The organism is Lachnoclostridium sp. An14, from assembly GCF_002160755.1.
Lineage (GTDB): Bacteria > Bacillota > Clostridia > Lachnospirales > Lachnospiraceae > Lachnoclostridium_A.
This window is the reverse complement of record NZ_NFLE01000035.1, coordinates 1-43,961: the sequence shown is the minus strand read 5'-3', so window position 1 is coordinate 43,961 and position 43,961 is coordinate 1. Positions and strand designations below refer to the sequence as shown.

33 protein-coding genes, 1 tRNA gene and 1 pseudogene are annotated in these 43,961 nt (G+C 56.5%); 6 read left to right on the top strand and 29 right to left on the bottom strand.

The window, feature by feature from the left end; genetic code table 11:
• Positions 1–270: 270 nt before the first annotated feature.
• From B5E84_RS16145 to metA, 6 genes are all read right to left on the bottom strand, one after another.
• Entirely contained in the window at positions 271–447 is a 177-nt protein-coding gene (locus tag B5E84_RS16145; protein ID WP_087224625.1) for a DUF4250 domain-containing protein, read from the bottom strand.
• A 90-nt stretch (positions 448–537) separates the two neighbouring features.
• Positions 538–1,728: an HNH endonuclease domain-containing protein gene (locus B5E84_RS16140; RefSeq protein WP_162612880.1), complete on the bottom strand. Its 1,191-nt coding sequence runs from the start codon at positions 1,726–1,728 to the stop codon at positions 538–540.
• 72 nt (positions 1,729–1,800) lie between these two features.
• The gene (locus B5E84_RS16135; protein ID WP_087224619.1) at positions 1,801–3,180 is read right to left on the bottom strand and encodes an MATE family efflux transporter; all 1,380 of its coding nucleotides are present in this window, start codon (positions 3,178–3,180) and stop codon (positions 1,801–1,803) included.
• 424 nt (positions 3,181–3,604) lie between these two features.
• Positions 3,605–4,810, bottom strand: a complete 1,206-nt coding sequence (locus B5E84_RS16125) for a winged helix DNA-binding domain-containing protein (RefSeq protein WP_087224613.1) — start codon at positions 4,808–4,810, stop codon at positions 3,605–3,607.
• A 396-nt stretch (positions 4,811–5,206) separates the two neighbouring features.
• Positions 5,207–6,109, bottom strand: a complete 903-nt coding sequence (locus B5E84_RS16120) for an NAD(P)/FAD-dependent oxidoreductase (protein WP_087224610.1) — start codon at positions 6,107–6,109, stop codon at positions 5,207–5,209.
• A 495-nt stretch (positions 6,110–6,604) separates the two neighbouring features.
• The gene (metA, locus tag B5E84_RS16115) at positions 6,605–7,546 is read right to left on the bottom strand and encodes a homoserine O-acetyltransferase MetA (protein ID WP_087224606.1); all 942 of its coding nucleotides are present in this window, start codon (positions 7,544–7,546) and stop codon (positions 6,605–6,607) included.
• Between the two features lie 184 nt (positions 7,547–7,730).
• Between metA and B5E84_RS16110 the strand changes: the two genes are divergently transcribed.
• From B5E84_RS16110 to B5E84_RS16095, 4 genes are all read left to right on the top strand, one after another.
• Positions 7,731–8,492: a MurR/RpiR family transcriptional regulator gene (locus B5E84_RS16110; protein ID WP_162612879.1), complete on the top strand. Its 762-nt coding sequence runs from the start codon at positions 7,731–7,733 to the stop codon at positions 8,490–8,492.
• A 140-nt stretch (positions 8,493–8,632) separates the two neighbouring features.
• Positions 8,633–10,189, top strand: coding sequence for a PTS transporter subunit EIIC (locus tag B5E84_RS16105; RefSeq protein ID WP_087224600.1), 1,557 nt, complete (start codon positions 8,633–8,635; stop codon positions 10,187–10,189).
• A 15-nt stretch (positions 10,190–10,204) separates the two neighbouring features.
• Positions 10,205–11,530 carry a family 4 glycosyl hydrolase gene (locus tag B5E84_RS16100; protein WP_087224597.1) on the top strand — a complete coding sequence of 442 codons (1,326 nt, stop codon included), beginning with the start codon at positions 10,205–10,207 and terminating at the stop codon, positions 11,528–11,530.
• Between the two features lie 108 nt (positions 11,531–11,638).
• On the top strand, positions 11,639–12,922 hold the full coding sequence (locus B5E84_RS16095; protein WP_087224594.1) for an O-acetylhomoserine aminocarboxypropyltransferase/cysteine synthase family protein: 1,284 nt from the start codon (positions 11,639–11,641) through the stop codon (positions 12,920–12,922).
• Between the two features lie 110 nt (positions 12,923–13,032).
• Here the strand turns inward: B5E84_RS16095 and ligA are convergent, their stop codons facing one another.
• From ligA to B5E84_RS16025, 14 genes and pseudogenes are all read right to left on the bottom strand, one after another.
• The gene (ligA, locus tag B5E84_RS16090; RefSeq protein WP_087224591.1) at positions 13,033–15,015 is read right to left on the bottom strand and encodes an NAD-dependent DNA ligase LigA; all 1,983 of its coding nucleotides are present in this window, start codon (positions 15,013–15,015) and stop codon (positions 13,033–13,035) included.
• A 256-nt stretch (positions 15,016–15,271) separates the two neighbouring features.
• Positions 15,272–15,988: pseudogene (locus tag B5E84_RS16085) on the bottom strand (pseudouridine synthase); the annotation flags it as partial.
• A gap of 84 nt (positions 15,989–16,072) precedes the next feature.
• Complete coding sequence (gene queA / locus B5E84_RS16080; protein WP_087224585.1) at positions 16,073–17,119, bottom strand: tRNA preQ1(34) S-adenosylmethionine ribosyltransferase-isomerase QueA; 1,047 nt, start codon at positions 17,117–17,119, stop codon at positions 16,073–16,075.
• Positions 17,120–17,206: 87 nt separating this feature from the next.
• Positions 17,207–18,118: a hypothetical protein gene (locus tag B5E84_RS16075; protein ID WP_087224582.1), complete on the bottom strand. Its 912-nt coding sequence runs from the start codon at positions 18,116–18,118 to the stop codon at positions 17,207–17,209.
• A 238-nt stretch (positions 18,119–18,356) separates the two neighbouring features.
• Positions 18,357–18,428: transfer RNA gene (locus B5E84_RS16070), tRNA-Arg, on the bottom strand.
• 57 nt (positions 18,429–18,485) lie between these two features.
• Entirely contained in the window at positions 18,486–19,445 is a 960-nt protein-coding gene (locus tag B5E84_RS16065) for a LysR family transcriptional regulator (protein WP_087224580.1), read from the bottom strand.
• A 125-nt stretch (positions 19,446–19,570) separates the two neighbouring features.
• Positions 19,571–20,614 (bottom strand): NAD/NADP octopine/nopaline dehydrogenase family protein, encoded by a 1,044-nt coding sequence (locus tag B5E84_RS16060; RefSeq protein WP_087224577.1) that lies wholly within the window; start codon positions 20,612–20,614, stop codon positions 19,571–19,573.
• A 10-nt stretch (positions 20,615–20,624) separates the two neighbouring features.
• Positions 20,625–21,929 carry an L-cysteine desulfidase family protein gene (locus tag B5E84_RS16055; RefSeq protein WP_087224576.1) on the bottom strand — a complete coding sequence of 435 codons (1,305 nt, stop codon included), beginning with the start codon at positions 21,927–21,929 and terminating at the stop codon, positions 20,625–20,627.
• An 11-nt stretch (positions 21,930–21,940) separates the two neighbouring features.
• Complete coding sequence (locus B5E84_RS16050; protein WP_087224574.1) at positions 21,941–23,602, bottom strand: FAD-dependent oxidoreductase; 1,662 nt, start codon at positions 23,600–23,602, stop codon at positions 21,941–21,943.
• The gene (locus tag B5E84_RS16045) at positions 23,595–23,846 is read right to left on the bottom strand and encodes a 4Fe-4S dicluster domain-containing protein (RefSeq protein ID WP_087224572.1); all 252 of its coding nucleotides are present in this window, start codon (positions 23,844–23,846) and stop codon (positions 23,595–23,597) included. Before B5E84_RS16045 ends, B5E84_RS16050 begins: the two co-directional genes overlap by 8 nt.
• A gap of 33 nt (positions 23,847–23,879) precedes the next feature.
• Positions 23,880–25,334, bottom strand: coding sequence for an SLC13 family permease (locus tag B5E84_RS16040; protein ID WP_087224570.1), 1,455 nt, complete (start codon positions 25,332–25,334; stop codon positions 23,880–23,882).
• Positions 25,335–25,646: 312 nt separating this feature from the next.
• Positions 25,647–26,957, bottom strand: a complete 1,311-nt coding sequence (locus tag B5E84_RS16035) for a putative ABC transporter permease (RefSeq protein ID WP_087224568.1) — start codon at positions 26,955–26,957, stop codon at positions 25,647–25,649.
• Positions 26,958–27,041: 84 nt separating this feature from the next.
• Entirely contained in the window at positions 27,042–28,058 is a 1,017-nt protein-coding gene (locus tag B5E84_RS16030; RefSeq protein WP_162612878.1) for a suppressor of fused domain protein, read from the bottom strand.
• 213 nt (positions 28,059–28,271) lie between these two features.
• On the bottom strand, positions 28,272–29,864 hold the full coding sequence (locus tag B5E84_RS16025; RefSeq protein ID WP_087224631.1) for an amidohydrolase: 1,593 nt from the start codon (positions 29,862–29,864) through the stop codon (positions 28,272–28,274).
• Positions 29,865–30,054: 190 nt separating this feature from the next.
• Between B5E84_RS16025 and B5E84_RS16020 the strand changes: the two genes are divergently transcribed.
• Complete coding sequence (locus B5E84_RS16020; protein ID WP_242963413.1) at positions 30,055–32,043, top strand: PstS family phosphate ABC transporter substrate-binding protein; 1,989 nt, start codon at positions 30,055–30,057, stop codon at positions 32,041–32,043.
• A gap of 343 nt (positions 32,044–32,386) precedes the next feature.
• On the opposite strand, the gene B5E84_RS16015 is transcribed toward B5E84_RS16020, so the two are convergent.
• The 6 genes from B5E84_RS16015 to B5E84_RS15990 form a co-directional block, all read right to left on the bottom strand.
• Positions 32,387–33,559 carry an aminotransferase class I/II-fold pyridoxal phosphate-dependent enzyme gene (locus B5E84_RS16015; RefSeq protein ID WP_087224562.1) on the bottom strand — a complete coding sequence of 391 codons (1,173 nt, stop codon included), beginning with the start codon at positions 33,557–33,559 and terminating at the stop codon, positions 32,387–32,389.
• Positions 33,560–33,632: 73 nt separating this feature from the next.
• Complete coding sequence (locus B5E84_RS16010; protein ID WP_087224560.1) at positions 33,633–34,226, bottom strand: MBL fold metallo-hydrolase; 594 nt, start codon at positions 34,224–34,226, stop codon at positions 33,633–33,635.
• Positions 34,227–34,361: 135 nt separating this feature from the next.
• Positions 34,362–35,429, bottom strand: coding sequence for a 16S rRNA (cytosine(1402)-N(4))-methyltransferase RsmH (gene rsmH, locus B5E84_RS16005; RefSeq protein WP_087224558.1), 1,068 nt, complete (start codon positions 35,427–35,429; stop codon positions 34,362–34,364).
• A 32-nt stretch (positions 35,430–35,461) separates the two neighbouring features.
• A complete protein-coding gene (gene recQ / locus B5E84_RS16000) occupies positions 35,462–37,324 on the bottom strand; it encodes a DNA helicase RecQ (protein WP_087224628.1) in 1,863 nt (620 codons plus the stop codon).
• 158 nt (positions 37,325–37,482) lie between these two features.
• The gene (locus tag B5E84_RS15995) at positions 37,483–38,826 is read right to left on the bottom strand and encodes an amidohydrolase (protein ID WP_087224556.1); all 1,344 of its coding nucleotides are present in this window, start codon (positions 38,824–38,826) and stop codon (positions 37,483–37,485) included.
• 390 nt (positions 38,827–39,216) lie between these two features.
• Positions 39,217–39,489, bottom strand: a complete 273-nt coding sequence (locus B5E84_RS15990; protein WP_087224554.1) for an acylphosphatase — start codon at positions 39,487–39,489, stop codon at positions 39,217–39,219.
• A gap of 134 nt (positions 39,490–39,623) precedes the next feature.
• Here B5E84_RS15990 and B5E84_RS15985 point away from each other — a divergent pair, with 134 nt between their 5' ends.
• Complete coding sequence (locus B5E84_RS15985) at positions 39,624–40,574, top strand: DUF5688 family protein (protein ID WP_087224552.1); 951 nt, start codon at positions 39,624–39,626, stop codon at positions 40,572–40,574.
• Here the strand turns inward: B5E84_RS15985 and feoB are convergent.
• The 3 genes from feoB to B5E84_RS15970 form a co-directional block, all read right to left on the bottom strand.
• A complete protein-coding gene (feoB, locus tag B5E84_RS15980) occupies positions 40,571–42,571 on the bottom strand; it encodes a ferrous iron transport protein B (RefSeq protein ID WP_087224550.1) in 2,001 nt (666 codons plus the stop codon). The two genes, B5E84_RS15985 and feoB, sit on opposite strands and share 4 nt — an antisense overlap.
• A complete protein-coding gene (locus B5E84_RS15975) occupies positions 42,564–42,794 on the bottom strand; it encodes a FeoA family protein (protein WP_087224548.1) in 231 nt (76 codons plus the stop codon). Before B5E84_RS15975 ends, feoB begins: the two co-directional genes overlap by 8 nt.
• A gap of 234 nt (positions 42,795–43,028) precedes the next feature.
• Positions 43,029–43,961 (bottom strand): UPF0236 family transposase-like protein (locus B5E84_RS15970; RefSeq protein WP_204248604.1); only part of this gene is annotated, 933 nt, incomplete at its 5' end.

Genomic DNA, 43,961 nt, shown 5'->3' with positions numbered 1-43,961 from the left:
GGAAAGGGGAAAGGGGGAAGGCGGGAGACGGGAGACGGGAGGCGCGAAACGGGGGAAGTCCTGGATTGGCGCGGCTCGCGGTTCGGTGCAAATCGCGGTTCGGCACAACTCGCGAATCGGCACAACTCGTGGTTCGGCGCAAATCGCGGTTTGGCGCAGCTCGCGGTTCGGCACAAATTGCGAAACGAACCGCGGAAACCGTCTCGGATGACAGATTCCCCTGCTCCAGGCCGGTTCCGCGGCTCGTTTTTGAAATGTCCGGAAAATGAATCAGATAAACTGATTCTCCTCCTTGCTGTACTCATATCCAATTTTGGATAATGTTTCTTCGATCTCCTTCCGGTCTGCCCCTGCTGACGCGCAGAACTCCTCCAGGCTGGGATAAAAATCCCGCAGCTGGGTGTTCACGTAGCTGAGGAGAATGGCTGGATCCTTCGGTATCGCCATGCTGTTTCCTCCTGATCTTCCGCCGCAGAATGCCCGCAGGTACTCCGCCGCCGGGTTTTGATGGTATTTTACGGCAAAGGGCGGGCAATGTCAAACAGAGACGCCTCCTCCCGCCAAACTCTCCGCCCCGCGCCACAGGCCGTAGCCCTGCAGCCTGGCCATCTCATAGACCGGGCGGAAATTCCGCTCTAAAATCTGCCCAAAACGCTCCTGAGTGTTCCCCTCCACAAAAAGCTCCTCTGCCGCCCAGATGGCGTTTAGGTTGTCCCGGCGGCATTTTTCAAACCGCTCACGCACTTCGCTGTAGGTGAAAATACTTTTGTACAAAACGTACTGGTTCTCCGCCAGAGGTGGAAAATAGCGGTTCCACTCCGGCAGGCGGTTGCCTTTGCTGGCGTTCAGGCGGCCGTCCATGGGCGTTAAGTTCCACAGCTCGTTGTTGGCAATGTAGGACCAGGGGATAAAGTGATCCAGCTCAAAGGCCGTTTCTTTCAGGGTGTCCCCGGTGTAAATGTCCCGGATGGGACAGCGGCTGGCCTCCGCCGCGGCCTTCCACAGGGCGCGGGCATGGCCCAATTTCCGGCCTCCTTCCGTGTTCGCCTCCAGCTTGTAGATGATGCCGGGGACGCCGGGGTTGCGGTCCTGCAAAAACTGTGCCTTTTTCATCCGGATCCAGCCGGAAATCACCTGGTAATTGTCCAGCACCAGCTGCCGCCAGTGGGGATTCATCCGCACCCGTTTCTGCAGGCCGCGGCCGTCTACGATGGTGTAAAAAATGTCGGTCTCCTCGCTCACCTGCTGCACATAGGCGATAAACCGGCCGCGGCTGCCCCACAGGCGGTCGCGGCCGTTAATTTCCTCCAAAAAGGAGGACAGCAGGCGGTAGGGAACGCAGGCTGCCAGGTTGTTTTTGTCCTTTTTAATGCTCTCCTCATTCCGGCGGATGGCCGCCAAAACGCCTTCCCGAGTCACCGGCCGTGGGAGGTCCGGATCCTGTTCCAGGGTTTTTACAATCCGCTCCAGGAAATTTTCCGACTTTCCCCGGATCGCCGGCCCCAGGTGGAGGTGATATTCCGTCACGGAGTGCCACACTGCCCAGATCATCTCGTCTATGATCTCGTCGAAGGTCAGCTCCCGTTCCTCCTCCCACGTCAGTTTTAAAATGGCCTCCAGCCAGTAAAATTTATAGCACTGAGACGGATCCTTTAACATTCCTGCAAATTTTTCCGTGTCCAGGCCATTGACATACACCAATCCTGACCGAATGTCAAATTCTTTCATACCATCCCTCCTGCTTTTATCGCCCAGATTTTCTGTTTTCATCAGTTTACTACGAAACGGGTGGCGAAACAATCAAAACCGCCCCTCTTTTTCTGCCCCTTTCATCTCTGGCCTCCGGCTCGCCCACGCTCCCCGTTTCCAATACCAGAACCCGGCCGCTGCCGGAAGAATGGGGGAAACCGCCTGGCCAATGTAGATCCCGGGCGCCCCAAGATCCAGACAGAAGGCCAGGATCCAGCTCACGGGAATCCGCACAAACACGGCGTCTAACAGGGCATTTCCCATGGCGATCCCGGCAGAACCGGCGCCGATGGCAAAGGAATCGAAGGTGTACATGGCCGCATAGACCAGGCTGTTGATCCCGCAGCAGATGCGCAGATATAAGATCCCGTCCCGGATCACTTCCCGGTTTTCCGGCTCAAACAGGGCCACCAAAGGCCCGGCGAAAAGCTGAACCGTGAGCACAGCCGCCAGCGTCACCAGAAGGTTTAAGCGCAGGCCCGTTTTCACAGTGCGTCTTACCCGCGGGAGGTCTCCCGCCCCCATGTTCTGGCCGGCCATGGCTGTCACCGCCTGCCCTACGGCCCAGCAGGGCATTCCCGCGAAGGTGTTGATTTTCAGGCCAATTCCAGAGGCTGCGGCCACGGCTACTCCAAACTGGTTTAACATTCCTGTGACAAGCAGATAGGAAAGGTTTACCACCACCATCTGAATCGCCGTGGGCAGGCCGATCCGCAAAAGTTCTTTCAAGCAGCCGCTCCCTTCTCTCCGTCCCTGAATGGAAACATCAAAGACAGCCGTTTTCCTTTTTAAATGCAAAAGGGCGAGAAAACAGGAGACGGCCTGGGAAAAAACGGTGGCGTAGGCCGCTCCCACCGTTCCCATATGAAACGGGCCCACCAGCGCCAGATCCAGCACAATGTTCACCGCCGCCGCGGCCGCCACAAACCCCAGGGGGCTGCGGGAATCTCCCAACCCTTTCAGGACGGAACAAGCCGCGTTGTAGCCAAAGACAAACACGGTGCCGAAACTGATCACTCTCATGTAGCCGCAGGCATCCTCCATGGCCTCCGCCGGCACGTTCATAGCCTGCAGCACCGGCCGGTAAACCGCCAGGGCCGCCGCCGTGACAGCGAACGAAGCCCACAGGGAGATTTTAAACAACGTCCTTACCGTCTCCCCTCTGGCCTGCCGGTCATTTGCCCCCTGATACCGGGCTGTGAGCACCGTGCCGCCCATGGTGACGCCGATGCAGATGGAATTGATGATGAAACTGATGGAGGAGGCGTTGCTGATGGCAGCCAGCCCCGTTTCCCCCACCAGATTCCCCACAACCACCATATCCACGACGCTGTAGAAGGACTGTAAAAGGTTGGCCAGAAGCAGAGGGAGGGCAAAGCAAAACAGGTTTCGGGATACGGAACCGGTGGTCAGAGTCTTTATTTCTTTCATAAGTTTAAGTTCCTTTCTTTTTTACGGTTCATTTGCGCCGCCGGCTCAAACGGCGGCGAATCGGAGGTTTCGATTCCAAGTGTGTACCGCGGCGCTTGCCCGAGCCGGAGTATGGCCGCCTCACCATTGGAAACGAGTTTCCCGTGGCAAACAAAAAGGCAGCAGACAAAGCATTGTCCACTGCCAAACCGTCAAAAAAGAAATATGGAAACAGGAAGAAAGCGGCGTCTCTAACGGGCCGCGTCAAGGGCGATTCTGCTCCCCATGCTCTCCTGTCTCTCCGGCTCCGTACAATGCTTTGTATCAACAGCTTGCGCGGAGCCATTTCCAATACAAAATTTTCCAAACAGCATTGTACTCACCCCTTCCGAATGTTTCTGATAATGGGATTATAGCGGTTTGGGAGGAGAATGTCAATTCCCCCTCATTTCACCTCAAACTCCCCGATTTCCTCCCCGCGGAACGCCCCGTACGCCTCCGCCAGCTCCCGGATGGCGTTCCGGCTGACGCCCTCCTCCCAGAGCGATGCCTGAAACCGCAGGCCTTTTCCTTTTCCGCCCTGGACCGCCGTCCAGATTCCCACGGCCTTTCCCTGGACTATCACGACGCCGGGGTTGGCCACCGTTCTCCAGATCTGCCGCTGGAGGCTTTTTTCCGGCTGGAGCACCTGGCGGTCCCGCTGATCCAGATAGGGATCGTGGCCGCCTAACAGGAGGAGCTGCCGCTCAAACACCGGCTTGCCCCACAAAGTTTCTCCGTCCTCCGCCAGGATAAACGCCCGTTTCCCCTGGAACATCACCGGCTCCAGCTCTCCGGCCACCAGTTTCCACAGCCGTCTGGCCTGAACCCCGGAACAGCCCAGCCAGGCGGCCAGCATATCGGCAGTGGCCGGGCCGTAGCAGTGCAGGAATTTCCGCACCAGTTTTTTCCCTCCGTCCCCATCCGCCTCGAAGGGACGGCCTGTCCAGTTTTCATAGGAAGTAAAGGAAGGCGACGCGCCCTTTCGCTCCCCGAACACGACGCGGCCTTCAAAGGCGCAGGGACGCAGCAGAAAGGAGACGGCCACCCCGCCCACCGTCTGTTTCTCCGGGTTTCCGTACATAGAGGGCTGGCTCCAGAGAGGCCGTTTTTCCTCCGGAAGAAGGGGGAGCATCCGTTCGGCCAGAGTCTGATCCAGCTCCGTCTTGCTCACCAGCGTCTGATGATCCAGCTCCCCGATCACCTGGCGGAGGGCCTCCAGGGTTTCTTCAAACTCCAGTCCCACAAAATCCAGAGCCAGCTGGATCCCCCTCGTATAGATCCACGGTTCCTTCCCCTGAGGAATCAGGGCCGAGAGAAAGGCACCCGTCTCCCCGGCTGGAAATACCAGGGGGACGCCCCGCAGGCTCCAGGCCTGAAGAAGGGATTTTTCCCGGTATAGCAGCCGTTCCATTTCCTCCCTGCCGCAGGAGGGCACCCGGTTCCAGAGAGCCGTTTCCCAGGCTCCCGGCGGGCTGTTCTGAAATCCACAGGCCCCGGCGGCCTCCAACACCTCCTCCATCCCGTACTCCCGGTCCAGATGGTGAGCCCGCAGGCGGAAACTCCGGATCTGTTCTGCCGTGACCTCACGGCCCTTGGGTTCGTTCTTCATGGCGTTTCTCCTTTCCAGCCTCGTATGGCTATCATTGTACCACGGCAGCCTGCGGCAGGAAAGGATTTGCGGCGAAATCCTACAGGAGCCTACAGGAGTCTGCCGGATCGTGAGGAATCATGGGAAGGAATCATGAGGAAGAATCCCGGGCAGAAAATAAGGAGCCTGCGGGCGTTTTTCCCTCAAGCTCCCCATTGCGGCTGCCACCGCGGTTGCAGTCGCGGTTTCCGCTGCGGTTATGGTTTTGGTTGTGATTTTGATCGTGGGTTTTGCATTTGTATGGTTTGATCGCGGCTTTTGGCGTTCCCATTCTCTGATGATCGTTTGTGACGTTTTCAGCGGCAAGATTCGCGTTTCCCGCGCGGTTTCGCAAACGGGCACGTTTTGGCGTGTGCCTTAGCAGGCAGCAGCCGCATGAATAGCGGCTATGGCGCCGTCCGCCACCGCCGTAGCCACCTGGCGAACCTGCTTGACACAGATGTCACCGGCGGCGTAGACTCCTGGCAGAGCCGTTTCCTGCCGCTCATTTACCGGGATATAGCCGTCCTTTAACTCCAGCTCCCCGTACAGTTCCGTGGCCGGAGTGGAACCGGCATAGACAAATATGCCGCAGCCGGGATCCTCCACCACCTCCGTTTTTCCCGTTTTGACGTCCGTCAGCTCCAGCCGCTCCACCTGTCCGTCCCCGGAAACGGCCGTCAGCCGGGTGTGGAGACGCACCTGGATATTTTCGCTCGCCTCCACCCGGTTTTTAAATTCGGCGATGGTTCCCAGCTGATCCTCAAAATGGATTACAGTCACCTTCTCTGCCAGCCCCGCCAGGTAAAGGGCCTCCTTGATGGCACCGTCGGCACCGCCCACCACGTAAACCTGCTTTCCGGCGTATTTCTGCCCGTCCCTGGCGGCGTTCATACCGATTCCGCGGCCCCAAAGCTCTGTCTCCCCCGGAATCCCCAGCTTTCTGGAAACGGTGCCGTTTGCCAGGATCACCGTTTTGCCCTGGTAGGTGTTCCTGTCGGTGGTGACCATTTTCACGTCCCCGGAAAGGCTGACGCCCGTCACCGTCTCATAGACGATCTTCGCCCCGGCCCGCTCCGCCTGGGACTTTAACCGGGCGGCAAAACTTTCCCCCGTCTCCGGCTCCACCAGAGCCGAATAGTGGGTCACCGTGGACACCCGGCCGATGAGGCCGCCCACCTTCTCCTTTTCAATCATCAGGGTGGATTTCCCCCTGCTCACCCCATAAATCGCCGCGCTGACCCCCGCCGGCCCGGCGCCGATGATTATGATGTCATACATTTTGTTCCTCCTTGTGGTTGTTGGGATTTGATATTGAGGTTTGGTATTTATTTTTTAAAGTTAGTTTTGACTAACTTTATGTATATAGAGTAAGGGATGAGGGAGAAAATGTCAAGGAACGGGAGGTTGATTCTTAGTTTTTCTGGAAAATTGGGGTTTTATGCGGAGGGGATGGGGAAAATACTGCGATATTGAAAATGTTTTTTCACACTCACGGTCCAGACCGGTGAAACTTCCGCTTAAATCTCGGGATTTGTCACTCCAATAAAATGTGTGCGCTGCAGCGCACACTCGCGCCGGAACGCGGCTACGTACGCAGCCATCTCCCCCTGCGCGGAGTGCACATACCGCCGGAGGCTGTTATGTCCTAGGAAACGCAATTTCCTAGGATATAAAAAACAGGCACAGAGTTTCCTTCCCCTGATACGCTCCTTCTGGGTCTTTCGGAATCTCCATGCCTGTCTCTTTTTTCTGCGGGAAATATTTATATCATTTTTACCGTTCTCCGCCCTCCCTCAAATACCGCAGTTTCTCCAAATCATAGGGCGTTGTCTGATATACATAGTAATTCAGCCAGTTGGAGTAAACGCAGTTGGAATTGGCACGCCAGGTGAGCTGGGGGCGTTTTTCCGGATCGTTTTCCGGGTAGTAGTTGTCCGGCACGTCCGGATCCAGGTCCCGGCCCACGTCCCGGCGGTATTCCTGATCCAGGGTCATCCGGTCGTACTCCGAGTGGCCGGTGATAAAGATCCTCCGGCCGCCGTCGCCAATAATCATGTAGCTGCCGGCCTCCTGGCTTTCCGCTACCACCTGGAGCCTGGGCTCCGCCGCCACCGCTGCCTCGTCAAGCCCGGTGTAGCGGGACTGGGGCACGTAAAATACGTCATCCATTCCTCTGGCCAGGAGCACCTTCCGGTGCAGCAGCTCGTGGCGGTAAACGCCGCTCAGTTTCTTCTCCAGCATCACCTTTTTGATCCCGTAATGGTAGTACAGCCCCGCCTGGGCGCCCCAGCAGATGTGAAAGGTGCTGAACACGTTGGTTCTGCTCCACTCCATGATTTCCGTCAGTTCGTTCCAGTAGCTCACTTCCTCAAAAGGCATCTGCTCCACCGGTGCCCCGGTGATGATCATGCCGTCAAACCTGCGGCCGCAGATCTCCCGGAACCGCTTATAATACTTATTCAGATGGGAGGCGGGCGTATTCTTGGACACGTAGCTCTCCACGCACATCAAAGTCACGTCGATCTGCAGAGGGGTGTTGGACAGGGCCCGCAGAAGCTGCAGCTCCGTCTCCTCCTTGGTGGGCATCAGGTTCAGGATCACAATGTAAAGCGGGCGGATGTCCTGGGTCATGGCCCGGTGCTCATCCATCACAAAAATGTTCTCATTTTCCAGGATCGCCTTAGCCGGCAGATCGTTCTGTACTTTGATCGGCATGGTTTCGTCTCCTTTGCTTCCATTTGTCGTATTCCATGATGATACCATATTGACCGGGGAGAATCAACCGGGAAGGACCTTGTTTTCGGCCTATCCCCCTCTGTTGAGTCATTGTAAAACTCTCTCCTTTATGCTAAAATTTTTTTATTGATATTTTCTGAAACAAATGAGGTGGGAGAACAGTATGGAATACCTTGCGGAAATTTACGAAACCCTTACAGAAAGTGAAAAACGCGTATTTTCCTATATTTATCAAAACCAAGCCCGTTCGGCAAAAATGAACATCCAGGACGTGGCAAAGGCTGCTGCCGTTTCCAAGACCGTAGTCATCAATATGTGCCAGAAACTTGGCTTTGAAGGGTTCAGCGATTTCAAATACTACCTGAAAAGTCAAAAGTCTGTCCTCCCAGAGGAACTTCCCCTTGAGCTTGACCACCTGCAAAATATGATCTTAGACCAGGTAAAACGCACTCTCGCTCTCATAAATGCCGATGTTTTCCAGGAAGCCTCCCGCTCCATCACAGGCTCCAAAACCGTTTACATCGTCGGACGCGGAACCAGCAAAGCTGTAGCCAGTTATCTGGAACGTATGTTTCTCATGCTGGGTATCAAATGTATCAACCTCACGGATTTCAATTTAATCGGCGCTGTAGTGGAAAACATCGACATCAACGAAACTCTGATCGTAATTTCCCTTTCCGGGGAAACGCAAAAAGCTCTGGAGGTGGCCAGAATCGCCAAAGCCCGCAACGCCGCCGTAATTTCCATAACTGGTTTCACCACCAACACTCTGAGCCGTATTTCCGATCTCCACCTCTACTGCGCCGCGGATCAGGTGGATACAAAATCCTGCGATCTCCATTCCCGAATCGGTCTGTTCGTGGTGGCTGACATTCTGATGAATTTTGTACGTCAGCGCAAAACAACCTCCATCTTTAAATCCTGATATGACTAAAGTCAAAAGCTGTGACCTCCGTCAGAAAAAAGAACGGTTGTCACGGCTTTTTTCTTGTTTTCACATCTCCAATTCCCTATAATCAAACAATATACAAAGCAAAAACCATTATGTATGAGGAGGTTAGAAATATGCTGAAAAAGTACAACCAAACGATCCAAAAATTCGGCCGTACCCTGCTCCTTCCCATCGGTGTCATGGCCCCGGTTGGTATGGTCATGGGCATCACCGGTGCCTTTGTCCAGTCCTACATGATTGCGCGATTCCCCATTCTGGGCACTCCGGCAATCAACACGGTCCTGGTCAGCATCCGCTCCATCGCCAGCATCGTTTTTGACAACATTCCTCTCCTGTTCGCTATGGGGGTAGCCTACGGGATGAGCAAGCGGGATAAAGGCATCTCCGTATTCGCGTCGGTCATCGGCTATCTGGTCATGCTCATCTCCATGAACGTATGGCTTACAGCCACGGGAAATCTGGCAGATCCGGACGTTATGAGCCAGGTGGGACAGATCCAGGTGCTGGGCATCCAGACCCTGAACATCAACGCTTTAGGCGGAATCATCGCCGGCCTGGTAGCCGCCTGGGCCACTGACCGGTTTTACAACCTGCAGCTGCCCGTTGCCTTCGCCTTCTTCGCCGGTAAAAAATCTGTGTCTATTATCTGCATTGGCATCATGGCTCTGTTAGGTGTTACTATTCCCTGGGTCTGGCAGTTTTTGGTGGCCGGACTTACGAAACTGTCCGTAATCTTCCTCTCCCCGGCAGGACCCTTCTTCACCGCAGCCGGAGAGCGGGCATTCATCCCCTTTGGCCTGCACCATCTGTGGAACTCCCTGTTCCGCTTTACGGAGGCCGGTGGTTCCTACGTCATCAACGGAGAAACCTACGTGGGCGTGGTTCCGGCTCTGAACGAAATTCTGTTCAATCTCGGCCCCTCCAGCGAATACTGGTCCCTTATGCCCAGCCTTACCCGTTTTATGGCCCAGCAGCAGATGCTCTGCACCATGTTTGCCTTCCCGGCCATCGCCCTGGCCATGTACCGGACTTCCTATAAGGAAAACCGCCCCCTGGTGAAATCCCTGATGATCACCTGCGTGGTGACGGCTCTTCTGGGAAATGTGACGGAGCCTTTGGAGTTTTCCTTTGTGTTTATCTCCCCCGTCCTCTACATCATTTACGCCTGCATTATCGGTCTGGGCGCCGTAGCTTTAAGCTTTGCCCATGTGGGCATCGGCTACATCCGCGGCACCATCTTTGATTTTGCCATTTTCGGCCTGCTGTACGAGGATACAAACTGGCTGTCCTTTATCATCATCGGCCTGGTTTTGAGTGTGGTCACCTACTTTGTATTCAAATGGTTCATCCTCCATTTTGACATCAAGACCCCCGGACGGGAGGACGCTCCCTCTCTGGATAACACCCTGATCCGCGAAAAACAGTACGACAAAATCGCGGAAATCGTCATCGAGGCCCTGGGCGGAAAGTCCAACATCAAAAACGTGGACAACTGCATTACCCGCCTGCGCATCGACCTGGAGGATGTGAAAAAAGTAGATAAAACAAAGCTGGAGCAGTCCGGCTGTTCCGGAATCTTCTTCCCAGCCCCGCAACATATCCATGTGGTATTCGGCCCCATGGTGGAGTTTGTGCGGAACGCCGTGGACGAGAAACTTGAAAAAATGTGACAGGAGGCAAGGTTTATGAACAGACAGAAACATACCATCACCATCGCTGGGGCCGGAAGCGCCAGGGTCCCGGCCCTGATCGGAAATCTTATTGAAATGAAAGAGCGTTTCCCCCTGGACAAAATCATTTTTTACGACATCGACAACGAGCGGATGGGAAAAATGGAGGCCTATGACCGCCTGGTGTTAAAAACCTTCTGGCCGGAGGTGGAGGTGGTGTTTACCACCGACATGGATGAGGCCTACTCCCGCACGGACTTTATCTTCTGCCAGATGCGGGTGGGAAAGGGGGCCATGCGCAGCTATGACGAAAAACTGCCCTTAAAATATGGTCTGGTAGGTCAGGAAACCTGCGGGCCAGGAGGATTTTCCTACGGAATGCGTTCCCTGGGCGCCATGAAAGAGATGGTGGAAAAGGTGCGCTCCTACTCCAAGGACACCTGGATCCTCAATTACACCAATCCGGCGGCCATCGTGGCCTACGGCCTGGAGAGAATGTTCCCGGAGGATACCAGGATCCTGAACCTGTGCGACCAGCCCTTCTCCCTGATGAAATCCTTTTCCAAAATCCTGGAACTGCCCCAGGAGCAGCTACGGGCCCGCTACTTCGGCCTCAACCACTTCGGCTGGTTTACCGACCTTTTTGACACCGACGGCAACAACCATTTTGACCGGCTGCGGGATTATTTAAAAAACCATGATTTCAAGCCTTTCAACGCCGAGCAAAGGGCTAAATCCTGGCTGGACACCTATGTGCGGGTCAACCAGTATATGCAGTATTTTGACGAGTATATCCCCACTACCTACCTCCAGTACTACTTCTTCCCGGAAGAAATCGTAGCGGAGAGCAATCCCTCCTACACCCGTGTGGATGAGGCCAGGGAGACCAGGGAACGAGAGGTGTTTGAGACCTGCGCCCTGGCAGAGGGAAAAGATACCATGGACGGCATCCCTATGCTGACCAATCAGGTATTTGGAAAACTTATGGTAGAGGTGGCAGAGTCCATCGCCTACGACCTTCACAAGGAATTCATCGTGCTGGTAAAGAATAACGGCCTGATCCCCAACTTTGAGGAGGACGCCATCGTGGAGGTGGCGGGCACCATCGGGAAAAACGGGGCACAAGGCTACTATTTCGGAGAGATTTCCCCCTTCTACAAGGGGTTAATGGAAAACCAGTACGCCTATGAGCGCCTCACGGTAGAGGCCTTTATGGAACAGAATTACACCAAAGCCCTGCAGGCCCTGACCCTAAACCGGACGGTCATTGATCCCCGGAAAGCAAAGGCCATCCTAGACGATTTTCAGCAGGTGTCCAGAGACTACTGGAACCTGAAATAGCCGAAAACAGCCGGCTCTCCCCAGAAACGCACTTGTCCCGCCCCCAATCTTTTGCTATACTTAAGCTTATATTTTATCTCTTACCATCACTTATGAGGAGGAACGTCCATGGATAAACATTTAAGCATTGAGACAAAGTGTATTCACTCCGGCTGGCATCCGGGAAACGGGGAGGCGCGGCAGATTCCCATTTACCAGTCCACCACCTTCAAATACGACTCCGCCGACGAAATGGGAAAGCTGTTTGACTTAGAGTCCAACGGCTACTTCTACACCCGGCTGCAAAACCCCACCAACGACGCCGTAGCCGCCCGCATCGCCGATCTGGAGGGCGGGGTGGGCGCTATCCTGACCTCCTCCGGCCAGGCCGCCACCTTTTTCTCCATTTTCAATATCTGCGAGGCGGGAGGCCACATCATCTGCACCTCCGAGATCTACGGCGGCACTTTCAACCTGGCGGGCGTCACCTTAAAGAAACTGGGCATCGACTGCACCTTTGTCAGCGCTGACGCCACCGACGAGGAGCTGGACGCCGCCTTCCGTCCCAATACGAAACTGGTGTTCGCGGAATCCATTTCCAACCCCGCCCTGGTGGTCTTAGACATTGAACGGTTCGCTGCCGCGGCTCACCGCCACGGCGTCCCCCTCATCGTGGATAACACCTTCGCCACCCCGGTCAACTGCCGGCCTTTTGAGTGGGGCGCCGACATTGTGACCCACTCCACCACCAAATACATGGACGGCCACGCCGTACAGGTGGGCGGCTGCATCGTGGACAGCGGAAACTTCGACTGGGAGGCCCACGGCGATAAATTCCCCGGCCTGACCACCCCGGACGAGTCCTACCACGGCATCACCTACACGAAAAAATTCGGAAAAATGGCATACATCACCAAGGCGACCTCCCAGCTCATGAGAGATTTGGGCTCCATTCCCTCTCCCATGAACTGCTACCTTTTAGGCGTCTGCCTGGAGACCCTGCCTTTGCGGGTAGAGCGTCACTGCTACAACGCCCTGACCATCGCCCGCCACTTAAAGAATCACGAAAAGATCGCCGCCGTCCACTATCCGGGACTGGAAGGGGACAAATACTACGGCCTGGCCCAGAAATATATGCCGAAGGGCACCTGCGGCGTGATCTCCGTGGAAATTAAAGGCGGCCGGGAGTCCGCGGTGCGGTTCCTTGACAGCCTGCGCCTGGCCTCCATCGCCACCCACGTGGCCGACGCCAAGACCTGCGTCCTCCACCCCGCCAGCCACACCCACCGCCAGCTCACCGACGAGCAGTTAAAGGACGCCGGCATCTCCGCCGGCCTGATCCGGATGTCCGTGGGCATTGAAAATGTAAACGATCTGCTGGCCGACATCGACCAGGCTCTGGAACAGGCGTAACACCTGTAAAATCGGTTCTTAACCGTTCCAAAGCCTTTTTCACCAATCATCAGACGGCAAACCCCCCTGGAAACGGCATTTTCCGCCGCTCCAGGGGGTTTTCTTATAGTTTACGATTCTCTTTCTTTTTCCTCCAGCAGATTCAGGAAATCCGCCTCCGACAGAATGGGGATTCCCAGTTCCTTCGCCTTCTTGTTTTTAGAGGAATTGGAGGTGGTGTCATTGTTGATCAGGTAGGTGGTCTTGCCGGTCACGCTGCCGGTGGCCTTTCCGCCCTTGGATTCGATGAGGGCCTGCAGCTCCTTGCGGTTGGCAAAATGCTCCACGCTGCCGGTGATCACGAAGGTCATTCCCTCAAAGGGTTTCGCCCCTTCCTCCTCCGGCTCCGTCTCAATGGTCAGCTCTGCCAGCAGCCGGTCCACAATGCCGTTGTTCTTCTCGCTGGCAAAAAACGCCGTCCAGGCCTCCGCCAGCACGCCTCCGATGCCGTCCACCTCCGTCAGCTCCTCCGCCGACGCCCGGCGCATGGTCTCAAAATCGCTGTGGAAATGGCGGCAGAGCATTTTGGCGTTTGCCAGGCCGATCCCCGCGATCCCCAGCCCGTAAATCACCCGGGGAAGGGTGGTCACCGACGCCCGTCTGGCCGCCGCCACCAGGTTTTCATAGGACTTTTCCCCAAAGCCGTCCATCTCCACGATGGCCTCTCTGTGGCGGTCTAGGTGGAACATATCGCTGTACTCGTGGATGAAACCGGCGCTGATAAATTTCTCCAGAGTGGCCTCTGAAAGGCCGTCAATATTTAAGGCGTCCCGGCTCACAAACAGGGTAAAGCTCTTGATTTTCTTCGCCTGGCAGTCCGGGTTGGTGCAGTAGAGGGTTTTGATGCCGCTCATGTCCCGTATCTCCGTGCCTCCGCCGCAGACGGGGCAGATCTTCGGGATGTCCTTTACGCCGCTCCTGGTGAGGTTGTCGGCGATCTGGGGAATGATCATGTTGGCCTTATACACCGTGATCCGATCCCCCACGCCCAGCTCCAGGGATTCCATAATACTGATGTTGTGAACGCTGGCACGGCTCACAGTGGTTCCCTCCAGCTCCACCGGCTCAAATACCGCCACCGGGTTGATTAACCCCGTCCGGGAGGCGCTCCACTCGATGTAGGATAACGTAGTTTCCTGAATTTCATCCGCCCATTTAAAGGCGATGGAGTCCCTGGGAAACTTCGCCGTGCGCCCCAGGGATTCCCCGTAGGCGATGTCGTCGTAGAGCAGCACCAGGCCGTCGGAGGGCACGTCGTTTCCCTCCACCGCCTCCGCAAACTCATGAACAGCCTCGGAAATGGTCTCCGCCGTCACCGTCTTCCACTCCACGGTCTCAAAGCCCTGGCTTTGCAGCCACTGGAACTGTTTCTCCCTGGAATTGTCAAACTCCGCATCTTCCACGTCCCCGGCGCTCACCAGAGCGAAGGCGTAAAAGCGGACGCTGCGCCTGGCGGTGATCTCGTTGTTTAACTGGCGGACAGAGCCGCTACACAAATTCCTCGGATTTTTGTACTTTGCGTCCACGTCCTCGATTTCCTCGTTGATACGCTCAAAATCGGAGTAGCGGATCACCGCCTCCCCGCGGAGCACCAGCTGGCCCTGGTAGGCGATTCTTAGGGGGACGTTTACAAACATTTTCGCGTTGTTGGTGATGACCTCGCCGATCTCCCCGTTTCCTCTGGTGACCGCCTTGGCCAGCGTCCCGTTTTCATAGGTGAGAACGACGGTGAGGCCGTCCATTTTCCAGGAGAGAAGGCCCTTCTGGTCTCCCAGCCACTCCCGCAGCTCGTCCACGCTCTTTGTCTTATTTAAGGAGAGCATGGGGCGGTCGTGGGCCTCCTTCGGCAGTTCGCTGAGCACCTGGTAGCCCACGTTCTGGGTGGGGCTGCCGGCAAACACCACCCCTGTCTCCTTCTCCAGGGCCGCCAGCTCGTCGTACAGGGCGTCGTACTCGTAGTTGCTCATGATCTCCCGGTCTTCCTGATAATAGGCCTTGCCGGCCTCGTTTACAATCTGGATCAGCTCCTTGATCCGCTTGATTTTATCTTCCATACACCATTGATTCCTTTCCCTGTATTGCGAGCTTTTTCCGGCCTCACTCCCCGTCCGGGGCGTCATAGCGGCGGATGGGCGTGCGGAAAATCCGTTTTTCCGGGCGTTTTCCGGCCTCGGAACGGGGGATCCTGGGGCGGTCTGGACGGGTATCCGGACGGGCATCCGAATGGGCCGGACGAGGTTCCGGGCGGGCCGGACTGGAGGCACGAGGTTCCAGGCGGGCCGGCTTTGCCTCCTCATTCCGCCGCGGTGCGTTGCTGGAGTCCTCCAGCAGCCGTTCCAGCTCGCTCCACTCCTGATCCGTCACTTCCCGGTAAGCGCCGGTGCGCAGGTCGCCCAGCTGGATATTCATGATCCGCACCCGGCGCAGGGATACCACCCGGTAATCCAGGGCCGCGCACATCCGGCGGATCTGCCGGTTCAGCCCCTGGGTGAGAATGATCCGGAACGTATAGCCGCCGGTCTTTTCCACCACGCAGGGTTTCGTCACCGTGTCCAGGATTTCCACGCCGTTTCGCATCTGATCCAGAAATTCCCCGGTGATGGGCTTATTCACCCGCACCATGTACTCTTTCTCATGATTGTTGCTCCCCCGGAGGATTTTATTCACGATGTCCCCCTGATTCGTCATCAGGATCAGCCCGCTGGAATCCTTGTCCAGACGGCCGATGGGATAAATCCGCACAGGATAGTTTAAAAACTCCACAATATTCTCCGCCCGGTCCTTGTCGGAGGTGGTGCAGACGATTCCTCTGGGCTTATTTACCGCCAGCAAAATCTTCCGCTCCTTCTTCCGGCTGCTCACCTCCACGCCGCCGCAGACGATTTCCTCCGTTCCTGTAACCTTCATGCCCATGGAGGCGGGAACGCCGTCCACCAGCACCTGCCCCTGCTCGATGAGGCGGTCCGCCTCCCTGCGGGAACAGATTCCGGAATCGCTCAGATATTTGTTCAGACGCATTTCTTCCATAGTGTTCTCCCTCAGCCAACTAGGACCCGCAGACGCCCAGCACCGCTGCGCCCCGCAGGCCCCTGTTTCCTTTGTATCTTCCCTTTAAGTTTCCTGCTCCGGATGGGACGCGATGAACATAGCATCCCCAAAACTGAAAAACCGGTATCTCTCCCGGATCGCCTCCTCATAGGCCGCCAGCACGTGCTCCCGTCCCGCCAGGGCGGACACCAGCATCACCAGAGTGGACTCCGGCAGGTGGAAATTGGTGATCAGGCCGTCTAAGATCCTGAACCGGTAGCCGGGATAGATGAAAATGTCCGTCCAGCCGTTTCCGGCCTTCAGAATCCCGTCCTCTCCCGTGGCGGACTCCAGAGTGCGGCAGCTGGTGGTTCCCACGCAGATCACCCGTCCTCCGGCCGCTTTCGCGTCGTTGATCTTCTTCGCCTCGTCCTCCTCCACAATGTAAAATTCCGAGTGCATATGGTGATCCAGCACATTTTCCACCTTTACCGGCCGGAAGGTCCCCAGGCCCACGTGAAGGGTCACATGGGCGATGGTAACGCCCTTTTCCTCGATCTGCCGCAGCAGCTCCTCCGTAAAGTGAAGGCCGGCGGTGGGGGCCGCCGCGGAGCCGTCATGCTTGGCGTAAACCGTCTGGTAGCGGTTTTTGTCCTTCAGCTGATGGGTGATGTAGGGCGGCAGGGGCATCTGTCCCAGCTGATCTAAGATCTCCTCGAAAATCCCTTTGTAGGAAAACTGGATCAGCCGGTTTCCCTCCTCCACCACGTCCACTACCGTTCCCTTTAAAATGCCGCCGCCAAAGAGGATCACCGTCCCCGGTTTCGCCTTTTTCCCTGGCTTTACCAGGACCTCCCAAATATCGTTCTCCCGGCGTTTTAAAAGCAGCACCTCGATCTTTGCCTGGGTGCCCTCCTTTTCCCCGAACAAACGGGCCGGGATCACTTTGGTGTCGTTGATTACCAGGCAGTCTCCCTTCCTTAAATAGGAGACAATGTCCTTAAAAATCCGGTGGCTGACCTCCCCGGTCTCCTTGTCCAGCACCAGCAGCCGGGACGATGAACGGTCCTCCAGGGGATCCTGGGCGATCAATTCCTCCGGCAGGTCAAAATAAAAATCCTTCACATCCATCTGAAATTTCTCCTCTTTACCAGACCGCCCCGCAGCCAGTTGCCTGTCTGCAGGGCGTTTGTTTCTCTCTTGCCTGTTTCTCCAGGCTTACGGAGCGGACGTCTCCTCCGCTGTCTCCGCCTGGGCCTGTGTATCTGCCGCGGCCGTTTCCGCCGCTGTGGTCTGAGGCGTCTGATTGGAGCCGGGCACAGTCGTGCCGTCCTTCAGCATCCCGTAGGCGCTGGCCAGCCGGCTGTCCGCCGACACCGCCACCTCCAGCTCGTCGTTGACCTGGGCCGCCAGCCGTCTCACCGGCTCGCTCTGTTCCGCCTTTGCCGCGTACTCCGCCTCCTCGGCAGTGATATTTTCCACAATATGATAAGTCCCGTCTTCTTCCATCCGCACATAACACCACATAATCGTGGGCGCGAGGGTTTCCGTCACCTGGAACCGGATGTCCGCGGTCACGTACACCACGTAGGTGTTGTCCTCCATTCCCGGCAGGGTATAGCAGTCCACGTTTTCAATCGACTGCACGTACTTTGCCCGGTACTGCATCCGCTGGCGCAGTTCCTCCACTCCCGTCATGTCCGTCTTTCCGTAAAGGGCATACATAGCCTCGGCGTCACAGTCCGTCTTTGCCTCACAGTATGCCTCCATCAGGGCGGTGATCTCCGGAATCTCATTATGCTTTAAACCAGTCTCATCCGCTGTTTCCGCCTCCTGGCCCGCGGCCGCTGCGCTGACGTCCCCGTCTGAGGGCTCCTCAGCGGACATTTCCGTGTCCCCTGTCTCCTCGCTGGGTTCCTCTGAAACGGGCTCCTCTGCCGGCGTCACAGCCTCCTCCGAGGAAATCTCCGTGTCCTCCGTAGAAACTGTGCCTGTGCCAGGCTCCCTGTCGGTCAGAACAATGACAAGAATCAAAATGACCACGATCAGAGGCAGCGCCAGGATCCGCAGGTATCTCTGCCAATCCCTGTTTCCGGACGAACGCCCCTTTCTTCTCTTTTGCGTTTTCATTCTTGTTATATCCTCCTGTAAGGTACTTTTTGGCGTACCTCTGTTTATTTTAACAAAATATCTATGAAAAAGCAATAAAACCGTAACAAGATTTGCGCCGGGCCCCACCGGGCGCTCCCGGCTGAGTTCCACCGAAAGCCAAAGCCGCCGGCATCCCGAAAAACGCCCTTTCCCCTGGCACAAACAATGCCGCAGTCCGGGACATCCCAGGCTGCGGCATCATTTTTCCAAACAAAAATGCATCTGATAGGAATCGAACCTACGCACGCGGCTCCGGAGGCCACTGCTCTATCCACTGAGCTACAGATGCGTCGGGTATTATCTTACTACATTTTCTGGAATCGTGCAAGACCCTTTTTCATTTTTTTCACAGCGCGCCCTTCTCCGCTCCCCTTTCCCCATCCTGATACGGTTCCAGATAGCGGTCCGCGGCGTCCATAAACAGCTTTTGAACCTGTCCAATGGAATCCTCCCGGAATACCATCAGATATTTTAACTCATACCGCTGGTCGATCTCCACCGGATACAGCGGGACCGCGAAAACCGGGTTGGTCATGTCCAGCGCCACACGGGGCATCAGCTGAATGCAGTTCCTCTGAACCGCATAAAACCGGGATACCGCCACATCCCCCAGGCAGGTGATGGGTTTTGTATAGCCCCGCCGCCTCATTTCACAAAACAGCGACCAGTAGATCAGATCCTCGGCGCGGGCGAACCCCGTTGTGATCTCATAGGGCATCAGATCCTCCAGCGTTACCTGCTCCCGCCCATACAGGGGATGGCCGGAGTTTACTCCAGCCACAAGATGAGATTTTAAAATCTCCCGGCACTCCAGCTGACTGTATTCCAGTTTCGTCCTCACATATTTATCGTTGAACTGATTCACCTGAAACAATCCCAGATCCATGCTGCCGTCTGAAACCTCACTTAAAATCAGTTTCTGGCTGCTCCGCTTTAAAGAGACCTGGATCTCCGGATAGCGTTCCCTCACGTCCACGGCCGTGGCTCCCAGAATATTCATGCAGCAGTATCCGTCTCCTCCGGCGGTCACATTTCCCCGAATCGTGCCGTTTACCCGCTCGCGGACCGTTTTCATATCCTCCACGCACCGGCTTACGATTTTCGCGTTTTCCAGAATCTCCTGTCCTGCCTCCGTCACGTGGACGCCCTTCGGCCCCCGCCTCAAAAGCTCCACTCCCAGCTCCATTTCCAGCGTACGGATGGATGTGCTGATAGAAGACTGCGACGTATAAAGCTCCCTGGCAGCCTTGGAAATAGAACCGTACTTCTCCACCGCGATCAAATATTCCAACTGCGTCAGCTGCATAAACTTCCCCCTTCACGGCCTGTCCCCGCAGGCATCCCATACTCCGTTTATTATATCAAATTCACAGGCTCTGCCACAACCGCCCAATTACGGAAAAGGCCCCTGCGCCCAGGAGCCTTTCCCTTTTAAAATACGTCTTCCCCGTCCTTTCCCAGCCACTCCAGCGTCCGGCCGGCACTGTAAAAATCCGTACCGCTCAGCTTTCCCGCCAGGGTAAAAAGAGCCTCTGTCACCGGCATGGAAACGCCCAGCCGCCTTCCCAGGGAGACCAGAAATGCCATCCCGCAGGACGCGTCCTCTGTAACATAGCGGTGTCCCAGTCCGTCCGGGCCGGACAGGCTACAAAACGCCTGAAGCTCCGGATGGCGTTCCCTCTCCCTCAGCATGGTGAGAAACGGCCCCACAGGGGCGGAATAACACTCCATTCCGGCTCTCTTTAAAACCGCTCCCCGCTCCTGCTCCAAAAGCTCCACACACCGGATGTAACCGTCGCTGAACCCATCGGTAAACAGGGCGAACCCCTCCCCTTTTTCAGCGATCCCGCCAAGGTTTAACAGCACGCCGGGAAGGTGGGTGAGTACGTTGGGGGAATTCAGACAGTTTTCCGCCAGTCCCGCTCCCGGACGCAGGAAGAACAGATCTCCAAACCGGTGGGATGCCTCCTCCGTGCGGCCCTTTCCCAGGGCGGCGATCCTCTTTTCCCCCGGAGGCATGGCGGAGACGTAGTGCCCCGGCCCAAGCCTTCTGCAGGCCCATGGACACTCCCCCAGCTCTGCCAGCAGCCCCCAGGCAGCTTTCGCCTTTTCAAACACCCGGCGAACCGCTACGGACCCCAGATTTCCCGGTATGAGAAGAAGATCGTGATTGGATTTTACATAAGGAGCCATCAAAGCAGCCGTCTCCTCCTGCCGTCCGCTGGATACGCACACCAGGACCCGTTCCGCCTCCATGGCCTCCTCCAGGCGATAGGTCAACACGGCCGGGCGAAGGCCTGATGTCAGTCCCGGGCCTTCCACCTGGATTCCCTTTTCCTCGATTACCGCGAAATCCTCCCGGCACTGCTCCTCTTGATCCCACCAAATGACCTCGCAGCCTTTCTGGACCAGCCAGGCGGCCGTGACGGCTCCCGCCGCCCCGGCGCCTAAGATGGCAACCCGTTTCTCTCCCATTTTTTCTCTCCTACTGCTTTTGCCGCTCCTCAAAGGTGGTCAGCGGAAAAATCTTCCGTTTTTCAAACAGGGACCGGCTCAGCTCCCGGTCGCTGCCCACCATGGCATAGAGGGCTGTTTTGCCGATGATTTCGATGGAATCGTCCACTGTGGCCCCCAGCACTCCCTGATTGTTGGCAAGGCGCACGCCCTTTAAGGCCAGATCCGAACACTCCAGGGCGATTCCTGTGCCGGAGGAAATCCGCAGAGCACAGGCCAGTTTCGCGCCGTCGCAGACCACGCCGAACACGTTGGGAATGGTATTCTGCATGGCGGCGGCCACCTGCTCGTAGGTTCCGTTTCTCATCAGGGTGGCTCCGGCGCTGATTCCAAGAGCCGCCGCCACCTCACAGGAGCACATGGACGGAGACTTTCCAATCCGGTGAATGATGGAAATGGCCACCAGATAACTCATGGCAATGCCCCTGAGCAGGCTCTCCTCGTCCGCGTTTACATCCTTCGCCAGGCTCACCAGAGGCATAGAGGCGGCGATTCCCACATTTCCCTTGTTTCCGCAGGTCATGGCCGGATGGTTCACGCCGGACATTCTGGCCTCGCAGCCGGCAGCAGCATAGGCCTTGGCCCTGGTAATATAATTCTGATGGCCGCTGTGGTACAGCTCATAGCCGATCCCGGCTCCCAGGCGGTTTTCCAGGGTGGCGTTTGCCAGCCGGGTATTGTAGGCCGCCGCGTCCTTCAGAAATTCCAGTTCCTGGCTGTCCAGGCTGGTCACCATATCGTAAAAGTCCCGCACCTTATATTTGAGAATGGGAAGTTTCCCGGACTGGGCGGAAACGTCCGGCTCACGCTCCACGAGAATTTCCCCGTTTTTCTCCTTTAAAATCAGGCCGTCACTTCTCTGGGACACCACAGCCCGTCCCGTTCCCTTATCTGTATGTACGGTGATGTCGCAGTAAATTCCCAGATCCTGCAAATCCCACTGCGGCTTGATGGTCACCAGCTCCGCCACCTTTCTGGCCTTTAACTCTCCCTCCGGCGTCACGGTGTGGAGCACCTCCAGGCCGGCGGCGGGGTCTCCGCACACCGCCCCCAGGGCTACTGCCATCTCCGTTCCCAGCATCTGAGAACCGGGAAATGCCACATCGTCGATTTTCGCGCTCATGCACCAGTCTAAAATGGCATCAATAGATAAAATCTCGCCGCCGATGGCGTCATAGGCTTCCGCCGCGCAGTAGCAGACGGCGATGGGGCCCGTACAGCCCAGGGCGGGCTTGATTTCCTCCCTTAAAATCTCATATAGCTCCCTGTGTTTCATGTGATGTCACCTCAAATTTTTTTCATTTCCGTGCAGTCTTTCCCGTCCACCTTCTGAATCGTCATGGACAGCGGATTCCACAGCGGATTGGTGTAGGGATAGTCCACCCGTTTGTGAAGGCCTCTGCTCTCCTTTCTGGCCAGAGCGGACAGAAGGATCAGCCGTCCCAGAGCCAGGATGTCAAACGCCTCCAAGGCCCGCATTAATTCATGGGAATTGGCGCATTTAATCCGTTTCCGGGCAATCTGGTCCAGTTCCTCCAGGTAGTACACGCCGCAGGACAGAAGGGTCTCTGACCGCGGAGTCTCAATGCTGGCGTAATCCCGCATAATATTCTGGACCGCGTGGTTTAACTCCTCCCAATAGCTCCCTTCCTTCCGCTCCATCAAAGAGCTGTAAAATTCCTGAGCCTCGCGGATTTCCGGCGCGTCCGCGATGTCCACGTAGCCATCCACAGCCTTCACGTACTCCGCCGCGTTTTCCCCGGCGATCCGTCCTGTCACCGCCGCGCCGCTGACGCCGCAGAAAAAGTTTCCGCACTCATCCCCGGCACTGTAGAGGCCGGGCACATTGGTCTCGCACTTTTCATTGATGCAGGTGCCGCTGTACTGAATATGGGGCAGATACCGTCCCCACTCGATCATATCCTCCTCCAGCCGGATCCCCTGCTGGTCCATGGCATCTAAAAGGGAGCTGATGCCCTCGCTGTAAAAGCACTCCTTCATGTGCTCCATAATCGAAGTGGGATTTTCCGTACAATCCATAAACACTGGTCCGGTGCCGTTCTTTTTGCTCAGATCAAACACATCATGGCAGATGTCCGTGGTAATGTCCTGCTCTCCCGGCTCCGGCCGGCCGGCGATTCCCACCGCGTTTCCTTCGGCATCGCAGCAGGCCCCGATCCAGGTCCCTTTTCCGCCGCGGACAAAATACCGCGGGCCGATGTGGGCTCTGGGCTTGTCAAAGTTTACCATGGTGGCGCCGATTTCATAGGAGGCCACACGGCCGGTTCCCGTACCTGCCGGGCAGTTTGCCACGTTGAACAGACAGGAGGGCGCCACCGACGGGTAGACACGGGCCCCCGTTCCCGTCACGCTGATAATGCTCTTTGCCTCATACACCTTGATCTCCGGCTCAGCCTTGGAAATGTCGATAGCAATCGCGCCTACCACACGGCCGTCTCTGGAAATATACCGGGTCACGCTGGTGCGGTTGTCAATGACGGCGCCCCATTTTTTTGCCTCGTTGGTCAGGCATTTTTTCTGGTCACGGCCGTCGATTTTTAAGAAACAGGCGGGATGGCCCGGAAGGGTATGGCCCTCAAACACATATTCCTCCCCAAAGGGACGCATATTGATTCCCCATTCCTCCCAGTCTTTTACGATCTCAAAGGAACGCTCCGCGAAAATCCTCTGTACCTTGGGATCCGCGCCCTTGCACATTCCCTGCTCCAGCTCCCTCATAAACGCGTCTACGCTCTCATGGTAGCCGGGGATATAGCAGCCAAAATGATCGTTTCCCGTGGCGCCTCCGCCGCTGCGGCGGGTGTCTGCCTTCTCCGCCACGATAACCTTCGCGCCCTTCTTCGCGGCTGCGATGGCAGCCATGAGCCCGGCGGTTCCCCCGCCGACAATCAGGATGTCACACTGTTTTGGAGCATTGATTTTAATCATGAGTCACACCTTCTTTCTTCATCACAGGTTTCGGCCGGCGAAGCAGCATCATGGGCAGGGGGTAGATCATGGAAATCGCCCCTACGGGACAGTCAAACTCACAGGCACGGCAATGCCAGCACTCATTTGGGTAAAGAACCTCCGGTTTCTGCGATTTTACCACAGGCCCATACACATCCAGCGGACAGATCTGGGCGCAGGTGGTACAGCCGATACATTTTTCCTTGTCAATTACAGGCGGCATACAACACACTCCTCTCAAAACTCTGTTTTTTCTTTACAGTCCCAGCACCCCGGCGATGACCGAGATGATCAGCCAGCACAGCACGCAGGCCATGGGACCGATTTTCCATAAATTTTTTGTTCCAATCCACTCGTTTCCGTTGATCAGCGCCGCGGTGGATGAGCCGCTGGGGAACAGCACCGCGATGTGCACGCACATCACTACCGTTACTACCGCTGCCGTGGGGTTCATGCCCACGCTGTTTACCGCCGCGTATACAGCAGCCATCAGGATCATTCCCACCGGCCCGTTGGTCATCACGTTGGTGATCAACGTGGCTACCAGGCCGATGAGGATCACAAACACAAAGGGCGACGTATTGGTGGCCATGGGGCTGATAAACGCCTGCAGGGCAGCCGGAAAACCGCTGGCCTCATTGCTCATGATATTGGCTACAGGAATAGCCGCAGCCAAAAGCAGGATGGAGTTCCACTCCACATTTCCCACCATTTTCTTAAAATTGATAATCGGCGCCCCGTCTACCCGCATCAGGCACATAAGCCCCACCAGAAGGATGCAGATCCCAGTGCTGCCCAGTTTCTTCAGAAATACGATCAGCGGGAATGTGGAGCTGGGGAAAAATCCCGGCAGCAGCATCATCACCATCAGCAGGATCAGGAAAAGCAGGGTGATTTTCTGCACTTTGTTCATCTGGATGCCGTCCTCCCCCATGAGGGTTTCGGCGTTCAGCTCCTTTAAGCTTTTCATATCCGGTCTAAAAATCAGGTTGGCGATAAACAGGTAGGCAATAATGCACAGCATCGTCGCTAAAATCACGATCAGCATATAAGATCCCAGAGGGATCGGGCTTCCGGCCAAGCTCTCGTACACGCCCATTACCAGCAGCGGGATGGACTTAAACGGGATGATACAGTCTCCCAGCTGGGCGATCAGCGCCGTCCCGAATATGAGAATCAGCGGGTAGCTGTCCCCCTTCTTAAACCCGCACTGCTCACTGATCACGTAAGCCAGGCTCCATCCGATGACGATCGTAGGCGTGGCGCTGGTGACTCCGCCCAAAAATGCCATCACCATCAAAAATACAAAGGTAAACACCCAGGGACGCCCCAGCACCGCTTTTCTGGTGATGCTCCACACCGCGATGATGCGGGAAAGTCCGTAGTGGGCAAAGGTTCCGCAGAAAATAAAAATGAAGAACATCAGCACCACGTTGGATTCTCCAAAGCTGGCCTTCAGGACATCGGCGGCAGACATATATCCGATCTGCGTGAGCGCCACCAGCCCCGCCAGGCTGGGCCATGCGATTTCCACAAAAATCCATCCGTACACCATCCCCAGAAAGATGCCCAGGATCTGCATTCCCAGGGTGGTAATCGGGGCAACCGGCGGCAGATACCCGAAACCAAACATGATGATCAGACAGATGGCGGAATTGATGTAATATTTCGTATTTCCATGTTTCTCTGCCGTTTTTGTAGCAGATACCATTTCTTCCTTCCTCCTTTTTCCCCCTCTTTGCTAGCATTTTGGGCTTTTCTAAAGTGTAACATTAATGGAAATTTGTGAAAAGAATCGAATTATGATGGGAACCCATCGGAAATTTGTATATATAGAACAAATTTTTCAGAAACAGAAATGAGCTTGCGAGGCGGCATCTGCTGCTGCGGCAGCCGCCATTCGCCTCCCCGCGGAGCGCATTCTGGTGGAAGGCTTTTGGGCCGCGGGAAACGGCGTTCCCTACCACAGAAAAAGGAGCCGGCTTTGATATACCGGCTCCCGCTTTCACGTTCCATATCCCTTCTACGCCCGCGTTGCATTCGGATAAATCCTCTCCATCACCTCGTCCCCATAATGCTCGTCCATCATTCGCTCCCAGCCGCTTTCCGCCTCCACGCCGCGGCACCGCCTGTCGTAGCGCGTAAGGGCCATGGCGCTCACGGTCACGTTGGCTGCCATAAACAGCGCCAGCGCCCAGGTGAGGGGTTTTCCCACCCTGGCGGGAATCCTCTCGATCCATCTGGAAAACGGGGGATAAAGCCCCTTCATCCACACCACCGCCGCGATTCCCCAGAAAAAGCAGTAGAGCAAGTTGATGCGTCCCCCCAGGTTAAAGGGGATCTGGCTGTAATCCCAGAACACCGTCCCAAAGCACAGCTCCGTAAACACGCTGCACAGATACTCATAAGCCCCGCCTAAAAACGTGCCCGCCAGAAACAGAAACCGGTCTGAACGGTCCTTATATTTATACAGCAAGGCTGTGGCCGCCCCCAGGGCAATGCCCCACACCAGGCTGAACGGCCCCCACACCACGCTGCTGCGGCTCATCCACACTCCTGCCGTGGCGCGGCAGAACAGGGTTTCCGTCACATCCCCCAGAAATGCCCCGATGAAGAACAGGAGAAAGATTTTATAAAAACAGGCCCCTTGCGCGAACACCGCCGTCTGGCTCCGGGTCCGTTTCCGCTCCAGCGCCTGAGCCACGTCCAGAGTGCCAAACACCCGCTCCAGACGCCGTCTGGTGAGCCTGGAAAGCCAGTCCCGCAGCCCCAGGGTGAGCCGGGTGATGGCCCCGTCTACCCGCTCCAGGCGCGGCATCAGCCCCTGTCTACCGTAAAGGGCGATTAAGGAGCCGGCGGCGTCAATGGCCGTCAGTCCCACAAGCACCCACAGCACTACCTTTCCCGCCGTCCCCGGCAGAAACCCGTACAGGTTCAGCAAAAACGGCGTTCCCCACTGAACCGCCATACTGCCCAGCACGCCCCACAGGGCGGAATAGGGAAGGCAGATATAGCCGTCCAGGTTCCAGCGGATGGCGGAATAGTCCCACCAGCGGCCGTACCAGGAGCGTTCCAGAATGTGGCCGGCGATCCACTCCAGCACCGTTGACCAGATGGCGCTGCCCAGAAACAGAAACAGCCAGTTCCCCCGCAGTTCCGGCAGCGCCAAAGATAAAAGGACCCCGGCAAAACCGTAAATGGCGCACAGCGGCCCATCCAGCAGGCCCCGGTTTTCAAAGTGGCGGCGGCGCACCGCGGCCGTCACTGTCTCCATCACCCAGCCGAAAAAACCGTAGGCAAAAAACAGCCACAGAATTTTATAGATCACTCTCATACCTCCCTGGAGCCGCAGGCCCCGCGTTTCTTTCCCTCAAATGGAAAACGGCAGCCCGGAACCCTCTCCGCAGCTGCCACCCGGTTACTCCGGAAGCACATCCACTCCCACATCCGTCCCTTCTATCTGATACCGTCCCGCCGGAGAGCCTAAAAGCCGGCACAGGCTGTCTAAGCCTCTCTCTGTGAGGGTCATGTGGAAAATGCTGTTTTTTAATACCATCCGGTCCTCCGCTCCCGGCTGAAAACGCACGCCGCCGTCCCGGCCTTCCAGGTAGAGCTGCCGCCCTTTTCCCACTCTGGCTGCCAGCATGGTGCGCAGAAGTTCCTTTCGTCCCTTCTCCACCCGCAGCACGCCCTGGCCTTGACGGATTTCTCCCGACACGCCGTTTACGTACAGAAAACTGGTGGCGGAGCCGTCCCGTTTTACCCCGCTCTCCCATACTGCCCGGAAATCCTCCCGCTCCATCACGGAAGACCTAGCCGGATCCGTAATCCCTCCGGGAACAAAGCCCTCCAGCTCCCGCAGGAAACATTCCCCGCTCCAGCACATCAGCCCCTCCATCTCACCGGCGGTCAGGCCCACAGCCTGTAAAAACGCCACCTTCCCGTTTGGCGTCTGAAGGGCCGCAAGCTCCGGATCTGCCTGGAATGCCAGGGCAGTGAGCGTTGTCCCCTCCGGGGAAATGGGGCCGCCGCAGTCCATGTAATGGCCCGGCGCAAACCCGCTGCCGGTGGAAAACACGTAGGTCGCCAGCTCCTGCAGCAAATTCATGGGCCACACCGGCGGCTCCGCCTCCTCCCCTTTTTTCAGGCGGAACGTGAGCTCAAAGCCATAGCCGCTGTTGTCCGGGTCGCCGCACTCCTTTTCATACAGCTCGGAAAATCCGTAGGTGACGTACAGCCAAAAGGGCTGCTCTCCCGCTATGGCCCGCACCTCGATCCCGTCTAACGTCTCCCGTTTCTTCAGGGTCTTGGCAGCGGTCACCTCATAATACGTTGCCTCCACTCCGGCGTACTGTTTCTCCAAAGCCTGGGAAATGGCGTCAAATCCCCTTCTGTCCGGCTCCTGTCCCTCAGTTATTTCCACTCTCTCGTCCATCTCGTTTCTCCTCATGCTCTCTTTTACCGTACATCCTGTTTCTCCGTATGGTATCCGCGGCCAGCTCCCGGTCCCGTTTTGACAAGCCCCTTTTCCAGCCGCGGGGATTCTTTCATTTTACCACAAAGCGCGGCAGGTGGGTAGCCCTTTCCGGAACGGCCGCACGAAACCGCACGAAAGAGCTAAAATGAGCCGGCCGTTTTCCGGTTTCGCTTATTTTTCCCTGCGGTACACCGTTTCTCCGGCTTTCACCGTCTCTAACACCTGGATCTTTCGCAGGCAGGAAGGAGCCGTCTCCAGCGGATTTTTGTCCAGAATCACCAGATCCGCCTGCTTTCCCGGCTCCAAGGAGCCTTTTTCCTTTTCCTCAAAATACTGATACGCCGCCCGGATGGTCACAGCCCGCAGCGCCTCCAGAACGGTCACCTGCTCCGAACCTCCCAGCAAAACGCCGTCCCTGGTACGCCGGTTTACCGCGCACCAGACCGTTTCCAGCATATCCGGCCGGATGACGGGAGCGTCCTGGTGAAACGTGTAGGGAAGTCCCAGTTTCCCCGCCGATGCCGCCGGGCTGATCGACGCCGCCCGCTCCAGGCCGAAGTTTTTGATGTGAGTATCTCCCCAGTGATACACGTGAGCCACAAAGAAGGAGGGAATCACCCCTAGACGCTTTAACTCCGGGAGCTGATCCAGTCCCAACAGCTGGGCGTGAATCATCACCGGGCGGACCCGCTCCGGCCGAAGGCCTTCCTCCTCTGCCCGCTTCAACGCCTGCAAATACTGCTCAGCCGCCCGATCGCCGTTGCAGTGGGCCAGAATCTGACGCCCGGCCCCGGCCGCCGCGGCAACGGTTTCATAGACCTGCCCATCCGTGAGAACGGGATAACCGCAGTCCTCCCCGCCCACATACGGCGTCCGCATCCAGGCCGTCCGGCTTTGAGGTGAACCGTCCAGAAACATCTTGCAGCCGCCTAAGCGGAACCCGTTTTCATACTGCCCGTCCCGCGGCGGAAACGCCTGGTAAAAGGATTCCATGTCCGCGGCAGACGGATAGCCTACCACCTCCAGCCACAGCCTCTTTTCCCCGCAGAGTTTCTGATACAGCGGGAGCATCTGCCGGGTCATCAGCCCTTCCTGCACTGTAGCGATTCCGTAGGAGGCGTACATCCGCTGGGTCTCCTCGTAGGCCTCCATCAGCTCCTCCTCCGTGGGGGACGGCAAAAGCCCCAGGACGGAGAGAAAGGCATTTTCCTCCAGATACCCCGTAGGCTCTCCCGCCTCCCTCCAGATCCTTCCGCCTGCGGGGTCCGGAGTGTCCCTGCCGATTCCCGCCGCCTGCAGCCCCATGGAATTGAGCACGCCCACATGACCGGATTTGTGCTGCAATACAATGGGATGGTCCTTGGAGGCCAAATCCAGCACCCGGCGGTCCGGCACCCGCCCTTCCTTTAAGCGGCCAGGATCAAAATCCCGGATAGCCACCCATTTTCCCGCAGGAATCTGTTTCTCCCGGATGTAGCCGCGGATGTTTTCCACCAGCCCGTCAAAGCTTTCCGCCCCTTCCACCGTGCCCTGGAGAAACGCGCTGGCACAGGCGGAAAAATGGCTGTGAGCGTCGATAAAAGCCGGCATCACCGTCTTTCCCTCCAGCTGCACCACCTCCGTTTCCCCGTCTCCCGCCAGGCCGCGCACCTGGGTTTCCGCACCCACTGCCAGGATCCTTCCTTCCTCCGTAAGCAGCGCCTCCGCGAAACCGTCCTCCGCCATGGTAAGAATGGTTCCTCCTACATATAATTTTCTGCCCATCGTCCTTCTCCTTTCTTCTGCCGTTTTGCTCAGTATATCCCATCCTTCCCGTTCCCGCAAGGCGGGGATGAAAAGTCCAATATTCCTGTACCGGTATTTCACAGGACCGAACCGGTATGTTATAATGAATGATATCAAATTGCCGCAGTCTGTTTTCCCGTCCAGCTCACGGAAAGGAGGCGTCCAGCCTATGAAAAAATATTTGTCCCTGTTTCTTTCCCTGCTGGCCCTGTGCCAGCTCCTCACGTCCTGTTCTCCCCTGAAAACGCCGACGGAAACCACGCCGGATGCTGTTTCCCAGACCGCTGACGACACCGGCGCGGTTGGCGCGGACGGGGAGACGGAGGGCTCTGAGCCTGTTTCCAAAGAGACGGACAGCGCGGGGACAGATGGAGAAAAGGCATCCCAGGCTTTGCCTCCCCTGGCTCCGCCTCCCATCGCGGCGGATTCTTTCCCGAAAATCGACGGCTCTACCGCCACTCTGCCCATTTCCCACGCCCTTTACCGTCTGGTCACCGGCGCCGGACAGCGGGAGGCGGAGGCCGCCATCACTCACTATAAGACTTCCGCCGCCTATTGGAACCTGTACGACGGCGAAGAATACTCCCCCGATCTGGTGATCGCCTACGAACCGGACGAGAAAATGCAGGCGCTTTTAACGGAACCGGACTGCCCGCTGGAGCTGCGGCCTATCGGCCGGGACGCCCTGGTCTTTATGGCAAACCGCTCCAATCCCGTCCATTCCCTCACCAGAGAACAGATCGTAGCCATCTACTCCGGGGCCATGACGAATTGGGCCCAGACCGGGGGCACGGATCAGGAGATCACCGCTTTCCAGCGCCCGAAAGGCTCCGGCAGCCAGAGCCTTATGGATAAGCTGGCTATGAGGGGCACGCCCATGGCGGAGGCCCCCACAAGCTACTATATTTCTGAAATGGAAGGGCTCTTAGAAACCGTCGCCTCCTATGACAACACCGGAGGCGCCCTGGGCTATTCCGTGTACTACTACGCCCGCAATATGTATCAGAAACCAGAGCTGCGTTTCATGGCTGTGGACGGGATCGAGCCATCCACGGAGACCATCCGGGACGGCAGCTACCCCTATGTCAACGATTTCTACGCCGCCGTCCGCAAAGACGCTCCCGCAGGCTCTCCCGCCCGCATCCTCTTTGACTGGCTCACCTCCGACGACGGCCAGGCCCTGATCAACGGGCTGGGTTACGTGGGCATCCGCGATGTGGAGCGATCCTTCCCGCCTGCTCTCGCCCAGGAAACCGCCGCGCCCTCCGGCGTCCTTACGTTTCCGGAGGGAACCGTCCTTCTGGGGGATGGAAACTACCTCTACGGAGAAAATGGGCTCGCCGTTTTCAACTCCCGGATGGAGCAGGTCACCTATCTGCCCCAGGTATCCTTCGCCAGTCTCAGCACTTTTACAGAATGGGACGTGTCGCGGCCTCTGATCCTCTCGGATTTGAACGTGCCGGAGGACAAAATCCCCCGGATGGGGCTCTACTCCCTGAAGAAAAACCGCTGGCTGCTGGAACCGGACTATTTAAGCATCACGGAAGATCAGGACGGATACCGCCTGGAAAAAGGCGTTTTCGACACCAGCTCCCAGTCCTGGAACTGTTCCTACGGCCGGGCCGGCGCAGACGGACGTCTCCTGAGTATGGGAGAACCCACCGGAACCAGGACCTTCCCCGACTACTTCCGCGGATACCCTGACAATCCGGCGGCTTTCGCAGAGGCCTATCCGGAGCTTCTATCCCAATACGGGGCGTCAAAACAGGATGTACGCTATTTTTATCCCATCAGCGGCGGGGATACGATTCCCTATCTGGAAATTGGAACCGTGAATCACTATTTCCGTCTGGACGGGACCTGGCTGTTTGACTATGACACCAGCGGATTCGCCAACCGGGACGACCTCTATTTGGATCCCATGGTGATCGACGATTCCACCGCCATATTAAACGTCTACTCCCCGGAACAGGGCAGTTTCCGCCATCTGTACCAAGACGGCACCCTGATCAAAACCATCACCCCGGCTCCCAATCAGAGTCTCTGCGGAACCGGCCCCCATTTTTACGCCGTAACCGCAGGAAATTACATCGACATCTACACCCTGGACGACCAGCTCTGCGCCCGGTTTCTCCAGGGATTCAGCCGGCTGGACTAATTTCCGGGACAGGGATACCGCCCTTATCAGCGTTTTAGGATCTCCATAAACTCCTCGCCGGTAATCGTCTCCTTCTCATAAAGAGATTTAGCCAGCCCGTTCCGTTTCCCTTCTTCCCTTCTTATAAAAAGTGTGCGCTTGGCGCACACTTGCGCCGGAGCGCGGCTGCGCCAGCAGTCCTATTCCTCCCCGCGGAGTGCGCCTTCTTGCGGAGCATTCCTATTTAACAGGAAACGCAGTTTCCTGTTAAATAAAAAAACGGCCCAAAACAGGAGAGCATCTGCTCCCCCCTGTTCTGGGCCGCTTATCTGTGAATCTGTTTTAGGGGCCTTTTCCCCTTTTGTCACCTTTTTTTCAAAATCCCGCTCTGATCCACAGCCGCCACTGCCCGCTCAATGGCCTCCTCGTCCTGAACCAGGGCCAGGCGCACAAAGCCTTCCCCGCAGGCTCCAAACGCGCTCCCCGGCGTGACGATCACCCCGGCCTTCTCCACCAGATCCATTACAAACTCCTGGGAGGTGGCGTAGTGCTCCGGGATGGGCGCCCACACAAACATGGTAGCTTTCGGTTTTTCCATATGCCAGCCGATCCGGTCAAAGCCCTCGCACAGCAGATCCCGCCGTCTCTCATAAGCCTTTCTGGTGGTCTCCACGCAGGACTGATCACCGGTGAGGGCCGCCACCGCCGCCATCTGAATGGGCAGGAACATCCCGTAATCCATGTTGGATTTTAACAGTTTCAGCCGGGAAACCACCTGTTCATTTCCCAGGCAGAACCCGATCCTGGCTCCAGCCATCCCATAGGTTTTGGAAAGGGAGTTGAATTCCACTCCCACCTCCTTCGCCCCCGGAAAATTCAGGAAACTGCCACAGGAGGCACCGTCAAACACCAGCTCGCTGTAAGCGTTGTCATGGATCACGATAATATCGTACTTCCTCGCGAAGGCGATCAGCTCCTCGTAAAAAGAATCCGGCGCCATGGCCGTAGTCGGGTTGTTGGGGTAGGAAACCACCATCAGCCTGGCCTTCCTGGCCACCTCCTCCGGGATTTCGCTAAACTGGATCAGATAATCATTCTCCTTTTTCTGCTCCATATGCCAGATCCGTCCCCCGGCAATCTTGGGGCCGTCCCCGAAGATAGGGTAGCAGGGCGCAGGCACCAGAACCATATCTCCCTCGTCGATCACCGACAACGCAATATGGGCCAGTCCCTCCTGGGAGCCGAGAAGGGAGCAGATCTCTGTCTCCGGATTCAGCTTTACGCCATACCGCCTGTCGTACCAGCCGGCCACCGCCTCCAAAAGCTCCGGCCGGTCACTGATGGCATAGACATAGTTCTTCTCGTCTGCCGCCGCCTCACACAGCGCCTTGCGGATATGATCCGCCGGCGGGATGTTGGGCGCTCCTATGCTCAAATCAATCACCGGCTCCCCAGCCGCGATCCTTTTGCTCCTGATCTCCGCCAGCGTGGTGAAGATCCCCTCTCCAAAGCAATCCATCCTCCTGGAAAATTTCATCTGCATCTACCTCCCTGTATTCCCAATTTCAGCCGGGCACAGACTCCCTCCGTTCCGGCTTTTGCCCATTCCTCTACCAGTTTAACGTCTCCCCCGGCTTTACAATCAGCCTTCCATCCGCCTGAAACCGCTCCGCCGTTTCCTGGTCAAAGAGCGCCCCCGGTTTCATATGTACCGGAATGCTGTGAACCGCGCCGATCACCGCCGCGCACTCCGACGCCTCAGCGGCGTCCATATTATAGATCCCGTCAATGGGCAGAAACGCGTAGTCGATGTGCTCGCCCGCCAGCTCCGTCTCCATCTCCTCCGTGCGGGAGGTATCCCCCGCCATATAAAGGGTCTTTCCGTCCACAGTCAGCAGAAATCCCACACATTCCGCCTTGGGATGGTTCTGATTGTAAGCCGCCACGCTGCGAATGGTCACGCCAAACTCCGTCCAGGCCCGGTATTCCCCGTTTTTCAGGCAGTCCGCTGCCCGGTACACCTTTCCGCCTGGTTTCAGCGTCACCAGCTCCACCCGGTTGTGGTCGTGGTGCTCATGGCTCACCAGCACCAGGTCCGCCGGCAGATCATAGCCCTCTCCCACGTAAGGATCCACAAAAATGACCGTTCCCGCCTCCGTCTGAATCCGAAAACTCCCATGTCCCTGATACAATAATTCCGCCATATATCCCTCTCCTTTCCGGCAGACTGTCCCGCCGGAGCCGCTTGACCCGGTTTCGTCCGCTTCTCTTATTTCTCCATCGCTGTGTTCTCAAATTCCCCGTTTCTTTGAAACCGTTTCCTTCCAGCCGTTTCCGCCCTACGCCTTCACCGCCCAGCGCAGTTTCGTGGATCTGGCCCGGCTGTTCCTGGCGCATTCCTCCGCCGACGGCCGGATCACATCCGTGGAAACGGAACGGTACACCCCGGCCCGGCACAATTCCTTAAAGGAGCGTTTCACCATCCGGTCCTCCCCGGAATGGAAGGTGAGAATGGCCGCCCGTCCGCCAGGCACCAGCGCCTCCGGCAGCTTTTCTAAGAATTCATACAGCACCTCAAATTCGCTGTTCACATCAATCCGCAGAGCCTGGAACGTCCGTTGACAGGACTTTTTCACCGCCTCCTTCTGCTCCGATACCGGCAGGAAGGAAAGGGCCCGCTCAATCACCTGTTTCAGCTCACCGGTAGTGTCAATCCGGCCGCCCCGGCGAAACTCCGTCATCACCGCTCTGGCGATCTCCTTCGCGTAGGGCTCGTCGGAATTTTCCACCAGCATTCCCCGCAACTCCTCCTCGTCCACCTCCCGCAGGCGTTCCGCGGCCGTAGCCCCTTTTTCCGGATTCAGCCGCAGATCCAGAGGGCCGTCCGCTTTATAGGAAAACCCCCGCTCCGGGTTGTCAATCTGCATGGAGGAGACGCCCAGGTCCGCCAGCACGAACTGAAACGGCCCCTGTTCCGCCGCCACCTGGTCGATGTTTGCAAAGTTGGTATGGATCACCGTCAAAAGCTCCGGCCCGTAGCCCAGCCGCGCCAGCCGCTCCTTCGTCTTGGCCGACTCAATGGGATCCACATCCAGGGCACAGATATGCCCCTTTCCCTCCAGCCGTTTCAGCATCTCCAGGGTGTGGCCGCCGTAGCCCAAGGTGGCGTCCAGCCCCTTTTGCCCCGGCTGGATGTCCAGAAACTCCAGGATCTCTTTCACGCAGATGGGAATGTGCATCCCCGCCGGCGTGCTCCCCTTCTGAATCACATGGGCCACCGTATCCGCGTATTTTTCCGGATTCAGTTCCTTATACTTCTGTTCAAACCTCGTGGGATGGGTACCGCTGTACCGCGGCCGCCGTTTGTGCACTGCCGCCCCATTTCCCTTTTCCGGTGTATCGCTCATGTTCCCTGCTCCTCCTGTCTGATTGGTTGTTGTTAATCATATACCGGTTCCTTTGCCGCGTCAATACGCCACTTCCCGATTTCCGCCAAAAACCGCTCCCCGTAGCGGCTGAATTTAAACTCGCCCACACCGGTCACCGACAGCATTTCCTCCCGGTCTGCCGGTTTCACCGCGCTCATGTGCAGCAGCGTCTTATCGGAAAACACAATATAGGGCGGTACCTTTTCCTCCCTGGCGATCTCCATCCGCAGGGCGCGGAGCCGCTCAAACAGGCTCTCGTCCGCCTGGGACAGTCCGGCTGCCGCCGTCTTCTTCCGTCCTTTTTTCTCCGCCTTTGGCTGACGTTCCGCCTCCTTCGCCAGTTTCATTTCCACAGACCCCTCTCCATTCAGGAGAGTTTTCCCCAATTCCGTCAGTTTCACCACCGCGTACTCGTCCACCGTCACCGCCAGATAGCCCCGGATCTGCAGCTCGTTCATCACCTGGCGCAGGCGGAACGTGGGAGTTTTGGCCAGACGTCCATAGTAAGGATTCCCGTCCATCCGGTACTGCCGGATTTTGGCCGTATTGGCCCCGTGCACCGTATCCAGGATGACATTCACCCCATACCGCTGCCCGCTGCTTTCCACACAGCCCGCCATGGCCCTGGCCATCTCCGTCACATCCACCGTTTCAAACTGTGTCAGGCAGTTGGAGCAGTTTCCGCAGTAATTGCCCCCATACTCCCCGAAATACCGCAGAATATAGTCCCGCAGACACTCATTCGTAAAGCAGTAAAACGTCATTTTCCGCAGCCGCTCCCGATCCCGCTCCATCACAATCGCCCGGGTGGCCGGATCCAGCTCCTGATTGTCCTGGTTATTTTCAATAAAAAGCTGATTGGTGATCACATCCTGGCCGCCATAGAGCAGGATGCACTCCGCCGGCTCCCCGTCCCGGCCAGCCCTTCCCGCCTCCTGATAATAGCTCTCCATATTTTTCGGCATACTGTAGTGGAGCACAAAACGGACGTTGGACTTGTCAATTCCCATGCCAAAGGCATTGGTAGCTACCATGATCCTGGCCCGGTCGTAGATGAAATCGTCCTGGTTGTTCTTCCGCTCCCCGTCGCTTAAGCCAGCGTGATACCGGGTGGCTGAAATGCCGTCTGCCCGCAGTTTTTCGCACACGTCCTCCACCTGCTTTCTGGTGAGGCAGTAGATAATGCCGCTGTCCCCGGGATGGGTGTCCACGTAATTTTTTACCGCCCCGTATTTGTCCTTGGGCGACAGCACGCCGAAATACAGGTTCGGCCGGTCAAAACCGGTGGTCATCACCGTCGGCTCCCGCAGTCCCAGGATCCGGACAATGTCGTCCCGCACCTGGCTGGTGGCCGTGGCCGTAAAAGCGCTCACCACAGGCCGTTCCCGCAGCCGCTCAATGAAATCCACAATTTTTAAATAGCTGGGCCTGAAATCCTGTCCCCACTGGGAAATACAGTGGGCCTCGTCCACTGCCACCATGGAGATTTTCACCTGATCCGCGAAATCCAGAAATTCCTCCGCCAGCAGCCGCTCCGGGGCGACGTAAATAATGGGGTAGCGTCCTGCCCTGGCATATTCAAGAGCCTTGTAATACTGGGAAACGGTGAGCGAACTGTTTAAGAAAGCGGCGTGAATGCCGGCCTGATTTAATGCTCCCACCTGATCCTTCATCAGGGAAATCAGCGGGGAAATGACTAAGGTAATCCCGTCCATCATCAGAGCGGGAATCTGGAAACACAGGGATTTCCCGGCTCCCGTCGGCATAATTCCAAGGGTGTCCCGCCCGGAAAGGATGCTGTCGATCAGCGTCTCCTGACCCGACCGGAATTGGTCATAGCCGAAGTATCGTTTCAGTATTTCCTGTTTGTCCATAAATTGAAAGCAGATTCCTCCTGTCGTACCGGTTTTCGCCGGATAAAATGAAAACGCAAGCTCCCGCCGCCTCCGCGGGAAACCTCTTTTTCTTTCCCGGCGGCCCCGTTTCCACAGAGCCGCCGGTACCTGAAACAAACCTCTCTTTTTCTCGCTTTTTACACGATCTCAAGGGGCGCCATGGGCAGCTCCTCCACAGAGGTCATGCTGTCCATAAACTCGATATAGGACTCCTTCGTCATCACAGCCTTGTAGCTGTCCAAAAGAGCCTTTGCGTAATTTCCGCCGTTCTTCAAAAGCTTGTAAGTCGTAAGGGCGAAAATTTTCGCCGTCACCACATAGGCCAGGTACTCGTCCGTCACCCTCACGTCCGGGTTATGGAGCTGGCCCTCGTAGCCGCCGGTGGAAAACTGCAGCAGCGGCATCAGGCAGGACACGTCGCCGAAATCGGTGGAGGCGCAGATGTGCTCGTCTGCCCCCTGATAAATGATCTTGTACTTGCCGTCAGCAACCTCCTCCAGCGCCTCTTTTAACGCCGTCACATCACTGCAGGGCACTGTGGGCATATAGCCCGGCACCGTCTCGATTCTCATGGCGCAGCCAGTGGCAATGGCACCTGCGCGGAACGCCCGGTCCGCTTTCTTTGCCGCGTCCACGTAAGCCGGAATGTGTTTCGCGCGCACGGAGCTGTCCAGCTGCACGTGATCCGCGATAATATTGGCCGCGCTGCCGCCCTTGGTAATCACAGAGTGCAGGCGCACAAAATCCTTCTCCTGAAAGCTTTCCCGCTGCATATCCATGGCATGGAAGGCCAGAACCGCCGCGTTCTGGGCGTCTATGCCGCAGTGAGGAGCGGACGCCGCGTGGGAAGACACGCCGGTGTAGGTGATCACCTTGTTTACAAAGCCGTTGCTGCTGGCGTTGCTCAAACGCAGATCCATTCCCGGAGCGGTGTGATGGCCCACGGCAATATCAATGTCATCCATGGCGCCAATGCGGATCAGCTCGCATTTTCCGCCGCCGTAGCCCAGCTTTCCCTCCTCCATCAGCTTTTTCTTGTAGGGGACATCCACATACTCCTCTGCGGGAGCCGCCATAAACACTACATTTCCGTCCATAGCCGCCTTTACCTCCGGATCAGTGAGGGCAAACATGGCTCCTACCACGCCGGCCAGCTGAGCGTTGTGGCCGCAGCAGTGGGACGCTCCCGTCTCCGGATTGGCATCGGGATGATTGGGAATGGGCAGGGCGTCCATCTCGCCGATCACGCCCACAGTGATCCCTTCGCTCCCTTTTCCCTTCAGATAGCTTTTCACGCCGGTAATCGCCAGACCGGTTTCCGTCTCCAATCCCAGCGTTTCTGCGACCTCCGCGAACTTCCCGGCAGTGCGGAATTCCTTATATCCCATCTCCGCATGGTGCCAGATGTCACGGCCAAAGGCCTTGATTTCTTCCTGCTTTCCGTCAATGATTTCACAGATTCTCTGTTCTATTCTGTCCATTACAACCCCTCCTCCTCGGTATCAATACTTTATAGTTAATTCCTTTTTGGGGAAAATGTCAAGTATTTTTCTGACAATTTATCATATCATGAGTAACAGTTCAGCCATGCAGAAACATATGGTAAAACACTGCGTGGGAGCTTGCTCACTAAGCAGTGTTTTACCATATGTTTCTATAGGGCGGACGCCCGGCATGAATAATTTGACAGCTAACAACATTTAACGTTAGCCAATTTTGTAGAATCCGTCAAATTATGAATGGCATGGCTGAACTGTTACTATCATGGCAAAATCCTCTGGCGGAACCCCACTCCGCCCGGCGAAACACAGCCACCGGCAAAACCGCGCTCCGGCGCGGGAGCGCCCTGTCCTCGTTTTATTCCCTTCGCCTCAGTTCCGGATCCGAAACTCCCGCTCCTCCTCCAGCGGAACCTCCCAGCTCTCCATCTGATCAATGGAAACGCTCCAGCCGGATCCGATCTGGTCAATCATCTCCCGGATGGCGTAGTCCTCTCCCTGGACCTCCATTTCCACCCGTCCGTCCATGAGGTTGCGCACCCAGCCGGTGAGCCCCAGCTGCTTAGCCGCGTAGTAGGAACGGTAGCGAAAGCCCACGCCCTGCACCATTCCGGAAAAAAAGATGTGTCTCCTGATTTTTTTCATTTTTTTCAATTCCCCCTTGCAATCGCGGTCGTGACCCGCTATAATGAGACTCACATATTGAGTTCGCAGCCCGGTTCCGGCAGCTGCACTTCCATTTCTGAATTTCTATTTTTCACATCAAAGGAGGTATACACATGGTATACAAAACATTTCTGGAAACCGTCGCGCTCCGCCTTCAAAACCTGATCGGTGACCAGGCCGCCGTATCTCTGAAACAGATTCCCAAAAATAATGGCGTCATATTGGACAGTCTGTGCATCTGCCGTCCGCAGGATTCCATCGCCCCCGCCATCTATCTGGACAGCTATTTCCGCCAGTACCAAAACGGCGTCCCCATTGATTCCATTATAGCTGAGATCTGGGCTGTTTACCAGGAAAATTCTCATCCGGACGAGGTTCGTTTCCGGAATTTCACCTCCCTCTCCCATGCCAGGGACCACATCGTTTACAAGCTGATTTCCACCGCCGCCAACCGGACCTTGCTGCAGTCCCTCCCCCATATCCCGTTTTTAGACCTTTCCATCGTCTTTTACCTGATGTTTGACGACGGGGAAACCTGCTTTTCCTCTGACATTGACGAACGACAGCTGGCCCGGTGGGAAATGTCCATAGACGAACTGTTCTCTCTCGCCCTGGAAAATTCCCTGTCCATGCTGCCGCCCACAGTGCGCAGCCTGTCCGACGTCATCCGGGGCATGGCCGCCGCCCACCTGGGAGATGAGTACGACGCCGACCTCATTGCAAAGCTGGTCTCCGAACAGAACGTCTCCCACCCCCTCTACATTCTCACAAACACTGCGGAGTTTCACGGGGCCGGATGCCTGCTTTATCCCGGCCAATTAAAAAACTTCGCGGACGCTGCCGAAAGCGACCTGATCGTCCTTCCGTCCAGTATCCACGAAGTTCTTCTCACCCCGGACCGGGGCAGTTCCCGTCATTCATTTTTCAGCAATATGGTTTCCCAGATCAACGAGGACGAGGTGCGGCGGGAGGAACAGCTCTCCGACCACATTTACCTCTACTCCAGGGAAAGCGGGCGTCTCTACACGCCTTCCGGGGAATCCGCGGCGATTCCCTCCTGCTAAAACAGCCGGCTGCCCAGCTGGTAAACCAGCACCGCCCCCGCCCAGGCTACCAGCAGCTGGAATGCCACCATGCGCAGCGTCCATTTCCAGGAACCAGTCTCCCGGTGAATGGTCGCCACCGCTGCCATACAGGGCGAATAGAGCAGACAGAAGATCAACAGCGCATAGGCGTTTACCGGCCCAAAGCCTGTCTGTCCCAAGGCGGCCGCCAGGCTGCTCATGCCGGCGTCGGAATTGATGTTGCTGATCCCGTAGAGCACGGCAAAGCTGGACACTACCACCTCCTTGGCGGAAAGCCCGGAGATCAGGGCAACGCCGATCTGCCAGCTGCCCAGTCCCGCGGGGATCAGCACCGGCACCAGGATACGGCCCACCATAGCCGCAAAGCTCTCCGATACGTCAGCTACAAAGCCCGCAGGCCCGATGTTCAGCACAAACCAGAGTACAATGGAGGCCACGAAAATGACGGTTCCAGCCTTGCTCAAATAGTCCTTTACCTTATCCCATACGTAAATGGCCACCGTCCTGGCATTGGGGGTCTTATACTCCGGCAGCTCGATTAACAGGGCGTCCCCCTCCGCGTCCCGGGAGGTTTTATGTACGATCAGCGCGATCAGTATGGCCATCAAAAGGCCTACCAGATACAGGGAGTAGGCGATCAGCAGGGCGTGCTCCGGGAAAAAGATTTCCGCGAACAGCACATATATCGGCAGTCTGGCCGAGCAGGACATAAAAGGCGTCACCAAAATGGTCCTGCGGCGGTCTCTCTCACTGGGAAGGGCCCTCGTGGCCATCACCGCCGGAACGGTGCAGCCAAAGCCCAGGATCATAGGCAAAAACGCTTTTCCCGACAGTCCCACCATACTCATGGTCTCATTCATCACGTAAGCCACTCTGGCCATGTAGCCGCTGTCCTCCAGAAAGGCCAGGGCCAGGAACAGGATGAAAATGTTCGGCAGGAACGTGAGAATGCCTCCCACACCCGCGATAATCCCGTCCACCACCAGGGAAACGATCCAGGAGGAGACGTTCAACCTCGTAAACAGCGCCAGCACTCCGGCGGAAAAATGCTCCAGGCCGATTTCAAAATACCCCTTCAGGAAGTCTCCCACTGTAAAGGTGAGGAAAAATACCAGCGCCATTATCCCCAGAAAAATGGGGATTCCCCAGACGGGGTGAGTCAGCCAGGCGTCGATGCGGTCTGTGGATGCCGCTTTCTCCTGCTTGTTGAACAGGCATTCCTCCACCAGCTCCTCGATATAGTCGTATTTCTCATTGATGATGCGCTTTTCGTAGCTCTCTCCCGCAATATGGCTCACGTCCACCGGATGGTCCCGCTCTACTTCCTCGTCGTGCTCCAAAAGCTTGATGGCGTGCCAGCGCATATTTTCCATCTCTCCGTATTTCATCCGGAGGATTTCCTCAATCTGGCTGATCTTGCTTTCAATGTCGTCATCGTAGCGCACCACGATGCCCTTCGGGCCTTCCTCATAGTGGTGCACCACCGCGTGGAGGAGCACATCCAGGCCGGTCCGTCTTCTGGCGGAGACCGGAACCACCGGAATCTCTCCCAACATCTCCGGCAGGCGGTGCAGGTCGATTTCCATGCCCCGCTCCTCCACAATATCCATCATGTTTAAGGCCAGGATCACCGGTTTCCGCAGCTCCAGAAGCTGCATGGTCAGATACAGATTTCGTTCCAGACAGGACGCGTCCACCACGTTGATGATCACGTCCACCTGGTTCTCCTCAATACATTTTCTGGTGACAATCTCCTCGATGGTATAGGAGGTCAGGCTGTATATGCCGGGAAGGTCAATGACCTTGATGGGTCTCCCCTTATAATTCGTCTCGCCTTCCACTCTCTCCACCGTTACACCAGGCCAGTTTGCCACCTTTAAATTTGCCCCTGTAAAGGCGTTGAACAGTGTCGTTTTTCCGCAGTTCGGATTCCCTACAAACCCGACCCGGATGGTTTTCTTATCCGTCTCAGGCATTCTCCGGTCCTCCTATCTCGATTCCGTCGGAAATTTTTTGTCCCAGGGCCAGTCTGGTGCCGCGAACCTTGATGATCACCGTTCCGCTGCCCTTCTTATTCATCAGCGTAACGAGGGTATCCTCGTTTACTCCGAGAGCCTCCAGCCGTCTGGTGAGCCGTTCCTCCGTGAGAACGCTTTTCACCCGGTAGGTCTCTCCTATTTTTCCTTCATGTAGTTTCATTCTCTTGTTCCCCTCATGTTCTCGCCGGAATTCGCCTCCGGCCGGGCCATGGTTTCCCATGTAAAAAGCGCAGCGCTGGCGGCGAACACATCCCGCGTCCGCTCCCCGCACGCACTGCGCTTATTGTAACACCGATAAAACCAAGAAGTCAATTATCCTTCTAATTCCAGATGGTGTAACTCTACCTGGGGAACCATATAGGCAGACTCCACCTGTCACTTTTCTTCATTCCTGTCAGCATATTCCGGCTATTGCCGATTGGAAATAGAACTTCGCTCCAGTCTGTCTGCTCACTGTTGCCTGTAACGCCTCGATGTATTTCCCGTTTTTCTTTTGCTTTTGTTTTTCCCAAGCAAGGATCTCATGCGCACTAAAGCACCGTTTCTCATCTTCCTTTTCTGCTCCCTCTGTTCCTTCCGTCTTCAAAGGCAACAGCAACTCTGACAAGTCCCTTCCGTTTTTCAAATAGATTCTCAACTGGGCCACATGATCGGCTCCTTTTAGACTCCATCCCATTGGCCTGCTGCTCATTCGGGCCGACAACATATGGCTCACATGGCTTTCCGTGCTACTGCCGATATTTTCCTCTGTTTCCTTCAGACGCTCCTGAATCCCCTTCCAATTCCGTTTCAGATAACTCCACGCTTTTTGCAGCTTATTCTGTTTTCTTTCCGTTAACCGGGCATACTTTTCCTGAATCCATTCTTCTACTTTCCTTTTTTGATTTTCTCGGATCCAGGTCAGTAGTTCTTTTTCCGCATCTTCCTTTTCGGTCAGTCTACAGATCCTTTTTACATACTTCCTCAAATGGAACTCGTCCAATACGAACGTTCCTCCCAACATCTGTTGTCCCTTTTTCATCCATCCGCCACCGTCTGACTGGAAACGGATTTCTTCTAATGTTTCCATGTCATACGTTTTTTGGATATAATCATAGACCTCTTTCCACAGTTCCTCATTTTCCTTTCCTGGACGTACTCCGCCAAAGTAGAAGGGATGTTTTAATTGATTCCGTTTTCCGTTCGTTTCGATCCCTTCGTGGACGTATACGAGTTTTACGATCTGCTGGTTATCCCCGTGTCCGTTCCAACGTTTTACATCCCCTTTTTTCTCATGAAACTGTAGCGCGATATGATCCTCATCCGCCTCCACATACAGCGTTTTTAC

Bases quoted from the DNA above. Each gene is read 5' to 3' on its own strand.
- rsmH (WP_087224558.1), bottom strand. From the start codon at position 35,429: ATGAGCGATACACCGGAAAAGGGAAATGGGGCGGCAGTGCACAAACGG.
- B5E84_RS16040 (WP_087224570.1), bottom strand. From the start codon at position 25,334: ATGGTATCTGCTACAAAAACGGCAGAGAAACATGGAAATACGAAATAT.
- recQ (WP_087224628.1), bottom strand. From the start codon at position 37,324: ATGGACAAACAGGAAATACTGAAACGATACTTCGGCTATGACCAATTC.
- queA (WP_087224585.1), bottom strand. From the start codon at position 17,119: ATGGATGTGAAGGATTTTTATTTTGACCTGCCGGAGGAATTGATCGCC.
- B5E84_RS16110 (WP_162612879.1), top strand. From the start codon at position 7,731: ATGGAATACCTTGCGGAAATTTACGAAACCCTTACAGAAAGTGAAAAA.
- B5E84_RS16050 (WP_087224574.1), bottom strand. From the start codon at position 23,602: ATGATTAAAATCAATGCTCCAAAACAGTGTGACATCCTGATTGTCGGC.
- ligA (WP_087224591.1), bottom strand. From the start codon at position 15,015: ATGGAAGATAAAATCAAGCGGATCAAGGAGCTGATCCAGATTGTAAAC.
- B5E84_RS16030 (WP_162612878.1), bottom strand. From the start codon at position 28,058: ATGGACGAGAGAGTGGAAATAACTGAGGGACAGGAGCCGGACAGAAGG.
- B5E84_RS16105 (WP_087224600.1), top strand. From the start codon at position 8,633: ATGCTGAAAAAGTACAACCAAACGATCCAAAAATTCGGCCGTACCCTG.
- B5E84_RS16120 (WP_087224610.1), bottom strand. From the start codon at position 6,109: ATGTATGACATCATAATCATCGGCGCCGGGCCGGCGGGGGTCAGCGCG.
- metA (WP_087224606.1), bottom strand. From the start codon at position 7,546: ATGCCGATCAAAGTACAGAACGATCTGCCGGCTAAGGCGATCCTGGAA.
- B5E84_RS16140 (WP_162612880.1), bottom strand. From the start codon at position 1,728: ATGAAAGAATTTGACATTCGGTCAGGATTGGTGTATGTCAATGGCCTG.
- B5E84_RS16010 (WP_087224560.1), bottom strand. From the start codon at position 34,226: ATGGCGGAATTATTGTATCAGGGACATGGGAGTTTTCGGATTCAGACG.
- B5E84_RS15985 (WP_087224552.1), top strand. From the start codon at position 39,624: ATGGTATACAAAACATTTCTGGAAACCGTCGCGCTCCGCCTTCAAAAC.
- B5E84_RS16045 (WP_087224572.1), bottom strand. From the start codon at position 23,846: ATGCCGCCTGTAATTGACAAGGAAAAATGTATCGGCTGTACCACCTGC.
- B5E84_RS16125 (WP_087224613.1), bottom strand. From the start codon at position 4,810: ATGAAGAACGAACCCAAGGGCCGTGAGGTCACGGCAGAACAGATCCGG.
- B5E84_RS16065 (WP_087224580.1), bottom strand. From the start codon at position 19,445: ATGCAGCTGACGCAGTTGGAATATTTGATCGCGGTGGAGAAGTACGGT.
- B5E84_RS16020 (WP_242963413.1), top strand. From the start codon at position 30,055: ATGAAAAAATATTTGTCCCTGTTTCTTTCCCTGCTGGCCCTGTGCCAG.
- B5E84_RS16060 (WP_087224577.1), bottom strand. From the start codon at position 20,614: ATGGGAGAGAAACGGGTTGCCATCTTAGGCGCCGGGGCGGCGGGAGCC.
- B5E84_RS16025 (WP_087224631.1), bottom strand. From the start codon at position 29,864: ATGGGCAGAAAATTATATGTAGGAGGAACCATTCTTACCATGGCGGAG.
- B5E84_RS15995 (WP_087224556.1), bottom strand. From the start codon at position 38,826: ATGGACAGAATAGAACAGAGAATCTGTGAAATCATTGACGGAAAGCAG.
- B5E84_RS16145 (WP_087224625.1), bottom strand. From the start codon at position 447: ATGGCGATACCGAAGGATCCAGCCATTCTCCTCAGCTACGTGAACACC.
- B5E84_RS16075 (WP_087224582.1), bottom strand. From the start codon at position 18,118: ATGAAAACGCAAAAGAGAAGAAAGGGGCGTTCGTCCGGAAACAGGGAT.
- B5E84_RS16100 (WP_087224597.1), top strand. From the start codon at position 10,205: ATGAACAGACAGAAACATACCATCACCATCGCTGGGGCCGGAAGCGCC.
- B5E84_RS15975 (WP_087224548.1), bottom strand. From the start codon at position 42,794: ATGAAACTACATGAAGGAAAAATAGGAGAGACCTACCGGGTGAAAAGC.
- B5E84_RS16035 (WP_087224568.1), bottom strand. From the start codon at position 26,957: ATGAGAGTGATCTATAAAATTCTGTGGCTGTTTTTTGCCTACGGTTTT.
- B5E84_RS16135 (WP_087224619.1), bottom strand. From the start codon at position 3,180: ATGAAAGAAATAAAGACTCTGACCACCGGTTCCGTATCCCGAAACCTG.
- B5E84_RS16015 (WP_087224562.1), bottom strand. From the start codon at position 33,559: ATGAAATTTTCCAGGAGGATGGATTGCTTTGGAGAGGGGATCTTCACC.
- B5E84_RS16055 (WP_087224576.1), bottom strand. From the start codon at position 21,929: ATGAAACACAGGGAGCTATATGAGATTTTAAGGGAGGAAATCAAGCCC.
- feoB (WP_087224550.1), bottom strand. From the start codon at position 42,571: ATGCCTGAGACGGATAAGAAAACCATCCGGGTCGGGTTTGTAGGGAAT.
- B5E84_RS16095 (WP_087224594.1), top strand. From the start codon at position 11,639: ATGGATAAACATTTAAGCATTGAGACAAAGTGTATTCACTCCGGCTGG.
- B5E84_RS15990 (WP_087224554.1), bottom strand. From the start codon at position 39,489: ATGAAAAAAATCAGGAGACACATCTTTTTTTCCGGAATGGTGCAGGGC.